Source organism: uncultured Actinomyces sp. (assembly GCF_963526355.1).
Lineage (GTDB): Bacteria > Actinomycetota > Actinomycetes > Actinomycetales > Actinomycetaceae > Actinomyces.
This window is the reverse complement of record NZ_CAUROW010000007.1, coordinates 1-57,671: the sequence shown is the minus strand read 5'-3', so window position 1 is coordinate 57,671 and position 57,671 is coordinate 1. Positions and strand designations below refer to the sequence as shown.

At 67.2% G+C, this 57,671-nt stretch carries 45 protein-coding genes and 1 pseudogene (1 of these 46 running past the window's edge); 27 read left to right on the top strand and 19 right to left on the bottom strand.

Going from position 1 to position 57,671, the window contains the following annotated elements; genetic code table 11:
* A protein-coding gene (locus tag RWR81_RS03555) for an aldose 1-epimerase family protein (RefSeq protein ID WP_314454481.1) crosses the window boundary here: on the top strand, nt 1-579 show its 3' portion. Its footprint begins 384 nt before the window's first position; the window shows 579 of its 963 coding nt (coding positions 385-963); its start codon lies off the left edge, out of view; it ends in the stop codon at nt 577-579.
* 142 nt (nt 580-721) lie between these two features.
* Here the strand turns inward: RWR81_RS03555 and RWR81_RS03550 are convergent, their stop codons facing one another.
* The 4 genes from RWR81_RS03550 to RWR81_RS03535 form a co-directional block, all read right to left on the bottom strand.
* Nucleotides 722-2,503, bottom strand: a complete 1,782-nt coding sequence (locus tag RWR81_RS03550; protein ID WP_314454478.1) for an alpha/beta hydrolase — start codon at nt 2,501-2,503, stop codon at nt 722-724.
* A gap of 411 nt (nt 2,504-2,914) precedes the next feature.
* Complete coding sequence (gene iolG, locus RWR81_RS03545; RefSeq protein ID WP_314454475.1) at nt 2,915-3,904, bottom strand: inositol 2-dehydrogenase; 990 nt, start codon at nt 3,902-3,904, stop codon at nt 2,915-2,917.
* Nucleotides 3,905-4,086: 182 nt separating this feature from the next.
* Nucleotides 4,087-5,163 carry a transaldolase family protein gene (locus tag RWR81_RS03540; protein WP_314454473.1) on the bottom strand — a complete coding sequence of 359 codons (1,077 nt, stop codon included), beginning with the start codon at nt 5,161-5,163 and terminating at the stop codon, nt 4,087-4,089.
* A gap of 166 nt (nt 5,164-5,329) precedes the next feature.
* Nucleotides 5,330-6,082 carry a GntR family transcriptional regulator gene (locus tag RWR81_RS03535; protein ID WP_314454469.1) on the bottom strand — a complete coding sequence of 251 codons (753 nt, stop codon included), beginning with the start codon at nt 6,080-6,082 and terminating at the stop codon, nt 5,330-5,332.
* 290 nt (nt 6,083-6,372) lie between these two features.
* Here RWR81_RS03535 and iolC point away from each other — a divergent pair, with 290 nt between their 5' ends.
* The 5 genes from iolC (at nt 6,373) to RWR81_RS03510 (ending at nt 13,200) form a co-directional block, all read left to right on the top strand.
* Nucleotides 6,373-7,386 carry a 5-dehydro-2-deoxygluconokinase gene (iolC, locus tag RWR81_RS03530; RefSeq protein WP_314454527.1) on the top strand — a complete coding sequence of 338 codons (1,014 nt, stop codon included), beginning with the start codon at nt 6,373-6,375 and terminating at the stop codon, nt 7,384-7,386.
* Between the two features lie 10 nt (nt 7,387-7,396).
* Complete coding sequence (locus RWR81_RS03525) at nt 7,397-8,323, top strand: deoxyribose-phosphate aldolase (RefSeq protein WP_314454466.1); 927 nt, start codon at nt 7,397-7,399, stop codon at nt 8,321-8,323.
* A gap of 133 nt (nt 8,324-8,456) precedes the next feature.
* Nucleotides 8,457-9,371 carry a 5-deoxy-glucuronate isomerase gene (gene iolB / locus RWR81_RS03520; RefSeq protein WP_314454460.1) on the top strand — a complete coding sequence of 305 codons (915 nt, stop codon included), beginning with the start codon at nt 8,457-8,459 and terminating at the stop codon, nt 9,369-9,371.
* A gap of 53 nt (nt 9,372-9,424) precedes the next feature.
* Nucleotides 9,425-11,332, top strand: coding sequence for a 3D-(3,5/4)-trihydroxycyclohexane-1,2-dione acylhydrolase (decyclizing) (gene iolD, locus RWR81_RS03515; RefSeq protein WP_314454455.1), 1,908 nt, complete (start codon nt 9,425-9,427; stop codon nt 11,330-11,332).
* A 374-nt stretch (nt 11,333-11,706) separates the two neighbouring features.
* A complete protein-coding gene (locus RWR81_RS03510; RefSeq protein ID WP_314454452.1) occupies nt 11,707-13,200 on the top strand; it encodes a CoA-acylating methylmalonate-semialdehyde dehydrogenase in 1,494 nt (497 codons plus the stop codon).
* Between the two features lie 112 nt (nt 13,201-13,312).
* On the opposite strand, the gene RWR81_RS03505 is transcribed toward RWR81_RS03510, so the two are convergent.
* On the bottom strand, nt 13,313-13,534 hold the full coding sequence (locus tag RWR81_RS03505; RefSeq protein ID WP_314454450.1) for a hypothetical protein: 222 nt from the start codon (nt 13,532-13,534) through the stop codon (nt 13,313-13,315).
* 931 nt (nt 13,535-14,465) lie between these two features.
* Between RWR81_RS03505 and RWR81_RS03500 the strand changes: the two genes are divergently transcribed.
* The 7 genes and pseudogenes from RWR81_RS03500 to RWR81_RS03470 all read left to right on the top strand — a co-directional run bounded on the left by RWR81_RS03500 (nt 14,466) and on the right by RWR81_RS03470 (nt 22,920).
* On the top strand, nt 14,466-15,395 hold the full coding sequence (locus tag RWR81_RS03500; RefSeq protein WP_314454447.1) for a sugar phosphate isomerase/epimerase: 930 nt from the start codon (nt 14,466-14,468) through the stop codon (nt 15,393-15,395).
* 61 nt (nt 15,396-15,456) lie between these two features.
* A pseudogene (locus RWR81_RS03495) lies at nt 15,457-16,467 on the top strand (Gfo/Idh/MocA family protein).
* Between the two features lie 272 nt (nt 16,468-16,739).
* Nucleotides 16,740-17,609, top strand: a complete 870-nt coding sequence (locus RWR81_RS03490) for a sugar phosphate isomerase/epimerase (RefSeq protein ID WP_314454524.1) — start codon at nt 16,740-16,742, stop codon at nt 17,607-17,609.
* A 159-nt stretch (nt 17,610-17,768) separates the two neighbouring features.
* Nucleotides 17,769-19,385, top strand: a complete 1,617-nt coding sequence (locus RWR81_RS03485) for an MFS transporter (RefSeq protein ID WP_314454445.1) — start codon at nt 17,769-17,771, stop codon at nt 19,383-19,385.
* Between the two features lie 212 nt (nt 19,386-19,597).
* Nucleotides 19,598-20,878, top strand: a complete 1,281-nt coding sequence (locus RWR81_RS03480) for an MFS transporter (RefSeq protein WP_314454442.1) — start codon at nt 19,598-19,600, stop codon at nt 20,876-20,878.
* Between the two features lie 157 nt (nt 20,879-21,035).
* Complete coding sequence (locus RWR81_RS03475; protein ID WP_314454439.1) at nt 21,036-22,202, top strand: zinc-binding dehydrogenase; 1,167 nt, start codon at nt 21,036-21,038, stop codon at nt 22,200-22,202.
* A 319-nt stretch (nt 22,203-22,521) separates the two neighbouring features.
* Nucleotides 22,522-22,920, top strand: coding sequence for a nuclear transport factor 2 family protein (locus RWR81_RS03470; protein WP_314454437.1), 399 nt, complete (start codon nt 22,522-22,524; stop codon nt 22,918-22,920).
* Between the two features lie 247 nt (nt 22,921-23,167).
* Here the strand turns inward: RWR81_RS03470 and RWR81_RS03465 are convergent, their stop codons facing one another.
* Nucleotides 23,168-23,434, bottom strand: a complete 267-nt coding sequence (locus RWR81_RS03465; RefSeq protein WP_314454435.1) for a hypothetical protein — start codon at nt 23,432-23,434, stop codon at nt 23,168-23,170.
* 496 nt (nt 23,435-23,930) lie between these two features.
* Between RWR81_RS03465 and guaA the strand changes: the two genes are divergently transcribed.
* Both guaA and RWR81_RS03455 read left to right on the top strand, forming a co-directional pair.
* Entirely contained in the window at nt 23,931-25,517 is a 1,587-nt protein-coding gene (gene guaA, locus RWR81_RS03460; RefSeq protein ID WP_314454433.1) for a glutamine-hydrolyzing GMP synthase, read from the top strand.
* Nucleotides 25,518-25,782: 265 nt separating this feature from the next.
* Nucleotides 25,783-26,658, top strand: a complete 876-nt coding sequence (locus RWR81_RS03455) for a hypothetical protein (protein WP_314454431.1) — start codon at nt 25,783-25,785, stop codon at nt 26,656-26,658.
* Between the two features lie 383 nt (nt 26,659-27,041).
* On the opposite strand, the gene RWR81_RS03450 is transcribed toward RWR81_RS03455, so the two are convergent.
* Genes RWR81_RS03450 through RWR81_RS03440 form a run of 3 tightly spaced genes read right to left on the bottom strand, consistent with a single transcriptional unit; the run spans nt 27,042 to nt 30,340 of the window.
* A complete protein-coding gene (locus RWR81_RS03450; protein WP_314454427.1) occupies nt 27,042-28,226 on the bottom strand; it encodes an ABC transporter permease in 1,185 nt (394 codons plus the stop codon).
* Nucleotides 28,213-29,355, bottom strand: coding sequence for an ABC transporter permease (locus RWR81_RS03445; protein WP_314454424.1), 1,143 nt, complete (start codon nt 29,353-29,355; stop codon nt 28,213-28,215). Before RWR81_RS03445 ends, RWR81_RS03450 begins: the two co-directional genes overlap by 14 nt.
* Before the next feature lies 1 nt (nt 29,356).
* The gene (locus RWR81_RS03440) at nt 29,357-30,340 is read right to left on the bottom strand and encodes an ABC transporter ATP-binding protein (RefSeq protein ID WP_314454421.1); all 984 of its coding nucleotides are present in this window, start codon (nt 30,338-30,340) and stop codon (nt 29,357-29,359) included.
* A gap of 118 nt (nt 30,341-30,458) precedes the next feature.
* Here RWR81_RS03440 and RWR81_RS03435 point away from each other — a divergent pair, with 118 nt between their 5' ends.
* Both RWR81_RS03435 and RWR81_RS03430 read left to right on the top strand, forming a co-directional pair.
* A complete protein-coding gene (locus tag RWR81_RS03435) occupies nt 30,459-31,664 on the top strand; it encodes a histidine kinase (RefSeq protein WP_314454419.1) in 1,206 nt (401 codons plus the stop codon).
* Nucleotides 31,661-32,332, top strand: coding sequence for a response regulator transcription factor (locus tag RWR81_RS03430; protein ID WP_314454417.1), 672 nt, complete (start codon nt 31,661-31,663; stop codon nt 32,330-32,332). The genes RWR81_RS03435 and RWR81_RS03430 overlap by 4 nt, the downstream gene beginning before the upstream one ends.
* A gap of 209 nt (nt 32,333-32,541) precedes the next feature.
* Here RWR81_RS03430 and RWR81_RS03425 read toward each other — a convergent pair whose 3' ends face one another.
* Nucleotides 32,542-33,582, bottom strand: a complete 1,041-nt coding sequence (locus RWR81_RS03425; RefSeq protein ID WP_314454415.1) for an alpha/beta hydrolase — start codon at nt 33,580-33,582, stop codon at nt 32,542-32,544.
* Nucleotides 33,583-33,765: 183 nt separating this feature from the next.
* Here RWR81_RS03425 and RWR81_RS03420 point away from each other — a divergent pair, with 183 nt between their 5' ends.
* The 5 genes from RWR81_RS03420 to RWR81_RS03400 all read left to right on the top strand — a co-directional run bounded on the left by RWR81_RS03420 (nt 33,766) and on the right by RWR81_RS03400 (nt 40,983).
* Nucleotides 33,766-36,315 (top strand): glycoside hydrolase family 3 N-terminal domain-containing protein, encoded by a 2,550-nt coding sequence (locus RWR81_RS03420; protein ID WP_314454412.1) that lies wholly within the window; start codon nt 33,766-33,768, stop codon nt 36,313-36,315.
* A 141-nt stretch (nt 36,316-36,456) separates the two neighbouring features.
* The gene (locus tag RWR81_RS03415) at nt 36,457-37,236 is read left to right on the top strand and encodes a carboxymuconolactone decarboxylase family protein (protein WP_314454410.1); all 780 of its coding nucleotides are present in this window, start codon (nt 36,457-36,459) and stop codon (nt 37,234-37,236) included.
* 196 nt (nt 37,237-37,432) lie between these two features.
* Complete coding sequence (locus tag RWR81_RS03410; protein WP_314454408.1) at nt 37,433-38,215, top strand: alpha/beta fold hydrolase; 783 nt, start codon at nt 37,433-37,435, stop codon at nt 38,213-38,215.
* Between the two features lie 88 nt (nt 38,216-38,303).
* Entirely contained in the window at nt 38,304-39,131 is an 828-nt protein-coding gene (locus tag RWR81_RS03405; RefSeq protein WP_314454406.1) for a class I SAM-dependent methyltransferase, read from the top strand.
* A 319-nt stretch (nt 39,132-39,450) separates the two neighbouring features.
* The gene (locus RWR81_RS03400; RefSeq protein WP_314454403.1) at nt 39,451-40,983 is read left to right on the top strand and encodes an alpha-amylase; all 1,533 of its coding nucleotides are present in this window, start codon (nt 39,451-39,453) and stop codon (nt 40,981-40,983) included.
* A gap of 252 nt (nt 40,984-41,235) precedes the next feature.
* On the opposite strand, the gene RWR81_RS03395 is transcribed toward RWR81_RS03400, so the two are convergent.
* Nucleotides 41,236-41,484 (bottom strand): NTP pyrophosphohydrolase, encoded by a 249-nt coding sequence (locus RWR81_RS03395; RefSeq protein WP_314454400.1) that lies wholly within the window; start codon nt 41,482-41,484, stop codon nt 41,236-41,238.
* A 245-nt stretch (nt 41,485-41,729) separates the two neighbouring features.
* Nucleotides 41,730-43,835: a PrsW family glutamic-type intramembrane protease gene (locus RWR81_RS03390; RefSeq protein WP_314454397.1), complete on the bottom strand. Its 2,106-nt coding sequence runs from the start codon at nt 43,833-43,835 to the stop codon at nt 41,730-41,732.
* On the opposite strand from RWR81_RS03390, the gene RWR81_RS03385 reads away from it, so the two are divergent.
* Complete coding sequence (locus RWR81_RS03385; RefSeq protein ID WP_314454395.1) at nt 43,834-44,346, top strand: hypothetical protein; 513 nt, start codon at nt 43,834-43,836, stop codon at nt 44,344-44,346. The two genes, RWR81_RS03390 and RWR81_RS03385, sit on opposite strands and share 2 nt — an antisense overlap.
* A 731-nt stretch (nt 44,347-45,077) precedes the next feature.
* Here RWR81_RS03385 and RWR81_RS03380 read toward each other — a convergent pair.
* From RWR81_RS03380 to RWR81_RS03360, 5 genes are all read right to left on the bottom strand, one after another.
* Nucleotides 45,078-46,265 (bottom strand): ABC transporter ATP-binding protein, encoded by a 1,188-nt coding sequence (locus tag RWR81_RS03380; RefSeq protein ID WP_314454393.1) that lies wholly within the window; start codon nt 46,263-46,265, stop codon nt 45,078-45,080.
* A 23-nt stretch (nt 46,266-46,288) separates the two neighbouring features.
* Entirely contained in the window at nt 46,289-48,040 is a 1,752-nt protein-coding gene (locus tag RWR81_RS03375) for an iron ABC transporter permease (RefSeq protein WP_314454391.1), read from the bottom strand.
* A gap of 105 nt (nt 48,041-48,145) precedes the next feature.
* Entirely contained in the window at nt 48,146-49,180 is a 1,035-nt protein-coding gene (locus RWR81_RS03370; protein WP_314454389.1) for an ABC transporter substrate-binding protein, read from the bottom strand.
* Nucleotides 49,181-49,331: 151 nt separating this feature from the next.
* Entirely contained in the window at nt 49,332-50,105 is a 774-nt protein-coding gene (locus RWR81_RS03365; RefSeq protein ID WP_314454387.1) for a response regulator transcription factor, read from the bottom strand.
* The gene (locus RWR81_RS03360; RefSeq protein ID WP_314454384.1) at nt 50,098-50,928 is read right to left on the bottom strand and encodes an ATP-binding protein; all 831 of its coding nucleotides are present in this window, start codon (nt 50,926-50,928) and stop codon (nt 50,098-50,100) included. The genes RWR81_RS03365 and RWR81_RS03360 overlap by 8 nt, the downstream gene beginning before the upstream one ends.
* Before the next feature lie 191 nt (nt 50,929-51,119).
* On the opposite strand from RWR81_RS03360, the gene RWR81_RS03355 reads away from it, so the two are divergent.
* Nucleotides 51,120-51,713 carry a DJ-1 family glyoxalase III gene (locus RWR81_RS03355; RefSeq protein ID WP_314454381.1) on the top strand — a complete coding sequence of 198 codons (594 nt, stop codon included), beginning with the start codon at nt 51,120-51,122 and terminating at the stop codon, nt 51,711-51,713.
* 229 nt (nt 51,714-51,942) lie between these two features.
* Here the strand turns inward: RWR81_RS03355 and RWR81_RS03350 are convergent, their stop codons facing one another.
* Both RWR81_RS03350 and RWR81_RS03345 read right to left on the bottom strand, forming a co-directional pair.
* The gene (locus tag RWR81_RS03350; RefSeq protein ID WP_314454379.1) at nt 51,943-52,620 is read right to left on the bottom strand and encodes a hypothetical protein; all 678 of its coding nucleotides are present in this window, start codon (nt 52,618-52,620) and stop codon (nt 51,943-51,945) included.
* Nucleotides 52,621-52,700: 80 nt separating this feature from the next.
* Nucleotides 52,701-54,716, bottom strand: a complete 2,016-nt coding sequence (locus RWR81_RS03345) for a PspC domain-containing protein (RefSeq protein ID WP_314454377.1) — start codon at nt 54,714-54,716, stop codon at nt 52,701-52,703.
* A gap of 125 nt (nt 54,717-54,841) precedes the next feature.
* Here RWR81_RS03345 and RWR81_RS03340 point away from each other — a divergent pair, with 125 nt between their 5' ends.
* From RWR81_RS03340 to RWR81_RS03330, 3 genes are all read left to right on the top strand, one after another.
* The gene (locus RWR81_RS03340; RefSeq protein WP_314454372.1) at nt 54,842-56,209 is read left to right on the top strand and encodes a PspC domain-containing protein; all 1,368 of its coding nucleotides are present in this window, start codon (nt 54,842-54,844) and stop codon (nt 56,207-56,209) included.
* Nucleotides 56,210-56,324: 115 nt separating this feature from the next.
* Entirely contained in the window at nt 56,325-57,038 is a 714-nt protein-coding gene (locus RWR81_RS03335; protein WP_314454369.1) for a response regulator transcription factor, read from the top strand.
* Nucleotides 57,039-57,153: 115 nt separating this feature from the next.
* Nucleotides 57,154-57,671, top strand: a 518-nt coding sequence (locus RWR81_RS03330; protein WP_314454521.1) for an L-threonylcarbamoyladenylate synthase, incomplete at its 3' end; no start/stop codon positions are given.

Here is a 57,671-nt window from a genome sequence, read left to right as displayed (position 1 = left end):
AGCCTGGAGGTCAGCGCTCTCTTCCAGCTCGACGCCGAGCACGGGCTGGGCGTCACGGTGACCGCCACCAATGTCGGCGCGGCCCGCCCCGCACCGCCGGTCCCGGGAGCTCTTGAGGTCGACGGTGAGCTCGCCTCCGCCCCCTACGGTGTCTCCTGCCACCCCTACCTGACGCGCTCGGTGCCTCTGGACGACTGCGTCCTGACCATCCCGGCGGCCGAGGTCCTCGACGTTGATGAGCATATGGCGCCCACGCACCGGCGCAGCGTTCAGGGCACCGACTGGGACTGGCGGGGCGGCCGGCTCGTCGGAACGACTCAGACGGACAACGCCTACACCTGCCTGCCCGAGGGCGTCTGGGAGGTGAGTCTGCGTGGTGGGCAGGGGGATCGCGCCGTCGTCATGAGCTCGGACACCCCCTGGGTGCAGGCCTACACCGCCGATGAGCTCTCCCGGCCGGGAGTGGCCATCGAGCCCATGACCTGCCCACCCAACGCCTTTAACAGCGGCGAGGGCCTCATCGCCCTGGCGGTGGGGCAGTCCCACTCCTTCACCTATCGCTTGCGCGAGGAGAATTAGGTCGTGTTGTGAAGGTACGAGGGTAGGGGTGATCTCGGAGCCGCGGCCGAGTGCCCGGTTCGTTGCGGACACCCCTGGGGCCTCGGATCCACCCGTTGGGAGTGGACCCGAGGCCCCGGTTTCGTGGGTGTGGTGCTGTCTGTCAGCCCTCGGCCGGTTTGGGGTCGCCGGCGGCGGGTTGGGTGCCGGCGGTGCAGGTGGCGCCTTCTGCTGGGATGGTCCCGTTGACGAGGAAGTCGATCGCGGCCGGCCTGGCGCAGGCGAAGGTGCCGTGCCCGTAGCCCTGGACGGTGAACAGGTGGCCGTTGTCCAGCTGACCGGCCAGACTCTGCGACCAGGAGTAAGGTGTTTGGATATCGCCGGTGATCCCGATGACGAGGATCGGGGCCGAGCCCTCAGCGCGGGTCTCCTGGGGCGGGGTCGTCCCCCGGTGCCCCCAGCCACGGCAGTAGGCCTCCGTACCGCTCGAGGTGCCGCCGAAGAAGGGGTGGGCCTTCCTCTCAGCGGCTGCCTGCGCGTCCCACTCGGAAGCGGTGGCGCCCGTGTCGGGATTGTCGTTGCAGATGACCGCGGTGAACATGATTTGTCGGTTGGCGGTGCTGTCCATCGCCTCGTCAGCCGTCTCCGGCGACAGTTCGGACAAGCTCTGCATCGCTTTGGCCATGAGGGTGCCGTCGTGGTTGATCATCGCCGGGGTGAGCATGGCGGTCAGTGCCTCCCAGTCCGGCTGTGCGACGGCGAGCTCCTGGATGATGACGGTGGCGTCCATTGTGTTGACGGTGGCGTCCATTGTGTTGACGGTGGTGTCGGAGTCCGGGGTGGTCAGCGGGTTCTTGTCCAGGCCGTCGACGAAGGCGGCCAGCTGGGCGACCGCCTCGTCCGTGGAGCCGGTCAGGGGGCAGGCGCTCTGGGCCCGGCAGTGCTCGACATACTGACGCAGAACACCTTCCTTGAAGGCTGTCGTCTCGGCTCCGCTCTCATCGGTCGATCGTTTCGAGGGGTCCATGGCCCCGTTCAGGACGATGCGTCCGACGCGGCCCGGGAAGAGGTCGGCGTAGAGGGCTCCGATGTAGGTGCCGTAGGAGGTGCCCAGGTAGTTCAGTCTTGCGTTGCCGTTGGTGGCGCGCAGGACGTCCAGGTCACGGGCGACGTCGCGGGCGCCGACGTGGTCGAGCAGCTCAGGGACCTGTGAGTGCTGGGCGCACCTGGCAGCATTGGACGCACCCCGGTCGAACTTCTCCTGGGGCGTCATGTTCTTGGACGTGACGTCCTCGATCCAGTTCGCCGGGTTGTTGGGGTCGTTGGGATTGGCCAGGTACTGCTTGATCTCGTCCTCGCTCCAGCAGGTGATCGGGGTGGACTGCCCCACTCCACGAGGGTCGAACCCGATCATGTCGTAACCTGTCCGGAGGCTCTCGGGCATGGAGGAAGGGTCCTTCATTGGCTCGATGCCGCTGAGGCCGGGGCCTCCGGGGTTGTTGAACAGGGAGCCGTGCTCGGCGTCGCCGTCGGAGGCGGGGAGCTTCTTCAGTGCGATGGTGATGGTTTGGCCGTCCGGGTGCTCATAATCCACCGGGACGGTGACGGTCCCGCACTTGAAGGAGGCGCTGTCCGGGCAGTCCTGCCAGTCGATGGTCTGGCTGTAGAAGCTCTCCAGCCCCTGGGGCGCATCACCCTGGGAACCAGCGGTGGAGCCGGTGGTGGCACTGCCGTCTGAGGTGCTGCCATCGGCGGAGCCGCCGTCGGTGGGGCTGGTGGTGCTGCCGTTGGTGGGGTTGCCGGCCGGGGTGCTGACCTGGTTGGTGGCTGTGGGTGCGGCGGCGTCGGTGGAGCCGTCTGATTGGCAGGCCGTCAGGGCGGTCGACAGCATCAGGACTGCCAGGGCCGCGCCTGCCTTCCGCGCGGCCAGGGATGTGGGTCTCATCAGGGGGTGACTCTCCTTGCGATGTCAGTGGTCGTTAAACAGTCGTTGAGTGGTCGTCGGTCGGTCTCCATGCCCGCCATAGCCGAGACGAGAGTGGTTTGCGGGCGGTGATGGGCCCCTGCCCGGCTCACACCGGCCGGTGGGCCCGGTCCGGGCCCCGCTCCCGCGGCGCCCGGACCCCTACAACGCTAACGACACAGCGCTGTAGGTTTCCTCAGCCGCCGGGCGGAATCGGAGAGTCGGTTCGCAACCTCCAGGTGGATGAGATTCGACCTTTCGGAGGAGACGGATGACGGGTGTTCTCCTCCTGAAGGAGGAGAACACCCGTCATGCCTTTGGCGACCGAAGAGGGCCGTGCCTTCACCACGGACATACGCAATAGGCCTCGGCGATCGCCGGCCTCTACATGTATCAGCTCAGGCGTACCGGCTGGCCGGAGTGGGCCGACTCCGTGGCGGCCTCGGCCAGGCGCAGGGCGGCGATGGCGTCGTCGATGCCGGTGGGAGGCGTGGTGCCGGCCTCGACGGCCTCGATGAAGGCGCTCAGCTCGATGCGGTAGGCGTCGGCGTAGCGCTCCAGGAAGAAGTCGAGGTAGGGCTCCTGAGCGTCAGTGACCTCGCCGTTGGACAGGCGCACCGTGGTGGCACGGATGTTCTCGGCGAACAGTGCGCCCTCGCGCCCCGAGGCCTCGAGGCGCTGGTCGTAGCCGGAGGAGCAGTGGCGATTGTTGATGATGGTGGCCACGGCGCCCGAGGCCGCCTTGAGGGTGACGACGGCGGCATCGAAGTCGCCAGTGCCCCTCAGGGCGGGGTCGAGGTTCTGCCCGGCGGCGTAGACCTCCTCGATCTCACCCAGGAAGAAGCGGGCGGTGTCGAAGTCGTGGATGGTCATGTCGCGGAAGATGCCGCCGGAGACCTTGATGTACTCCGCCGGTGGGGCGGCCGGGTCACGGCTGATGATGGTCAGCTGCTCGATGTCGCCGATCCTGCCGGCCTCGACCGCGGCGCGGGCGGCGGCGAAGCTGGGGTCGAAGCGGCGGTTGAAGCCGAACATGACGGGCGTCGTGACAGCGTCGAGCTCGGAGCGGGCCGCCTCGACGTCCTTCATGTCCAGGGCGATCGGCTTCTCGCACAGGACCGCCTTGCCGGTCTTGGCGGCGGCCAGCAGGTGGGGGATGTGCAGCGGCGTGGGCGAGCCGACGATGACGGCGTCGATCTCCGGGTCGGCGAAGACCTCCTCGGCCTCCTTGCAGGATCGGGCCCCGTAGGTGGCGGCGAGCCTCTCCGCGGCGTCCTCGAAGGGATCACAGACCAGTGCTAGCTGGGCCTGGGGGTGGGCGGAGATGGTCTTGGCGTGGACGTGGCCGATGCGGCCGGCGCCGATGACGGCGATGGAGAGCATCCTTGCTCCTTCTGCGTATGAGTACGTGTCTGTGCTGGTCGGTGGTGGTGAGTGGATCTCGGGGGAGGGCGGGTCGACGGCGCGGAACGTTCTGAACGTGTCGTGGACCCGCCCGGCGCGGCGGGCGCTGCTCTGATCGTCCGGGCCCCCACCGGGACCCGGACGATCCTCACTGGGGTCGATCAGGGCTGGGGCATGATGACGTCGCGCACCAGGGCGTCGAGGTCGGCGTCGGCCTGGAGGAACCCGCGCAGGGTGCGGCGGGTGGCACCGAAGGAGTCGAACTCCTTAGGCGTCATGCCGTCGGGCTCGTAGGCGCGCACGAACTCGGGGATGGACAGGAGCGTCTTCATGATCTCCGGGGCCACGGGCTCGTTGATGCGCTCAACGGCCTTGTAGCCGGAATCGTTGATGAGCTTCTGCCAGGCGAAGGGCGGGGAGACGACCAGGTCTCCACCGACCAGCTCGGACCACTGCAGCACGTTGCGGAAGGCGGCCGACAGCACGCGGGCGCGCAGACCCCGGACTTGGAACTCCTGGTAGGCGCGCTTGAGGGCGGCCACACCGCCCCACTCCAGGTGGCCGGGGTCGAGGAAGAGCTTGTCCCGCTTGGCCACGATCTTGAGCCAGTCGTCCAGGCGGCCGCCCATGAGGGTGACGACCGGGCCCATCGTGGAGACGTCCTTGCCCTCGGCCTCGCGGCGCTTGAGGCCTCGCTCGATGGCCTCACCGGTGGCCACGGCCTGGGGCACTGAGAAGGAGACCGTCACGTTGACCGACACACCCCGGTAGGTGGCCTCCTCGATGGCCTTGACGCCCACGGAGGTGGCGGGGATCTTGACGATGATGTTCTTGGCCAGGTTCGAGAACTCCTCGGCCTGGTCGGCCAGGGCCTTGGCGCTGCGGGCCAGACGCGGGTCGGTCTGCATGGACAGGCGGCCGTTGCGGCCCTTGTGCTCCTCGAAGATGGGCTCGAGCAGCTTGGCGGCCTCGATGCTCATCTCACGCACGACCTGCCAGCCGATCTCGGACTCGGTGGCCTCGGGCATCTCCTCGGCTAGCTCGGCGATGCGGGGGATCCACACGTCCTTACGCTGGTTGATGCAGGTGTAGGCGATGGTGGGGTTGCAGGTGGCGCCCACGCCGCCGAAGGAGATGGACTGGCGCAGCTCGTTGGGGTCGGCCGAGTCGTTCCACAGTGCGGTGGGCGTGTTGCGAGCGGCGTCGAGAAGGGGGCCGGGAGTGTATTCGATACTCATCTGTTCTGTGCTCTCTTTCGGGTTCATCCGCGCAGGCGTCCTTGCAGCCGCGGTCCGGTAGCCCCTATTGAAGTGTGTCCGGTTCCGTCTGTCAACCATTTGTCAGGACAAAGATTCCTGAGAGTCGCGGTGCTGCCTTCGCGGGAACCGGCGTCGGCCTCAAAGGTCAGCTCGAGAACAGGGAGGTTTCGAAGGTGTAGCGCGAGGCTCGGTAGATGTGCTGGCCGTACTCGATGACGCGCCCGGACTGGTCGTAGGTGATGCGGGTGGCGGTCAGCAGGGCGGCGCGACGGCGCTCGTGGAGCTGCTCGGCCTCGCGGGCGGTGGCGTTGCGGGCGCCGATGACCTGCTTGGCGGTGGTCGGGATGATGTCCTTGGCGCGCAGAAGGTCGTAGAGCCCTCCCGCTTCCAGTTCCTCGAGGGTGGGGGCGATGGAGGCCGGCATGAGGTTGGACAGGACCGCGATCGGCTCGCCGTCGGCGCAGCGGATGCGGGTGCAGGAGATGGTGGCGGTGCCCTCCTCCACCTCGAGGTGCTCGGCGTCCTCGGCGTCGGCCTCACGAGCGGTGTAGTCCAGGACGGTGGTGGAGGTCGTGTGGCCGGCCGCGGACAGGTCCGACAGGAGGCTGGTCAGCTGCATCGGCCGGTGGACGTGCATGGGGGAGACGATCGTTCCCACGCCCCGACGGCGTTTGACCAGACCGCGGTCCACCAGGTGTTGAAGGGCTTGGCGTGCTGTGGGGCGGGAGACCTCCAGGCGCTTGGCCATGGAGAGCTCGTCCTCGAGGCGGGTGCCGGCAGACAGTGTGCCGTCGAGGATGAGTGAGGCCAGGGGTTCGGAGATCTGTGTGTGCAGCGGTGTCTTGGAGGAGCGATCGATCGTGATGTCGAGGGCGAAGGGGGATGCTGAATCGGACATGAGATAAGCCTGTGCGTCAGACGTGATGATGGTTGAGCATACGGAGGGCGTGTGTCGATGTCACGCGCCATCGTCATAACGATTGTTTATATCGATGGTCGTATCGAGGGCGCAAGGCGGCCATCGGACGTCAAATGTTCTGACAAATGCTTGACCTGGGGTCTGCGGTGAGGCAGGCTTCGCTGTGACGCCCGGCGCGGGTCCCACTCCTGGAGTCCTGCGGGCCCCAAGGATGTGGAGACGCGATCACCGTGACGACAGCAGCAACAGCAAGAACTGAGACGAATGAGGTGGCTGAGGCGGTCGCGCCCAAGAGACTGCCCGGAGGCAGCGATCAGCTCGACGTGCTCACCATCGGGCGCTGTGGCATCGACATCTACCCTCTCCAGGTCGGCGTCGGGTTGGAGGACGTGGAGAGCTTCGGCAAGTTCCTTGGAGGTAGCCCCACCAACGTGGCCGTGGCCGCCGCCCGCTACGGGCACTGCTCTGCCGTCGTCACCGGTGTGGGCAACGACCCCTTCGGACGCTTCGTGCACACCGAGATGCGCCGCCTGGGAGTCGACGACCGTCACGTCGTCACCAAGGCCGCCTACAACACCCCGGTCACCTTCTGCGAGATCTTCCCACCGGATGACTTCCCCCTCTACTTCTACCGCGAGCCCTCGGCCCCGGACCTGGAGCTGACCTGGGACGACCTGCCGCTGGAGGCCATTCGCGACGCCTCCATCTTCTGGATCTCGGTGACCGGACTGAGCAAGGAGCCCTCGCGCTCGTCCCACCACGCGGCTCTGGGGGCCCGTGACCGGAAGCCCTTCACGATCGCCGACCTCGACTACCGCCCCATGTTCTGGAAGGACAAGGAGACGGCCCACCGCGAGGTCTCCAAGATCCTGCCCAAGGTCACCGTCGCCATCGGCAACCGTGAGGAGTGCGAGGTCGCTGTTGGCGAGAGCGAGCCCGAGCGGGCGGCCGACGCCCTCCTGGAGGCCGGTGTCGAACTGGCCATCGTCAAGCAGGGGCTTGAGGGGACGCTGGCCAAGACCCGCACCGAGCGGGTGGAGATGCCCGTGACGTCGGTGGACACGAAGAACGGCCTGGGTGCCGGAGACGCCTTCGGCGGGGCCATCTGCCACGGCCTGCTGTCGGGCTGGTCCCTGGAGAAGACCATCTTCGCGGCCTCAACCGCCGGCGCCATCGTCTCCTCGCGCCTGGAGTGTTCCACCGCCATGCCCACCGAGTCCGAGCTGCTCGCGCTCATGCGCTCCCGCCGCGACGAGGTGGCCCCGGGCCTGACGGACCTGTGAGGAGACCCTGATGAGCGCGACCCTCACTCCCGCCGCCTTCGGCACTGCTCCCGGCGGGGGTCCCAGGCCATTGACGGATGCCGTCACCGAGGTCCGGGCCACCGACCCCGGCCAGATCGGCTGGGCCTTGGCCCAGCGCCCCCGCGTCGGCCTGGCCGGCGTCGGACGCCTCATGGTCATCGCCTGCGACCACCCCGCTCGCGGAGCGCTCGGGGCGGGGGATAGGCCTCTGGCGATGGCCGACCGCGAGGACCTCCTCCAGCGCTGCGTGACGGCGCTGTCCCGTCCCGGCGTCAATGGCTTCCTCGGCACCGCCGAGATCATCGAGGACCTGGCGCTCCTGGGCGCCCTGGACGGCAAGCTCGTCTGGGGCTCCATGAACCGGATCGGCCTCCAGGGCGCCTCCTTCGAGATGGACGACCGCTTCGGCGCCTACGACGCCGAGGGCATCGAGGCCTCACACCTCGACGGCGGCAAGATGCTCACCCGCATCAACTACGCCGATCCCGGCAGCGCCTCCACTCTCCAGGCCAGCGCCAGGGCCATCGACTCCCTGTCCGAGCGCGGGCTGAACGCCATGATCGAGCCCTTCATCTCCAGCTGGGAGGACGGGCGCGCCGTCAACGACCTCAGCGAGGAGGCCGTCATTCGCTCCATCTGCGTCGCCCAGGCGCTGGGGCGCAGCTCGGCCCACACCTGGCTCAAGCTGCCCTGCGTGAGTGAGCCCGCCTCGATGCGGCGGGTCATGGCCTCCACATCCCTGCCCAGCCTCATCCTGGGTGGCGAGGTCTCCGCCGACCCCGAGGCCACCCGGGCCTCCTGGGCCGCGGCCCTCGAGCTTCCCAACGTCAGAGGCCTGGTCGTGGGCCGCTCCCTGCTCTATCCCCGCAACGACGACGTCGAGGCGGCCGTCGACGCCGCCGTCGCCCTGCTGTGAGCAGGCCGCAGGGCACGTGAGACCGCAGCCCGAGAGAAGCGCCTGAGTCGTGCGACAGCGTCGAACGGCTCCGACCCGATCCCACATACGAGACAATCCGTACGAACCACCTAGGAGTCGAAGGAGCACCACCATGGGTCACACCCACCGCCCCGCCCAGCCCGAGACGTCGAGCCAGTCCCGCTACGTCATCCGCGCTGGCGACCTCGCCCACGACAGCTACGAGCTCGACCTCACCCCCGAGCGTGCCGGCTGGGAGTGGTCCTCCCTGCGGGTGGTGGCACTCGCCCCCGGAAGGCCCCTGACCGTGCCCGCCGGTGAGCACGAGTACCTCGTCCTGCCCCTGTCCGGCGGCTGCGTCGTCGAGGCGAATGGTGAGACCTTCGAGGTCGCCGGGCGCCAGTCCGTCTTCACCGATATCACCGACTACGTCTACGTCCCCCGTCGCACCGAGGTGACCCTCACCAGTGCCGACGGCGCCCGCATCGCCCTTCCCGGCTCCAAGGCCACCACCGACAAGCCACTGCGCTACTGTCCGCGCTCCGAGGTCGGCACCGGTCTGCGCGGTGCCGGTCCCTCCTCGCGCCAGGTCAACAACTACGCCCTGGGCAACGACGTCGAGACCTCTCACCTGCTGGCCTGCGAGGTGCTCACTCCCGGGGGCAACTGGTCCTCCTACCCGCCCCACAAGCACGACGAGCACTCCGAGGTCGAGCGGGTCCTGGAGGAGATCTACTACTACCAGGTCCGCACCGGCGAGGGCGACGCCGAGGGCTTCGCGCTCCAGCGCATCTACCCCTCACCCGGCCACGACATCGACGTGTGCACCGAGGTGCGCGGCGGCGACGTCGTCGTCATGCCCTACGGCTACCACGGCCCCTCCGTGGCCGCCCCGGGCTACGACCTGTACTACCTCAACGTCATGGCCGGCCCCGCCGAGGACTCCGTGTGGCTCATGACCGACGACCCCCACCACACCTGGGTGCGCCAGACCTGGGAGGGGCAGCAGGTCGACCCGCGCCTGCCCATGACCCCCATGAACGACTAGCCGATCCGCCTTTCGACCGCCCCACCACCTGAGAAGAGCAGAGAAGAACCACGATGAGCAACGAAGCCTACGCCGGCACGATCCGCCTGACGGTCGCCCAGGCCACCATCCGTTTCCTGTCCAACCAGTACTCCGAGCGCGACGGCGTCGAGCAGCGCCTCATCGCCGGAGCCTTCGGCATCTTCGGCCACGGCAACGTGGCCGGCATCGGCCAGGCCCTCCTGCAGAACGAGATCGCCCGCGCCGACGGCGAGCAGGAGATGCCCTACATCATGCCCCGCAACGAGCAGGGGCAGGTGCACGCGGCGGCCGCCTTCGCCAAGACCACCAACCGCCTCCAGACCTACATGTGCACGGCCTCCATCGGCCCGGGCTCGCTCAACATGGTCACCGGAGCCGCCCTGGCCACCACCAACCGTCTACCGGTGCTGCTGCTCCCCTCCGACCAGTTCGCCACCCGCGTCCCCGACCCCGTGCTCCAGCAGCTGGAGGACCCCACCAGCCTGGACGTCAGCGTCAACGACGCCTTCCGGCCCGTCTCGCGCTTCTTCGACCGCATCAACCGCCCCGAGCAGCTCATCCCCTCGCTCCTGAACGCCATGCGCGTGCTCACCGACCCCGCCGAGACCGGCGCGGTCACCATCGCCATGCCCCAGGACGTCCAGGCCGAGGTCTTCGACTGGCCCGTGGAGCTCTTCCGCAAACGCGTGTGGCACGTGCGCCGTCCGGTGCCCGAGCCCGCCGCGCTTGAGCGCGCGGTTGCCCTCATCAAGGCCGCCAAGCGCCCCCTCATCATCGCCGGCGGAGGCGCCATCTACGCCGGTGCCAGCGAGGAGCTGCGCGCCCTGGCCACCGCCACCGGCATCCCGGTGGGCGACACTCAGGCCGGCAAGGGCGCCATCAACTTCGACCACCCCAGCGCCGTGGGTGGCGTGGGCTCCACCGGCTGCGACTCCGGCAACCACATCGCCGACAAGGCCGACCTCATCATCGGCGTGGGCACCCGCTACTCCGACTTCACCACGGCCTCCAAGACCCAGTTCAAGAACCCCGACGTGAAGTTCGTGAACATCAACGTCACCCCCTTCGACGCCGCCAAGGAGAGCGCGGAGATGGTGGTGGCCGACGCCCGCGAGGCCCTGGTCGCCCTGAGAGAGGCGCTCGCGGACCACCGCGTCGAGGCGGCCTACTCCGATGAGATCACCCGGGAGAAGCAGGCCTGGCTCAAGGCCACCGAGCGCTGCTACCACCTGGATCACGGGCCCCTTCCCGCTCAGACCGAGGTCTTCGGCGCCCTCAACGAGCTCATGGGGGAGGAGGACGTGGTCATCAACGCCGCCGGCTCCATGCCCGGTGACCTCCAGGCCCTGTGGCAGGCCCGCAGCCCGTTGCAGTACCACGTGGAGTACGCCTTCTCCTGCATGGGATACGAGGTGCCCGCCGCCATGGGGGTCAAACTCGCCCGGCCCGAGGCCGAGGTGGTCTCCATCGTCGGCGACGGCACCTACCAGATGCTCCCCATGGAACTGGCCACCGTGGTCCAGGAGAACATCAAGGTCATCTACGTCCTGCTGCAGAACTACGGCTTCTGCTCCATCGGTGCCCTCTCGGAGTCCCGCGGCTCCCAGCGCTTCGGCACCAAGTACCGCCGGCGCGGCGAAGGCAGCCACCTGGCCGACGAGCAGGTCATCGACGGCGTCGACATCGCCGCCAACGCCCGCTCCTGGGGACTGGACGTCCTCGAGGTCCACACCATCGAGGAGTTCAAGGAGGCCTACCGCAAGGCCGAGGCCTCCGACCGTCCCACGATGATTCACATCGAGACCGACCTCTACGGCCCCAACCCGCCCGGGTCGAGCTGGTGGGACGTCCCGGTCTCAGGCGTCTCCGCCCTGGAGTCCACCCAGCGCGCCTACGAGGACTACCAGCGCGACCGTAAGCCTCAGCGGCACTACCTGTAAGGCCACTCTGGAGGGATCGCAGGTAGGACGCGGAAACGGCGCGCAGTTCCTGAATCAACCGCAACGGCGGGGTCCACGGCAGTCAAGGCAGTGGACCCCGCCGTCCGCCTTGATGCGTGTACGTGGGCCTCTGGCTGAGACCTCGGGGCGTCGTCGGGGAGTTACAGGGGCATGGAAAGATAACGATGTGGTCAACGCCCCCATTATGTTCTGACAAAATAACGTTATCTGCCGCCTAGGACGTTAGGCTGCGGGTACATGCACGGCGCTGGGCGCCCGGCCGGCCCTCCACTGAGACCTTGGTCGGGGTTGTACCCGGTCGGCCCCATAGGCGGGGACGGGCCCGCGAAACCGACAATCAGGAGTCGATAACGATGAGAACGATCGCGCACTGGATCGACGGAAAGCCGTACGAGGGCTCGCCCATCGGCCGTTTCTCGGTCGAGAACCCTGGAACCGGTGAGGTTGAGGCGGAGCTGCTCCAGGCCTCCGACGCCGACCTCGACCACGCCGTCGAGGTTGCCCGCCGTGCCCAGAAGGAGTGGGCCAAGGTCTCCCTGGCCAAGCGCACGGAGATCATGTTCCGCATGCGCCAGCTCGTCCTGGACCACCAGGATGAGATGGCCAAGATGATCGTGGCCGAGCACGGCAAGAACTACTCCGATGCCGTCGGCGAGATCCAGCGCGGTCGCGAGACCCTCGATTTCGCCACCGCCATCAACGTGGCCCTCAAGGGTGAGTTCTCCTCCAGCATCTCCACCGGTGTGGACATCCACACCCTGCGCCAGCCGGTCGGCGTCGTCGCCGGCATCTGTCCCTTCAACTTCCCGGCAATGGTGCCCATGTGGATGCATCCCATCGCCATCGCCACCGGTAACGCATTCATCCTCAAGCCGGCCTCGGCCACGCCCTCGGCGGCACTGCTGACGGCCGAGCTCTACAAGGAGGCCGGCCTGCCCGACGGCGTCTTCAACGTCGTCTCCGGTAACCGCACCATGGTCTCCAAGGTCCTCGAGCACCCCGGCATCGACGCGATCTCCTTCGTCGGCTCCACCCCGGTGGCCCATATCGTCCAGAACACCGGCGTCACCCACGGCAAGCGCGTCCAGGCCCTGGGCGGGGCGAACAACCACGCCATCGTCATGCCCGACTCCGACCTGGACTTCGCCGCCCAGCACATCTCCGCCGCCGCCTTCGGGGCCGCCGGTGAGCGCTGCATGGCCCTGCCCGTCGTCGTGGCCGTGGGCGGCTGCGGTCCGGACCTGGCCCGTCGCGTCAAGGCTCACGCCGAGAGGATCAAGGTCGGCTACGGCATGGACGAGGGCATCGAGATGGGACCGGTCATCGACGCCAAGTCCAAGGAGTTCATTACCAGTCTCATCAACGATGCCGAGTCCCGCGGCGCCGAGATCGTCCTCGACGGTCGTCCACTGGTGATCCCCGGCCACGAGAAGGGGCACTTCCTCGGCCCGACCATCGTGGACAACGTGCCCCTGGAGTCCTCGCTCTACACCGAGGAGGTCTTCGGGCCGGTGCTCGCGATCGTCCACGCCGACACCTACGAGGAGGCCATCAAGCAGGTCAACTCCTCGCCCTTCGGCAACGGCGCGGCCATCTTCACCAACGACGGCGGCGTGGCCCGCCGCTTCGAGCTCGACGTGGAGGCCGGCATGGTCGGCATCAACGTGCCGATCCCGACGCCGGTGGCCTACTACTCCTTCGGTGGCTGGAAGGAGTCGCTCCTGGGTGACACCCACATCCACGGCCCCGAGGGTGTGCGGTTCTACACCCGCGCCAAGGCGGTCACCACCCGCTGGCCCTCGGAGAAGACCTACGCCGCGACCATGTCCTTCCAGCGCGAGGAGTAGGTGCGCTCGCTCCGCACCCATCGCCGCGGACGCACCGTAGGTCTCAAAGACTGATCCTGCAGGATGAGTCCGCGAGCCCTACGGTGCGTCCGCGCATTGCTGGGGGCGCGTCCTACTTCCACAGGTCTGCGACGGGACGCCAGCGGCGTGCGGCCGCGGGAGGGAAGAGTGTCATGACTCGGTGGCGCAGTGCGATGAGGTTTCTGAAATCGTCCCAGATGAAGCGCTCAGTGCGCCATCCCATCCTGACCAGTGCGTCATGGCGCTGCTTTTCCCTCCACAGATACTCAGACGACTTGTACTTCACCTGTCCGTCGAACTCCGCCAGCACCATGTACTTCGGCCATGCCTCTGTTCAGCAACCATCTCTTCAAGTCGACGTTGAACCGCTTCCATGCGCTGCTCGGATTCCTCGTGGTGGTAGCGTGATGGACGAGCGAGGCTGCGCACAGCCGAGTCGACGATGCAGATCGCCTCTCGTGCAGGCAGGTCGAAGGCGCAGTCCATAGCCGTGCGCAGCACGGTCGTCACCGGCAGGCCTGAGACCTCTGTGATGTCCTTCTTCTCCAAACTGCCCCGACGTCGTCGAAGAGAGGTGTTACGTCGCCCTCCAGGAGCCGGCGGAAGCGACATTCGGGTTCGGCGGGATCGAGAGGACATGGCAAGACTGATGTCGGGCTCGTGCTGCTGCACCCACAGGCCATGGACAAGCGCAGCAGACTCGTGACTCAAAGCAAGGGCCGAGGGGACCTGCATGCAGGCTGCGACACAGCGGGCCGGACTAAGCTGCTCGGCCGCTCTCCAAGGCTCCATTTCCCGTGTGCTGAGATCCGTGTAGAGGCCATGAGCGACCCTCACTGGATTGCGCATAAGGGGCGGAGGACCATTGCAGGCCAGTACGAGCGGAAGTCGGGGAGGTTCGGGGTAGGTCTCCATATCGCTAGGTTGATGCCCAGTCGTGTGATCGACCAGTGACGTTTCGAGCTCTGTGGGTAATGCAGGCTGTGGTGTCCCTGTGGCCACCGGCATCGATGCTGCCGAGGACACACGATAGAGATCGCGGACTGTGCCTCCGGGGTCAGTTCCCGAGACCTAAGGTACGTCCTCGGGCCGAAGGGAGGGGCTCTGAGACTCTGACGAGTGGTGGGGGCGCTAGAGATCAGACATCTTTGTTAGTACAAAGCCCTGGATACTTGGTTGACGGCGGCGTACAGTAGGTGTCGTATCCGAAACGATTCGGATACCGCCTCGCGAAGGAGACAACGATGTCCAAAGCCGTCAACACCAACGATCCCAAGTACTCCAAGCTCACCATCGGCGTCTGCCCTGACCAGTGGGGCGTCTGGTTCCCCGAGGACCCCAAGCAGATGGACCCCCGTCAGGCCTGGGAGGAGATGGCCGAGGCCGGCTTCGAGGTCATTGAGACCGGCCCCTTCGGCTACTTCCCGACCGATCCCAAGGAGCTCCAGAAGTGGTGCGACGAGTTCGGCATGAGGGTGGTGGCCGGTACCGGCTGGGGCATCCTGCACAAGCAGGAGGCCTGGGAGACCACGATCAAGACCTTCCGTGCCATCGCCGAGACCCACGCCGCCGTCGGCGCCGAGTACATCGTCCACCTGCCTCCGCTCTACCGCGATGACAAGACCTGGAAGTGGACCGACGACCGCGTCCTGTCCGACGACGCCTGGAAGCTCTACGTCGAGCACGCCAATGCCCTGGGGCAGATGCTCCTGGACGAGTACGGCCTCAAGATGGTCCTTCACCCCCACGGCGACTCCCACATCGAGACCCCCGAGGAGATCGCCCGCATCTTCGACGCCACCGACCCGACCTACGTCAACCTGTGCCTGGACTCCGGGCACGTCGTCTACGGCGGCGGGGACCCCGTCGAGCTGTGCCGGAAGTACCCCGAGCGCATCACCTACGTCCACATCAAGGCCTTCGATGAGGACATCACCCGTGAGGCCCACGAGAAGGACTGGCCCTTCGGCGAGGCCGTCACCAAGGGCGCCTCGGTCTGCCCGCCCGCCGGCCTGCCCGAGATGCACGAGTTCGTCGACGCCCTGGCAGCCCTGGACAAGCCGATCTACGCGATCTGCGAGCAGGACTGCTACCCCTGCGACCCGTCCTTCCCCAAGCAGAACGCCATCAACATGCGCACGTACCTGGCCGAGTGCGGCCTGGGCTTGGCCTGAGGCCTCCTGCCGCTCGATTCGGTCGACCCATCACTGACACCATCTCAACGAGGAGACACCTATGACTGCACGCATCGGACTCATCGGCGCCGGCGGTATGGGCCGCGCACACCTGGCCCGCATCGCGGGCGTCCTGTCCGGCGGCGAGATCGTCGCCGTGGCCGACATCAACTACGAGGCCGCGGTCTCGGCCGCGGAGCCATACGGCGCCAAGGCCTACGACAGCGCCGATGAGCTCATCAACGACCCGGACGTCGACGCCGTCCTCATCGCCACCTTCGGCAAGGTCCACGCCCCCGACGTCATCAAGGCCATTGAGGCCGGCAAGTACGTCCTGTGCGAGAAGCCCCTGGCCACCACCGCCGAGGACTGCATCGCCATCATGGAGGCCGAGCAGAAGGCCGGCAAGAAGCTCGTCACCGTGGGCTTCATGCGCCGCTTCGACGTCGCCTACAACGAGATGAAGAAGGTCTTTGACGACGGCGACAACGGCCAGGCCCTCTTGGTCCACAACCGTCACCGCAACCCCGCCGTGCCGGAGTCCTACACCTCGCGCATGGCCATCGACGACACGGCGATCCACGAGATCGACACGATGCGCTGGCTCCTGGGCGAGGAGATCGTCAAGGTGCGCGTCGAGCGGCCCAAGTCGACCACTCACCGTTTCGACCACCTCATCGACCCGGTCGTCGTCGTCATGTACACCGAGTCCGGCGTGCGCATCGACGACGAGGTCAACGTCAACCTGCAGTACGCCTACTCCATCGAGTGCGAGCTCGTGCTGGAGACCGCCGCGGTGAGGCTGGGAGACCAGGAGCGGATCCACGTCCGCGACATCCACGGCAACCGCAACGCCATGTGCCAGTCGCACATCGACCGCTTCGAGGACGCCTTCAACCGCGAGGTGTAGGAGTGGATCAACGCCGTGGCCCGCGATGAGCACACCGGCTCGACCTCCTGGGACGGCTACGCGGCCACCTCCGTGGTCGACGCGGCGGTCGCCTCGCTGGAGGATGAGTCCTCGCCGATGGTCGACGTCACGCTCATCACCAAGCCCGCCTTCTACGCCTGAAGCCTCCCGTCGTCGTCCTCGCCGTTGCAACCGTCTGTCGGTGCGTTCGCGATTGCTGCGTGTTCGCCAGCGTCCCGATGGCCTCATCGGATGGATGACGACGGGGGCCGCCCGCCATGTTCGTCCTGGGAGGTGTCCGGACCCGCCTCCTCGGGCGACGACTTGTCGGCGGCAGGGCGACGTGCTCCCGCCCTCACCACTTCCCTAGACGCAATTGTCATGACATTATGGGGGGTGTCGACACGGCCGTCGGCGCCCGAGAGGAGACCTCCTTGGTAGACATCGCTCTTGACCCCAACATGTACTACCGCACCATGCCCACGGTGCGCACGCTCTACAAGGCCGCAGAGCTGGGCTTCGAGCACGTCGAGCTCTCGCCCAGCGCTGACTTCCACTTCTGGCACCACCGTCCCGCTGCCGATGACGCCTTCGTGGCCGAGCTCAACAAGGCCCAGAAGGAGACGGGCGTCAAGGTGCGTACCCTCAACCCCGTCTTCAACTGGTCCTCGCCCGACGAGGAGGAGCGGCGCGCCCAGGTGTCCAACTGGCGGCGCCTGCTCGAGCTCGCCGACCAGCTCGACGTCCGGGAGATCACCTCGGAGTTCTCCGGGGACCGCAACCAGGCCCGCCGCAGCGAGGAGCAGTGGTTCCGCTCCATCGAGGAACTCATCACCGACTTCGAGCGCTACGGCATCCGGCTCAACATGGAGGCCCACCCCTACGACTTCGTCGAGCTTCACGACCCTGCCCTGAACCTCGTGCGCGCGGTCAACAAGGACTGGATCGGCTACGAGTTCTGCTGCCCTCACGCCTTCCACCTCTCCGACGGCGCCGGCGACGTTGAGCGCATGATCCGCTCCGCCCACGAGGCCGGAAAGCTGCGCGAGGTCCACATCGCCGACGGCTTCAACCACCGTGCCAACGACGGCAACCGCTACATCATCAACCCGCCCGGCGCCGACGTCACCGTCCACCAGCACAACGAGGTCGGCAACGGCGAGGTCGACTGGAACGCCGTCTTCTCCACGCTGCGCGACATCGGCTTCGACGGCGTGCTCTCCGTGTGCGTCTTCGGCTGGCACGAGCACGCCGATGACATCAACCGCCGAGTGCTGGCCCGGCTCCGCGAGGAGCTCGGCTGACCCTCATCGGTCCTCTCCGTCTACAGTGAGGACCGCCCACGCCGCCGGCTCCCGCTCCTGCGCTGCGGGGCGGTGGCCGGCGGGCCGTGACTCTCGGTCCACCCAGCAGCGACTTTTCGCCTCCGCCAACGACGGCGGACGACCCAAGGAGTTCCATCCATGTCCACACCATTGAATTCTGCGGCGCAGTACACGCCGGAGAAGATTCAGGAGCTGGTCGACCAGACCCCCGCCTCGGGTCCGAAGCGCTCGCTCGGACTCATCGCCCTGGTCGCCACCCTCGGCTCGCTGCTCTTCGGCTACGACACCGGAGTGATCTCGGCCGCGTTGCCGTATATGTACCTGCCTCACGACGCCAGCGGCCTTCAGATCAACTCGGTGGAGGAGGGGCTCGTAGGGACCTTCCTGTGCCTGGGCGCTGCACTGGGTGCCTCGGTCGGCGGCAAGCTTTCCGACAAGTACGGGCGTCGCCACAACATCACGCTCCTGGCCGCCGTCTTCTTCTTCGGCGCACTGGGGTGCACCTTCTCGCCGAACATCTGGATCCTCTACTTCTTCCGCATCGTCCTGGGCTTCGCCGTCGGCGGCGCCTCGGCGACGGTCCCGGTCTTCCTCGGTGAGACGGCCCCCAAGCGCATCCGCGGAACGCTCGTGGCCGTGGACCAGATGATGATCGTCTTCGGTCAGTTCCTCGCCTTCTCGATGAACGCGGTCCTGACCCAGATCCACGGTGGTCCGGAGGTCACCGTCGCCAAAGACGTCGTCAACAGTTCCGGCGAGGTTGTCACCAAAGCGGGCGAGACCGTTTCCTGGGAGTCGGTCCAGCACCTGGCCAACGTCGCCGTCGAGTCCGGTAACGGTACGACCTGGCGCTACATGCTTGTGCTGGCCTCGCTGCCGGCCATCGCGCTGTGGATCGGGATCCGTCTCATGCCGGAGTCCTCGCGCTGGTACGTCGCCAACTTGCGTATCGCCGAGGCCATCGGGGCCCTCAAGCGCGTGCGCGATGAGTCCAAGGACGGCCCCATTGCCGATGAGATCGACGAGATGCTCGAGGTCCAGCGCAAGGAGGCCAGCCAGGAGAAGTGGGGCCTGGCCCAGATCCTCGGCGTTAAGTGGACCCGGCACCTGCTCATCATCGGCATCATCCTGGGCCTGGCGGATCAGCTCACCGGTATCAACACGGCCATGTACTACACGCCCAAGGTGCTCTCCGCGGCAGGTCTGCCCATGAGCGACGCGATCTCCCTTAACGTTGTCTCCGGGTTCATCTCCTTCGTGGGATCGGCGGTCGGCCTGTGGCTGGTCACCAAGTTCGCCCGCCGGCACGTGGGCATCTACCAGGAGGCCAGCATCGTGGTCTCCCTGGGGCTCCTGGCCGCGGTCTTCTACTTCCTCATCCAGCCCTACCAGGACGCCGACGGCAACATCAAAGGCGCTCCCACCTTCGCTCCCTACCTGGTGCTGCTCATCGTCTCCCTGTTCGTCTTCGCCAAGCAGTCCGGAACAGTCACCTGGGTCCTCGTGGCGGAGATCTTCCCCGCCAAGGTTCGCGGCACGGCCATGGGGTTGGCTGTCGGTGCTCTGTGGATCGCCAACGCGATCGTCGCCCTGGTCTTCCCCATCATGATGGAGAAGCTCGGGGGAGCGGGCACCTACCTCATCTTCTGCCTCATCAACGTGTTCTCCCTCATCTTCTACACGAAGTACGTGCCCGAGACGAAGTACCACTCCTTGGAGGAGCTCGAGGTGCATTTCGAGAAGGAGTACAGCTGACTCACTCGGTCAGGGGGCTGAGACCGTGTTGAGCCGGTGACAGGCCGTCGGGTTGGAGGGCCCGCCAGGAACGGATTGAAGCCGATCGCTCGGTTCTGACACACTGTCTCAGTTCCCGTCCGATGTCGTCAGCGTCAGCTGATGCCGCATCTGAACAGACATCTACCCACAATGCCGCCCATGCCGCCCATGACGTACACGGTGACCGGTCCATGACCCCGCATCCGCCGCGCAGCGCGCCGCCCGCCCCGGCTCACCTCCGGTTGTACGCATGGGCGGCGGGTCTGTTCCTCGGGGCGCTCGAAGGGGCGCTGGCCGTCGTCGTCGCGGACGCCCGCGGCGGCGCGCTGGCGCAGGTCTGCGTCGTCGGTGCGGCCATGATTCTGGGGACCCTCGGCGGTCGACCGCTCGCCCGGTACCTGGGCCGCAGGAGAACCGGCCTGGTCATGGCTGTGTTTGCGGTGGTGGGTGCGGGGCTCACGGCCGGGCTCGGCGGCGCCCCCGCCCTCGTCGGGTCCGGGCTGGCGGGCCTGGCCGTGGGTGGGGTGCTCGTTGCCGCACCACTGATATGCCACGAGCTCTCTTTGCGCGGACACAAACGCCTCATGCCGCAGGCCATGGCTCTTGGCCCTGCCGGGGCGGGCATTGTGGTGCTGGCGGCCTGGTGGAGCCCTGCGAGAGCGCCGACCGCCTGGGCGGTGCTTGCGGGTGCCGCGTTGGTCTACCTGGTCTGCGCTCTGCGTCTGCCCGAGAGCCCGGTCTGGCTCGTACAACGGGACCGCGATGTGGAGGCCTTCGAGGCACTGCGCGGCTTGCACGGAACTCTGGAGGCCTCTGTGGCCATCGACTGGACCCGCCTGGATGCCGAGATGATGGTCGAGCAGCAGGCTCTGACCCCTGCGGACCTGCGAGTGCCCCAGGTGCGTGCCGCCGTGCTGACCGGCGCCGTCCTCATCATCGCCCAGGAGGCGCCCCTGGGGACAGCGGCCCTGGTCCTCGCTCCGCTGATCGCATCCGAGCTCGGGCTCGCATCCGCTGCGATTGCCGCGAGCGCCGCCACCTGGATGGGGCTGGCGCTCCTCGCCCTGGTGCTGGTGACCCGGGTTGAGCAGCTGCGCTTCCTGCGGGTGGTGCTGGGCGCTGTCGTCGCCGTCCTGGGGGCGACCTTCCTGGTCACCGGCATGACCCTTGGGGGTGCGGGCGGCGCTTGGACGATCATCATCTCCCTGACAGTCCTTGTCGCCAGCCAGTCGGTCCTGGTCCTGCCCGCCTGCCAGGGGGCGATCGACCCGCGGATCCCGCCCTGGCTGGTTGAGGCGCAGCGGCGCGCCTCAGCGACCGGAGGGGTCTTGGTGCGTGCCGGCGTCCTCCTCGCCTCACTGCTCATCGTGAGGTACCTCGGGACGCCCGCCCTGATCTGGGCGGCCTTCGCGTTGTCGGTGCTCAGCGTCGCCGTCGTGCTCTTGAGGCTGCCGCGCGAGCTCAAGGTCTAGGGGAGGGGTGAGCGCGAGGCGGTTCTGAGGGCAGCGCCCACGCATCCGACTTCAGACCTATGATTTGTCAGGACAAATATCGTATGGTGGGGGTGTGGCCGCAAGAAGCCACTCGGCGGCCCGACGTCGTCGACACCTGACAGAGAGGCACCTGAGCATGACGAGCAACGAGGCAGTCCAGGCCTCAGAGGCAACCGAGTCCATCCCTGAGACCATGAAGGCCGCGGTCCTGCGGGACCACGAGGTCGGACTGGAGATCGAGACCCTGCGTACTCCCCGGCCCAAGAACGGCGAGGTTCTTATCAAGGTGGCCGCCTGCGGACTGTGCCACTCCGACCTCCACGTCATCGGCGGCGCCATCGCCTTCCCACTGCCGGCGGTGCTCGGCCACGAGGTCTCCGGCACCGTTGTGGAGCTCGGCCCCGGAAATGAGCACACCGGTCTGGAGATCGGGCAGAAGGTGGCCGGGGGCTTCCTCATGCCCTGCGGTCAGTGCGATGCCTGCGCCGCGGGCCGCGACGAGCTGTGCGGCCCCTTCTTCGACCTCAACCGCCTCAAAGGCGTCCTCTACGACGGCACCACCCGCCTGAACACCCCCGACGGTGAGCCTGTGGCCATGTACTCCATGGGCGGGCTTGCTGAGTACGCGGTCGTCCCCTCCACCGCTGTGGCCCCCGTGCCCGAGAGCATCGACATGGTGCCGGCTGCCATCCTGGGCTGCGCCGCCATGACCGGTTACGGGGCCGTGCGCCGCGGCGCCGACCTGCGCTACGGGGAGACCGTCGCCGTGGTCGCCACCGGCGGCGTGGGCACCAATATCGTCCAGATCGCCCGCGCCTTCGGTGCCGGCCAGGTCATCGCCATCGACGTCGACGACGACAAGCTCGCCCCCATGCTCGACTACGGGGCCACCGCTGTGGTCAACTCCGTCACCCAGGACGCCCGCGAGGAGGTCTTCCGACTCACCGGTGGCAAGGGCGTGGACGTCTCCTTCGAGGCACTAGGCATCCCCGCCACCTGGACCACCGCCCTGGACGTCCTGGCCGACGGTGGCCGCATGGTCCCGATCGGCCTGGGGGCCGGCGTGCAGACCGCCGGCGTGGAGATCAACCGCACCGTGCGCCGCTCGCAGTCGATCCTCGGCTCCTACGGGGCGCGCACCCGCCAGGACCTGCCGGCCGTCGTCGACCTGGCCGACAAGGGCGTCATCAACTACCGCGACGTCGTCTCGCGGCGCCTGCCGCTTGAGGAGGCCGGCGCCGGCTACACCGCGCTGCGCAACCGCGAGATCCAGGGGCGCGCCGTCGTCGACATGGCGCTGTAGTCCCTCACTGCCGGAGTCCTCCCGCTCCGCCCCATGAATGCGTCTCCTGCTCGAGCCCTGACGGCTCGAGCAGGAGACGCCATGCGTGCCTTGAACCGGGGCGCAAGGTGCTGCCTGTCCGCATCTGCAGCAAAGGACTCTGTCAGCCCTTCGGGCCGCAAGCAGAACCGCGGAATCATGCGGTGTCCTTGTGGCGGTGTAAGCCTGGAGCCCGCGTTTGTGGCAGATTTGGACATCTCGGGCAAGTGCACCGTCGACCGCAGAGGGCGTCTGACTGACTATCGTGACCATCATAAGGAGCAAAGGAGCAGGAGACCCGATGCCCACTGATCTGGAGCGCACCTTGGAGCGCAACAAGGAGAACGTCAAGGCCTTCTACGACCTCATGTTCAACCAGTGCCGGCCGAGGGCGGCGCTGGAGCGCTACGCCGGCGACGAGTACCGGCAGCACAACACCCACGTGGCCGACGGCAAGGAGGCCTTCGTCGAGTACTTCGAGCGGATGGCCCGCGACTACCCCGGCAAGAGCGTGGAGTTCGTGCGTGCCTTCGCCGAGGGGGACTACGTCATCCTGCACTGCCACCAGCGGTGGCCGGGGTCGGATGACTATGCGGGTATCGACATCTTCCGTCTCGACGAGCACGGCCGGATCGTGGAGCACTGGGATGTGCTTCAGGTGATCCCGGAGACCTCCGCCAACGACAACGGCATGTTCTGATCGCGCTTGGGCGTCGGCGTGTCAGGTCGGCGTCACTGTCATTCGCCCTGACGTAGGGGGTCAGGCACGAGAAGAGGGGCGCCGCCTGTGCGGTGCCCCTCGGGTTGCCATGGCTGCGCGGGCTTCCTTGGCCGCGCAGCCTCGTTGTTCTGTGCCCTGCCGGGCTGGATCCGGGGCCTGCGTTGCTTGTGATGCGTGGTCCGGACCTGGTGGTGAGCTCGGATGGGCTCGTTGGAGACTTCTACGCTCAGCGGGCCTCGAGGAGGTTGATGCCGGTGTAAATGCCCACGCCCATGGTGATCGCTGCCAGGACGGAGGCTGCGAACATGATGGTCGGGACACCGGTGACGGCGCCGACAACGGCCAGGGCCATGACCGCGACCATGACGGCGATCATGGCGACGGCGAAGGTGAGGCGGTTGGCCTCGGCCTGCGTGGAGGTGGTGGTCGCCTGGGTGGCCGTGTCCGTGGTCTCGACGGTCTGGGTGGGGCGCTCGGTGATGGTGGCGGTCATGTGAGTGTTCCTCTCGATGTGTGTCGAGCAGGTCTGCCTGACTACCAGTCGTGCGTCCCTGCACGACGGTGTGCAGCCCGTGGGCCGGACGGAGGTTTGTCCGTCGAGTGGAACTCTAGGAAGGTCCCACCCAATTGTCTAGACAAAGGATCGTGATGTGTGTTGCGTGGGCGACTCGTGGATCACATGGGATCGCCAGGGTCGCTGTGACCCGGTCGCAGAAGTGTGTGGGTCAATATGGCGTCATAGAGAGCATTGCCGGTCCTGACGGGGGATCGGGAAGGTCTGTGGCGCAGTGGTTTTGATCTGGGGATGTGATCCGTGAGGTAAGGGCGCGATGCATCCCACTGGTCTAGTCCTGTTGTGAGGGGTGCTGAGGTGTGCGGCGTCGCCGAGCGGGGCTGTATGCGTGTCCGATCGTCTTCGTGGGCGGCTTCAGAAGGGTGTGACGGCAAGGCGGAAGGTGGTTGGCTACCGCCCCGGCTATCCTGTTCAGGTGACGACCAGCCAGCCCTTTTCCAGCGCCGTCGGCCCCGTCCTCGTGGTGGACTTCGGCGCCCAGTACGCCCAGCTCATCGCCCGCCGCGTGCGCGAGGCCGGTGTCTACTCCGAGATCGTGCCCCATTCCATGGATGCCGCCGCCATGCTGGACAAGCAGCCGGCGGCCATCATCCTCTCCGGTGGACCCTCCTCGGTCTACGCCGACGGCGCCCCTTGCGTTGATCGGGCCCTCTTCGATGCCGGAGTGCCGGTCCTGGGCATCTGCTACGGATTCCAGGCCATGGCCCAGGCCCTGGGCGGAACCGTCGGGCGCACCGGTACCCGCGAGTACGGACACACCCCCGTCCGCGTGGAGGGGGGCTCCTGCCTGTTCGATGGCACCCCGGACGACCAGGTGGTGTGGATGAGCCACGGTGACGCGGTTCAGGCCGCCCCCGAAGGCTTCACCGTCACCGCCTCCACATCCCAGACGCCGGTGGCCGCCTTCGAGAATCCGGGCCGTCGCCTCTACGGACTGCAGTGGCACCCCGAGGTCCTTCACTCCGAGCACGGGCAGGCCGCCCTGGTCAACTTCCTGCACAAGGAGGCGGGGCTGCCGGCCACCTGGACGCCGGACAACATCATCGACGAGCAGGTCGCCCGCATTCGCGAGCAGGTGGGTGATGCCCACGTCATCTGCGGCCTGAGTGGAGGAGTGGACTCCTCCGTGGCCGCCGCCCTCGTCCACCGCGCGATCGGTGACCAGCTCACCTGCATCTTCGTCGACCACGGTCTGCTGCGAGCCGGCGAGCGCGAGCAGGTGGAGCACGACTATGCCGAGGGCATGGGCATCCGCGTCATCACGGTCGACGAGACCGAGCGCTTCCTGAGCGCCCTGGCCGGCGTCACCGAGCCGGAGGCCAAGCGCAAGATCATCGGCCGGGAGTTCATCCGCTCCTTCGAGGTGGCCCAGCGCCGGGTGATCGAGGCCGTGGGCGCTGAGGGCGGTGAGATCCGCTTCCTGGTCCAGGGGACTCTGTATCCCGACGTCGTCGAGTCTGGCGGGGGAGAGGGTGCCGCCAACATCAAGAGTCACCATAATGTGGGCGGCCTGCCCGAGGACCTCGACTTCGAGCTCATTGAGCCGCTGCGCGAGCTGTTCAAGGACGAGGTGCGCGCCATCGGCCGTGAGCTCGGTGTGCCGGAGAAGATCGTCGCCCGACAGCCCTTCCCCGGACCGGGACTCGGCATTCGCGTCATCGGAGAGGTGACGGCCGAGAACCTGCGCGTCCTGCGGGCCGCCGACGCCATCGCCCGCGAGGAGCTCACCGCCGCCGGGCTCGACGATGAGATCTGGCAGTGCCCAGTGGTGCTGCTCGCCGGTGTGCGTTCCGTGGGGGTGCAGGGCGACGGGCGCACTTACGGTCACCCCATTGTTCTGCGGCCGGTGAGCAGTGAGGATGCCATGACCGCGGACTGGACCCGCCTGCCCTACGATGTCCTGGCGCGCATCTCCAACCGGATCACCAACTCCGTGCCGGAGGTCAACCGGGTTGTGCTCGACTGCACGAGCAAGCCCCCGGGCACCATCGAGTGGGAGTGACGGAGTCGTAGCGGCTGCCTGTCGTAACGGGCTCCGCCAGTTGACGCATTGCTGAGGGGCCTCACGCCTGTGGCGGTTGTATCGAGATCGACTTTCTCGCGGTAGGTATGTGACTGTATTGGAACGTTGAGTCGTGGGGACCTCCAATTCGAGTATTCGCTGATGGCGTTGCCTTGGCTACTATGGACGCTGCAGCAGATGCCGCTGCACTCGTTCGTCTCAGTTCTGCCTCAGTTCGACGCCTTGTCGAATATCAGGAGCCACAATGTCGTATCCTCCCCAATCCTTCCCGTCCCAGCAGTACCCGCCGCAAGGGCAGGCACCGATGCCGATGTATCAGCCACAGATGCCGATGTATCAGCCACCGATGAAGAAGGGGCACAACATCGTGGGCATCATTGCCCTGGTCATGGCAGTCATCGGGTTCATCTTCGCCTGCGTCCCCGGCGCGCTGATCATCGGCTGGGTCCTGCTGCCGATCTCCTTCATCATGGGACTGGTAGGTCTTTTCCGGAAGGGGGAAGTGCTCTGGCCTGCGATCACAGCCGTCATTGTGTCGGTGATCGGCACGATCGCCGGCGTCCTAGTCTTCCTGGCGCTGCTGGGAAGCGCTGTCGATGAGGCCACCTCCTCCACGAGTGCCGTCTCCGCTTCGGTGGCTCCCAGTGGAACGTCGTCGGATGCTCGAGGTTCGAGGTCCTCTGGGCAGGGAAAGACCCGTGAGAATCCTTATCCGCTTGGTACCGAGATCTCCGGAGAGGATTGGAAGGTCGTTGTCAACTCGGTCACCTTCAATGCCAATGATGCGGTTGCTGCGGCGAACCAGTTCAATGATCCGCCCGCTGCTGGAAAAGAATATATTCTCATCAACTACACCGCCACATACATCGGTGATAACTCGAACGGAGAACTTGCTCTCTTCGCTTCGGTGGACTATGTCACGGTTGATGGAATCACCATTGATGCAGCCGGATCGGCCGTCGTTGCTCCGGATGGCATCGACTTTATGAAGATTTTGCACAAGGGTGCAAGTGTTACCGGAAATATTGCCTACGAGGTTCCCTCGGACACGGCTCGTGATGGCGTCCTTGCAGTCACTCCGGGCGTGATGGCCGATACGGTCTTCGTTGCCGTGAAATAACAATGTCGGAGTGAAGACGCATGACGTGTTCCGGGGCCGGTTGCCGTCTGGCGACCGGCCCCGACGTCGCTCGTACGCTGGGGCAGGCGGGAGATCTGTCCCAGGATTGGTGGTGACGACAGCGATGTTGATGCGCTTCGACGACGGACCGCACATGAATGCGTCCAACGCACCGCCCGATGCCGAGCCACCGGAGACCGGAAGGTCTGCGCCGGCCTGCCCTCAACGCCTCCTGGTCTCCCGAGCCCGTGGCGACCTGGCTGGCTCCGGTCGTGCCGACCGCCCGGTGCACTCAGGCGGGACCGCCTGGGCGTTGACTGGTTTGAACGTCTCCGTGGGCCGGCTGGTCTCTCCAGCCGGCCCACGGAGACGTTACGCTCGTCTTAGAGTGACGATTGCGCCCGGGTGCGTCCAACGGCCATGGCGACGGCGAAGATCGCGACGGCGAACAGGGTGCAGATCCCGCAGTCGACGAGCAGGGGGTGGATGACGTCGGCGGACATCGAGGTGGCGGTGTACGCCCCTGAGATCGCCTGGGCCGCCCAGTACCCGGGGGTGAACTTGGAGACTTGGATGACGGCGTCGGGCAGCCACTCGGTGGGCACCCACGCCCCCGATAGGAAGGACATGGCCAAGCCACCGATATTGGCGACTGTGCTGGCCACGTTCTGGCCCAGGCCGACCTGCCCCAGGAGGAAGCCGAGCGAGACCGCAACGAGCATATAGGCGCCCAGGGCCGCACCGACGACTCCCAGCAGCGGGGCCGATGTCGTCACGGCGCTGGTTCCGAGTTTCGTGACTCCCAGCCCGAAGATCCACAGCCATCCGATCAGGCCGATCATGAGGCAGGCTCCCATGATCCCGAGGCTGCGGGATCTGCCGCTCACCGGTGCCGCGCTGAGGCGGGAACGGACTGACCGGTGCCCCAGCGATGTCATGAGCGTTGAGATCGTCACGATCGCGAAGGCCATGATCGGGTAGAAGGAGAACATGGCGTAGACGACGAGGCTGTGCGGCAGGGGGGTGGCGTCCTGGGCGATCCGCTCGGCAGGGGCGGAGTGGTTCATCGTTTCCTTGGCCAGAGTGACGGCACGAGCCGGATCATCGGTCAGCGTTGAGAGATACCCTGTGACCTGCCCCAGGTAGGAGTTGGTGCTCGCGTTCATCAGCGATCCTGCGGCCGATTCGTATCCGATGACCGTGTCCATCCGGGGAGGCTCGGCGCCTTGGCGAGTGGCCTCCTGGAGCCGCTGCCCGTATCCGGCCGGAATGATGAGGATGTAGCTGATGCGGTTCTGCGCGGTGGCGTCCTGAATGGCCTGCCTGGAGTCCTCCAGCGACTGAGCCTTGCCGACGGACTCGACGTAGTCCTTGATCCCCTGGGAGATCGTGGAGCCGTCGCGGTCGATGACGGCCACACTCGCCGTGGCTTCCTTGACCTGGCTGGATGTGTCCTCGGTCTGAGCGGCTCCCGCATTCAGGCCGAGCAGGGACAGGGCCATCAGGTAGATCAGGACGTACTTCCTGTGGGCTGCCACGATCTTCAGCGACGTCTTAAAGGTGCTCATGGTTCATCCTTCTGGCACGGATCAGGGCAATGGTGAGGAACAGGCAGGTCATGACCAGCAGGACTGCGCAGCTGTGGGCGAAGGGGGCCAGGGAGTCGTAGTAGAGCAGCCCGTAGAAGCATCGGGTGGCCTGCCACAGCGGGTTGGCTTGCACCAGCAGTGGGGCATGGAGTTCGACGGTGCTGGCCAGGGACTGGGCTGAGGGTCCGTAGAGGCCTGTGAACAGCGATAGGAAGCAGCTGATTGCTGCGACCATCCCGATCCCCATCTTGCCGAAGGTGCCCAGTGCGGCGCCTGCAGTGCTCGACATGAGGCCGGCCACCCCGATCGCCACCAGGCACAGGAACACGTGAGGCCCGAAGTCCACACCCACCACCGTGGCGATGAAGGCGAAGGCGATGAGCAGGCAGATCAGGACGCACACCCAGGAGGCCGCGAGCGTGGCGGTGAGGACCTTCCACCGCGGCAGGCCCGCCAGGGTTCGGCGGGCTCCCAGAGGGGAGGTGGCCATGATGCTCTGCACCGCGGTCATGGTGACGGTTGTGCCCATGCCGCTGGCGAAGGCCAGCAGCGCGAAGTAGTAGCGGGTCGCGGGTTTGACGGGAGACGGCGTCACTGAGATCGAGTGGGTGAAGGAGTGGTCGACCTGAAGGGAGGCCATCTGCTCCGGCGGAACCCCGGCCTCGATGGCGGTCTTGAACTCGGCCTGCCTCTGGGTGTAGGAGTCCATGACTACTCGGAGTACCCGAGTCGTCTCGGCCTCATTGCCCTCCTGAGTCACGTACAGCACGGGATCGCCGTCCTTGACAGCGAGATAACCGTTCGTGTCCCCCCGTTTCGCGGCGGCTTGGGCCTCGGAAGCGGTGGAGTAGGTGACCTTGGTGATGAGGCGGGGGTCGGCGTCGTCGGCGGAGATCTGCTCGACGACGGCATCCAGGCCGGGAGCCGCCCGGTAGGCCTCGTCCTGGACAACGCCGAAGCTGATGGGGGTGGCCTCGAAGTCCTTGTCCAGGTTGGCGAACATCGCCATGAACATGAGGGACATGATGATCGGGAAGCCGAGCGTCCACACGAGCAGGATACGATCGCGCAGGAGCCTGAGCACCTGGTAGGAGAAGACGGTCAGCATGTCAGGCCGCCTCGTCGCGTAGGGCCCGCCCGGTGATCTCCAGGAAGACGTCGTTGAGGGTCGGGGGCTCGGAGGTCACTCGGCCGCAGGTCGCTCCCGCCGCATTCAGTGCCCTCATGACGTCGGAGAGGTTGTGCGCCCCGGAAGTGCACTCAACGAGGACCTCGCCGTCCTGGTAGGTGACTGTACGCACGTGGTCCAGGCGACGCAGAGCCTCCAGGGCCTCCTCGCCCAACGGGACAGGGCCCGCGATCTCCACCCGGATGCGCTCACCGGTGCCGATCATGGCCTTGAGCTCGTCGGAGGTGCCGGAGGCGACCTGCTGGCCGCGGTCCATGATGACGATCCGGTCGCACAGCTGCTCCACCTCCTCCATGTAGTGGCTCGTGTAGAGGATGGTGGCGCCGTGCTCGTTGAGACGCTTGATGCCGTCCAGGATCGCGTTGCGGCTCTGCGGGTCGACGGCGACTGTGGGCTCGTCGAAGATGATGAGGTCGGGGCCGTGGGCGATCCCGCAGGCGATGTTGAGGCGGCGCAGCAGACCGCCGGAGAGCTTCTTGGGCTTGAACTTCACGAACTTCTCCAGGCCGACGAAGGCGATCGCCTCGGCCACCAGGCGGCGCCGCTCGGCGCGGTCGCGCACATAGAGGGCGCAGAAGGCGTCGATGTTCTCCGCCACGGTGAGCTCGTCGAAGACGGCCACTTCTTGGGGAACCACACCGATGCGGCGCTTGAGTCCATAAGCGGTGGGCGTCATCGGCTCGCCGAACACCCGGATAGAGCCCTTGTCGTAGGTGAGCAGCTGGAGAAGGCAGCTGATCGTCGTCGTCTTGCCCGAGCCGTTGGGGCCGAGCAGGCCCAGTACCCGGCCGCGCGGGATCCTTAGGGAGAGACCGTCCACCGCGACCAGCTCCCCGTAGCGCTTGACCAGGGAGCTGACCTCCACAGCAGGGCTGGTGTCCCCGATCCCGTCCTTGACTTCCATCTCAGTTCCTCTCTTCCCACCGGTGCCTCCCGGTTCATGACTCCCATGTTCCTGCGGGGGCGGTGGTGGTCAGAAGTGCCTGCCGTCATGACCTGGGCGGGTATCCATGACTTCTGTCATGAGCTTTGCGAAGCGGGGTCGGTGGACCGGTCCGCCGGACTCGGGACTGCTCGCCATCGTCGATAATCGAGGCGTGAAGGTTCTGGTCGACAAAGGAGTGCTGCTGTGCGGCTGCGTCCTGCTGGCCCTGCTGGTGGGGAGGGCGGATGCGGCCGTCGTGATCTGGCTGCTTGTTGCCGTGACCGCCAGTGGGCTGAGCATGATTGTGGATCAACGGCGGTGGGCCATCACCGTTCCGGTCATCTATCTCCTGCTGGGAGCGTTCACCGCGGCATCCGTATCAGGTGCGCCTCTGGTGGCCCACGACCTGGCCCGTCTCGCCGCGTCCGGGAGCCGGCAGGAGCGAGTGGTGGCGGTGGTCGGTGGTCTTCCGCTCGCGGTCGTCGTGGCCCGAAGGACGCCGGAAGTACCGGTGCTTGCGCTCGCTCTGACGATCTGTGCGCTAGCGGTTCTTCTCGCCCTGCGCACCACTCAGGAGGAGGCCACGCGCACCAGCCTTCATGCCGTGCGAGACGACCTGCGCGAGAAGGTCCTCATCCTGCAGGACACGAACGCTCAGCTGCTCCGGGCCCAGGACTACGAGTTGCGCGCCGCAGCCCTGTCCGAGCGCACCCGGATCGCCCGCGAGATCCATGATGGCGTCGGCCACCTCCTCACTCGCCTTCTGCTGCAGGTCAAGGCCCTCCAGGTCGTCCACCGTGACGAGCCGGGTGTCGTCACCGACCTCACCGCCCTGGATACGGGCCTCGATGAGGCCCTGGACTCCATGCGCCGCTCCGTCCACGCGCTGTCCGACGAGGGTGAGGAGCTGGCCACCTCCCTCAACCTCTTGGCCTCCCACAGCGGCATCGCCGCGGTGAGCGTCGACTGCTCCACCGACGTCGAGCCCCCGCCTGCGGTGGTGCGCTGCATCGTCGCCGTGGTGCGTGAGGCACTCACCAATGCCGCCCGCCACGGTCAGGCCCACTCGGCCCGGGTGACGGTCACTGACTACCCTGCGTTCTGGCAGGTCACGGTCGACAACGACGGTGTCGTCCCCGACGAGGACGACCCGGCCGTCGACGGCCGCGGGGGCTTGGGGCTGCGCTCCATGACCGAGCGGGTCGAGGCTCTGGGCGGCCGGGTGAGAATCACCCCGCGGCCGCGGTTCACGGTCTTCGCCACGATTCCCAAGGATGCAGCAGGCAGAGAAGGAAAGTCATGAAGGTCCTCATCGTCGACGACGACGCGCTCGTCGCCCAGGCCCTGTCCACGATCCTGTCGGTCGAGGCCGACATCGACGTCGTCGGTCTGGGCGGCTCGGGGCTCGAGGCCGTCGAGCGCTACCGGGAGCTGGCCCCGGACATCCTTCTCATGGATATCCAGATGCCCGACGGCGACGGGCTCAGCGCGGCCGAGCGGATTCTGGCTGAGGACGCAGGAGCGCGCATCGTCTTCCTGACCACCTTCTCCGACGACGAGTACATCGTGCGGGCCCTCAGGATGGGGTCGCGCGGCTACCTCATCAAGCAGGACGTCGCCCAGGTGGCTCCGGCGCTGCGGTCCGTCATGGCCGGAGTATGCGTCCTGGAGGGGGAGGTGCTCGAGCGCAGCGCCACCATGGGGCACAGCGCCGGGCCGCAGGTGAGCGGGGCGGATCGGGGCCGGGGGCGGCAGGACCTGCGGAGGACCGTCTTCGCCGCCCTGACCGACCGCGAGTACGAGGTGGTTGAGGCCGTGGCCGAGGGGCTGGACAACGCCGAAGTGGCGGTGCGGCTGTTCATGAGCGAGGGTACGGTGCGCAACCACATCAGCTCGATCCTGGCCAAGCTCGGCCTGCGCAACCGCACCCAGGTCGCAGTCATGTACTACCGCTCCGCACAGGCCGGGTGAGCCGGGGCATGACTGCCGAGGTGCGATGGGCTTATGAGGACGCCGATGCAGCGATCGCCGCAGGAACGGACAAGCGTTACCGAAGTATGGCTGACCTGCGCAACGACCTGGACCTGTGATGCTCCAGATCGTCATCTCGAACACGTGCAAGAAGAAGCTCGAACGGGCTAAGAAGTGCGGTCTTGATCGGGATGAGTTCTTCGCCGTCGTCAATGGCGTCCGTTGCCAGAACGGCTGGGCGCTGCTGAGGCGAGCTCCCCGGTGATGAGGCGGACGAGGTCGCGGCGAGCCCGATGCCCCTCAGGGGTGGGGAACATCGGGTAGACGTGGTTGAGCCCCTCACCGGCGTGCAGCGTCGAGTCGACCCCGGCCTCCAGGAGCTTGGCGTGGAAGAGCGCATTGTCCGGCAGGAAGATCTCCCGGGTTCCCACGAAGGTGGTCACCTTCTTCAGGCCCGACAGGTCGCCGTAGATGGGGGAGAGGTGCCAGTCGGTTGGCGGCGTGTCGCCTGCCCAGGACCGACCGATCTCAGTGAGGGGCTCGGGCGCCATGAGCGGGTCGGTGTCGACGTAGTCGGCGATCTGCGGGTTGGCATGGGTGACGTCGACCCACGGCGAGATGAGGACGAGCTCGTCGGGCTGGGTGTCGCCGGCCTCGGCCAGGGACAGGGCGATGACCGCCGCCAGGCCTCCGCCCGAGCTGTCACCCATGAGAACGATCCGCTTCCCCGGGTTCTCGGTGACCACGCGCCGATAGAGGTCCAGCACCAGTCGGTGCGCCTCCTGCCAGGTGTGGTGGGGCGTCAGCGGGTAGAGCGGCATGACGACGTCGGCCCCCGTCCTGCGGGCGAGGTGGTCGACGAACCAGGTGTGCGCCGTGACCGCCGTCGTGATGTAGCCGCCACCGTGGAGGTAGATGACGATGGTGTTCGACGGCGTCCGCGGGCGGAGGTGGTAGACGGGCATGCCGGAGTCCTCGCGCCGCTCCAGGTCGTAGAAGAGGCGTCCCCAGGCGGGGAAGGCGACGGCGCGGCGAGCCTCAGGGCGGCTGGCCAGATGGGCGATCCTCTTGGTGATCGACATGCGTGTGTGGACCATCTTGACCGGCCGGGTGCCGTACTCCGCCAGGGTCGCCGCGGCCGAGCGCCCGTAGCGCCTGCGTGAGTAGAGGCTGAAGGCCCCCACCGTCAGGCCGATACCGGCCACGCCGACGGCGATCCTGCTCCTGCTGACTCTTCTGGACGCCCTCATGATTCCTCCGCTCTGTGGGGCACCGAACGCTGTCCGAAGACACCCTCGGATCCAGCGCCCGTTTCGCCTATCGTAGGCAACAGAGCCCCGTGATGATGGGGAGGATCTTGACTGTTCACTCAATGCGGAGGCGCGCTCGTGGCGCCGCCGATGGCGTCGATCGTGACAAGGAGAGAACTCGACATGGAGACCTACGAGATCGACCACCTCGACATTGTTCGCGCTCTGGCTCCCGAGTGCATGGTGCTGCTGCGCTCCGACGGCGCCCTTCCCTTGACAGAACCGGGACAGATCGCCCTGTTCGGCTCCGGTGCGCGGCACACCGTCAAAGGCGGTACCGGCAGCGGCGACGTCAACTCCCGCCACGTCACCACCATCGAGGAGGGCCTGGAGGCGGCCGGCTTCACCATCGTCACCAGGCCGTGGTTGGAGGCCTACGACCGCGTCCGCAACCAGGCCCACGAGGACTTCATCGCCGGTATCAGGGCCGAGGCCGCCGAGCGCGGTGTCCCCGCCATTACCATCGGCATGGGGACTGTTATGCTCGAGCCGGAGTACACGATCCCCCTCGATGTCGAGGCCGGAACCGACCCGGGTACGGCTGTCTACGTCCTGGCCCGCTCCTCCGGGGAGGGCAGTGACCGCACCCCCGAGGCCGGTGACCTGAGGCTCACCGACACCGAGATCCGCGACATCCTCGCCCTGAACGGGCGCTTCGAGAGATTCCTCCTCGTCCTCAACGTAGGAGGTGTCGTCGACCTCAGCCCCCTCCAGGGTGTTACCAACATCCTTCTGCTCTCCCAGCTCGGCGCGACCATCGGCGACGCCTTCACCGATGTCCTCCTGGGCCGGGCCTACCCCTGCGGCAAGCTCGCCACCACCTGGGCCGCCTGGGATGGGGACGACCGGATCGGGGACTTCGGCGACCCGGACGACACCCACTACCGCGAGGGCGTTTACGTCGGCTACCGCTTCTACGACTCGGTCGGCAAGGAACCGCTCTTCCCCTTCGGATTCGGACTGGGCTACACGACCTTCGACATTGAAGCCCGCCGGGTGAGCCTCGACGGTGCCTGCGTGAGCATCGACGTCGATGTCACCAACACCGGTGCACGTCCCGGCAAGGAGACCGTCCAGGTCTACGCCGGTGTCCCGGCCGGCCGCCTCGACCAGCCGCTCCAGGCGCTGGCCGGTTTCACCAAGACCGACGAGATCGCCCCGGGGGAGAAGGCCTGCGTCACTGTGGATGTCGACCTGACCGACCTGGCCTCCTACGACGAGGCCACCCGTGCCACGGTCCTGGAGGCCGGCCGCTACCCGCTGCGGGTGGGAACCTCCAGCCGGCACCTGAGACCCGTCGCCGTCGTCGAGCTCTCCCAGGACGCGACCGTGCGACACCTGACCGGCGACCTGGGAGAACCCGGCTTCACCGACTGGAGACCCGAGGCTCCAGCGGTCCTCGACGTCCCGGCCGGCCTACCGGTACTCACCGTCGAGCCGGCCCATCTGCGCCGTTCGGATCGCGCCGAGTCCGATGAGCAGTCCGCGCCGGAGGGCTTCAGCGAGGCACTCGCCCTGGCCCGGGACCTGTCCGACGACGAGCTGATCCACACCGTCCTGGGCGACTACCGCAGCGGTGAGGAATCGGGTTCCATCGTCGGCGCCGCTTCCACCGCCGTCATCGGCGCAGCGGGCCAGACCACCACCCGGATCCCAGGGCTGCCCAGCATCATCATGGCCGACGGGCCCGCCGGCCTGCGCCTGGCCCCCACCTACGGTGTCGACGCCGAGGGCCCCTTCTCCCTGGGCGACTCCAGCCTGCCCGCCACCTTCCTCGAGCTCATGGACGACGCCGGACGCGAGGCCCTCGGCATCACAGACGCCCCCGAGTCCCGGGAGCCCACCGAGATCCGCGAGCAGTACACCACCGCCATCCCCATCGGCTCCGCGCTCGCCCAGTCCTGGAACCCGGCACTGGCGCAGCGCCTCGGCGACATCGTCGGAGCCGAGATGGAGCGCTTCGGCGTCCACCTCTGGCTCGCCCCCGCCTTCAACCTGCACCGCTGCGTCCTGTGCGGACGCAACTTCGAGTACCTCTCCGAGGATCCGCTTCTGGCCGGAGACATCGCTGCCGCCATCACCCGCGGCGTCCAGTCCCATCCGGGGCGGGGCGTCACCATCAAGCACCTGGCCTGCAACAACCAGGAGACCAACCGCCTCAACTCCAACAGCAACGTGAGCCCCCGCGCCCTGCGAGACCTCTACCTGCGCGCCTTCGAGATCTGCGTGCGCCAGGCCCGGCCCGCCGCCGTCATGACCTCCTACAACCTCATCAATGGCGTCCACACCTCCGAATCGGCCGAGCTGCTCGAGGTCATCCTGCGCCAGGAGTGGGGCTTCGACGGCCTGGTCATGACCGACTGGGTCGTCGACGGCATGACCCGCAGCGACATGAAGCACCCGCGCGCCACCGCAGCCGCCACCATCAAGGCCGGCAACGAGCTCTTCATGCCCGGAGGCGAACCGGACCGGGAGGACCTCCTGGCCGCCCTGCGCCGGGGCAGTGGAGGCTCTGGGCCGGACGATCGGACTGAGTCGGACGACGGCGGTGTGAGCCTGACGCGTACCGAGCTGGAGAAGCAGGCAGCCCGCGTCATCCGCATGGCCCGGAGGCTTGCTGACCCTGGAGACCGGATACCTGAAGGGAATGAGATCGGTCGCCCCTCAGACTAAGAGCGGGGGGTGGATCGGTGCAGCCGGTGTACGTGCTCACTTTGCGCGGAAAGCCGCTGGCGGGATGTGTGAGAACCTGCCGTTCAGACGGCCGACGTGACATGCTCGGGTCGAGCTGTCCCGAATCGTAAGGAGCCCTCCATGGCACTGACACCACAGGCTCGTGAGACCTTCACCCGGCTCTTTGGCGTGGAGCCTCAGTCGCACCCCACGGATCCCGAACTGTTCGACATCCTCCAGAACGGGATCTTCGACGAGGCCTTCTCCTCGGGCGTCCTCACCGACGTCGAGCGCGAGCTGCTCACCGTCACCGTCCTGACCTCCATGCAGACCCTCCCGCAGCTGCGGGCCCACGTGGGTGCCGCCCTCAACATCGGCGCCAGTCCGCTCCAGCTGCGCGAGACCATCTACCAGTGCGCCCCCTACATCGGCTTCCCCAAGACGCTTAACGCCATTGACATCGCCAACGGGGTCTTCGAGGCCAACGGCATCTCCCTGCCCCTGGAGAACGCCGGTACCGTTGACACCACCGACCCCAGTGCCCGTGAACGGGACGGTGCCGCCATCCAGACCCCGCTGTACGGCAACGAGGTCAAGGAGGTCTTCTCCGCCCTGCCCGAGCCCTTCGATGAGCTCGTACCCCACCTGCTGACCTCCTCGGCCTTCGGTGACTTCGCCACCCGCGGCGGGCTCGACGTCGCCCAGCGCGAGCTCATCAGCCTCGTTGCCATTGCCGCCATCGGCGCCACCACCCAGCTGCGCCCGCACGTGGCCGGCGCGATCCGGGCCGGCTCCTCCCGCCAGAAGGTGGCCGCCGCCCTGGTTCAGGTCATGCCTTACATCGGCGGCCCCTACGCCCTGTCCGGACTGGTCCTCGTGGCCCGCTACGACGAGAACGCCTCCTGGGAGGCCTACCGCTGAGAGACGCTTTCCTGGCCTCCAAAGCCTTCGGGTGCGTCGTCGGCTCTCCTATTCTCGTCGGCGGTAGCTACAGCGCCATTTGAGAGGGCGCCTCTGTGACCATCCCCTGTGGGGGAGGGGATACCTGTCCGGCGACCCGTCTACGATGGCCGCCGGGCCGATTCTCGTTGCCGGCCCCGCACAGCAAGGAGAGCACGTGACGTCGACGCAGCCCTACCTGTCACGGCAGGTCACCCTCACCGTCCAGGGGCAGAGGGTCGGGGGACTGGCCTACGTCCCGCGTGCGGCGTCGTCGGTCCCCGCACCACTGGTCGTCTGCTGCCACGGCATGGGGGGCTCCCACACCCGCGTCGCCCCCATGGCGCGGCGTTTCGCCGCCGCCGGGGCCGTGGCCATCTGCTTCGACTTCCGCGGGGGCGGCGGCAGCGCCAGCCAGGGCGAGACCACCGCGATGTCGGCCCTCACCGAGCTGGCCGACCTTGAGACCGTCCTCACCGCCCTCTGCGCGTGGCCGGAGGTGGATGCCTCCCGGGTCGCCCTGTTCGGACTGAGCCTGGGCGGGGCGGTCGCGGCGCTCGCGGCCGCCCGCCACCCGCAGCGGATTACCGCACTGGCCCTGTGGTACCCGGCGCTGAGACTGGGGGAGAACCTGCGTGCCGCCTTCCGCACCCTGGCGGCCGTGCCCGAGGAGTTCGACTGGGCGGGCACCCGCCTGGGACGCGCCTACGCCGTCGACGGCTGGAACCTGGAGATCGGGGCCGAGCTGGCCTCCTACCGTCGCCCCGTCCTCATCGTCCACGGGGAGCAGGACCGCTCCGTGCCCATCGAGGTCTCCCGGGCCGCCGTGCGCTCCCTGCCCGACGCCGAGCTCGTCACCATCCCCGGCGCCGCCCACGGCTTCGGCGACGCCAACTGGGAGGAGGCCATGCGCCGCACCATCGACTTCCTGGCCTGGAACGGTGTCCTGGAGGAGGACTGAGCCGCGCGGCTGGGCGTGGGGCTCGGAGACGTATTCCGTTTCCTGACGGCACTGGTGCCCGAATCGCCGGCACCGCAGAATTGACCGCATGAGCGCATACGAGACAGCGGACCTGACCAGCGTCAGCAAGACGATGCTGCTGACCCTTCACGCCAGGGCGGAGCACACGCTCTCCGACCGCCCGCGCTTCACGGACCCCGCCGCCGTCGAGCTCGTCTCCCGGCTCGACTACGACTTCACCATGGCGAGACAGGACCGGCTCATGGCCGACGGCGTCGTGCTGCGCACGCTCACGCTCGACCCGCTCGTGGCCGGGTACCTGGCCACTCATCCCGGCTGCACGGTGGTCAACATGGCCTGCGGGCTCGACACCCGCTTCCAACGTCTCGACGACGGGCACGTCACCTGGTACGACCTCGACCTCCCCGACGTCATCGAGCTGCGACGTCGGTTGCTCGATGACAGTGAGCGTCACCGCACGATCGCCGCCTCCGCCCTCGACCCCGACTGGCCCGACCAGCTGGGGGAGGGGAAGGCGGGCGGCAACGTGAGCAATGACGCGCTCGTCATCGTCGAGGGGCTGAGCATGTACCTCGAGCAGAACGAGATGCGCTCTCTCATGGAGATCATCGCTGCTCGGTTGCCCGGCGCAACGGTTCTCATCGAGGTCATGCCCCGCATGTTCCAGAAGTACGGCCGGGAGCGCTCGGTCGAGGACGCGGGGGTGCGCTACACCTACGGCTGTTCCAGCGCCGCCGAGTTCCGTCGCACGGTGGCACCCGGCTACACGCTGCTCCACGACGTCCCCTTCACCCGCACCGTCGCGCGCTACCACCCCCTGCTCGCGCCCCTGACGCGGATGCCGCTGGTGGACAGGCTCGCTGAGCGCATCGTGGTGCTGCGAGCGCCGGCCTGAGCGCTCGACTAGGTAGTGGCCTGTGCGCGCCCAGCTCAACGGGGACTTTCTGCGCGTGCGGGTGCACTTTCCCCCGGCCGGGGACATCCTGTGCGTAGGGGGACGGGAATCCCGTCCCCGACGGCGTCGAATGCCCCCGCCCGGAGCGGGATGCACCCGACCGCGTGGAATGTCCCCGGCCGTTAAGACATGTGGGATACCGAGAGGATCCGTGTGGGGAGGCGCAGGACAACCTGGCATGGGGCAGACGGACACGCGCGGACTTTTCGATCGCGCGTTCGGCTGTCGCCGTCGGGGTAGGGCTGGCAGCATCGGATCCGTGAGCGAGAACCACACCCAGTCCAGCCCCGCCAACCCGGACAACGTCGTCAACCCCCTCCTGCTCCAGGCCTTCGCCTGGGACCTGCCCGCCGACTCCACCCACTGGCGCCTCCTGGCGGACAACGCCGCCCTCCTGGCCGACTGCGGCGTGAGCTCGGCCTGGCTCCCACCCGCCTACAAGGGACAGGCCGGCGTGGAGGACGTCGGCTACGGTGTCTACGACACCTACGACCTGGGCGAGTTCGACCAGAAGGGCACCGTCCCCACCAAGTACGGCACCAAGGAGGACTACCTCGCCGCCATCGAGGCCCTGCACGCCGCGGGCATCAGCGTCGTGGCCGACATCGTCCTCAACCACCGCATGGGCGCCGACGACACCGAGGTTGTGCGCGCCACCCCGGTCGACCCCCACGACCGCATGCGCCCCATCGGCGAGACCGAGGATATCACCGCCTGGACCCGCTACACCTTCCCCGGGCGGGCCGGCGCCTACTCGGACTTCACCTGGGACTGGTCCTGCTTCCACGGCACTGACTGGGACGAGGCCCGCCGACTCAAGGGTGTGTGGCTCTTCGAGGGCAAGCAGTGGAACGAGAACGTCAACGACGAGCTTGGCAACTACGACTACCTCATGGGCTCCGACGTCTACGTCACCGACCCCGCCGTCAGCGCCGAGATGGACCGCTGGGGGCGCTGGTACGTGGAGACCACCGGCGTCGACGGCCTGCGCCTGGACGCCCTCAAGCACGTCGGCGCCGACTTCTTCGCCCGCTGGCTGCCCGAGCTGCGCCGCGCCACCGGACGCGCCCTGCCGGCCGTGGGCGAGTACTGGTCCCGCGACGTCGCCGAGCTGGAGGGCTACCTGGAGGCCGTCCCCTTCACGAGCCTGTTCGACGTCCCCCTCCACTTCCACCTGCACGCCGCCTCCACCTCCAACGGCGACGTCGACCTGTCCCGCCTCTTCGAGGGCACCCTCGTGGCCGCAGACCCGGCCCGCGCCGTCACCTTCGTGGAGAACCACGACACCCAGCCGGGCCAGTCGCTGGCCTCCACCATCGAGTCGTGGTTCAAGCCCTCGGCCTACGCCCTCATCCTCCTGCGCGAGGCCGGGACCCCCTGCGTCTTCTGGGGCGACCTGTTCGGCACCCCCGAGACCGGCGACCTGCCGGCCGTCACCGAGCTGCCGCTGCTCATGACCATGCGGCGCGCCCTGGCCCACGGCCCCCAGCACGACGCCCTCGACGAGCCCGACGTCGTCGGCTTCGCGCGCGAGGGTGACGACGCCCACCCCGGCTCCGGGCTCGCCGTCGTCCTGTCCGACCGTCGCGCCGGTACCAAACGAGTCCACGTCGGGGCCGGGCACGCCGGCGAGCAGTGGATCTGCGTCCTGGGCGGGCACGAGCCGGTCACCATCGGTGACGACGGCGACGTCGAGCTGCCCGTGTCCGACGGCGGCCTGAGCGTCTACGCCCCCGAGGTCGCCAAGCCGATCCTGGACAGCGCCGAGCAGCACCTCCTGCGCCAGCGCTGAGCCTCCCCGAGCCCCCGGAATGCCCAGCACCCCTTCGTCGTACCAGTATCACTCTCACTCATCGCACACCCTCCTCAGGTGCCACGAAGACCCTGTAGATGCGGTCTGATCAACAGCCCACAACCGGACACGAACGCTGCATCAAGTCAGGAGGAGGAGCTCGGGGTCTGGCCGATCTGCGCCACGTACTTCAAGGTGCTGTAGTCCTGTGCAGGGTAGTGGGGGCTGCGTCGTTGGTGGACTTTCTGCTTGTCAGACGTCGATTCGGCGCAGTAGCTCGGCCGGGGGCAGGGCGTCGTGCTCGATGTAGGCCCGGAAGACGGGGGCGGCCTGCTCGCCGGTGAAGACCTCTTCGGGGTGGACCTGGATGGTGAAGGGCTCGGGGCCTCCGTTGTCCCAGGACACCGTGACCCACGCCTCGGGGTCGGTCACGGGTTCGCGTGCCACCGCGTACTGCTCGTAGGAGTCGTCCTCGTGAGTCACACGGATCTCAATGGTCATCGCCTCAGTCGACCCGCCGCACTGGATATACGTTGCCCGCGCCGGAGACGAACGAGGAACATCATCAACATGTATTGCTCCCTCAGGTAGTGCCCAGACTAACATGGAAAAGTGCTTCACGCCATCCATGAACTTTGGACTGGATACGCGTCGGCTTACTCGACTGGCGAACTCTTGTGGGGTTTGCGGAAGAAAGAAAGTTTCAACCAGCCCATTTTTGCCATTTGTTTCATAGACAAAGCGTCTCATTGTTGTTTCTCAACTCTCTTCATTTGAACCTCTGTGATTTCGATGGTGCGTCCGTCGTCCAGTCTCACTCGGGCGGGGTTGTCTGGTGACACCATGTTATCAGCGGCTCGTTGGGTGCCGTGATACGGGGACTGGCCGCTCTTGACCTCCAGGCCGACCCAGGTGCCGTCCTCTCGTTGAATGAGCCGGTCGTAGTAGCGTCCCTGCGGCGCTCCATTAATATGAGCAAGATGTTTGTCCTCAATGACCTCACTCACCGAGACTCCGTCAGCGTCGAGATCATCAAGATATTCCTCTAGGCCTTTCGCTTCGCTCTGGTCGTACATGTGTGCTCCGGCGTTGCCGTCGGCGTAGCGGCCTTTGACGTCACGTCCGTCGCCGCGGTCAGCGCGTTCGTCTACTGGCCCGGGGCCCGGCTTGTCGGCACTCCTGGGTTTCTCGGTCGGGGTGTTGGCGCGTTGGGTGCCCCGGTGCGCGTTGTTGTGTGCCGCTTGTGATTCTGCGATGCTCTGGGGCCGGGTCCTGGCTGCTGAGTGTTCCGCGGCCCGGGCGGCCTTCGTCCCTGCTTCCTCCACGGCGGCCCGTCCGGTACTGCGTCCGGCCTTGGTGGCGTAGCCGGCGCCGTGGAGGGTTTTGCCGCCGGGGACGAGCGCGGCGGCGGTTAGGGCGGCGTCGGCGGCTATTTCGAGGCTGTTGTGGGTGGTCAGGTAGTGGTTGGTGGTGCCCCAGGGGTCGCGCATGAGGGTGGCGGTGGGGCGGGCGGCGTCCAGGACGGTGGCCAGGCCCAGGCCGGCTTCGAGGGCCAGGCCGAGGGTGCCTCCTGATAGGAGGACGGCGGCGGTGCCGATGAGGGCCAGGGCGGTCTTCTCGGTGGGGCTCATGGACTCCCAGAGGGCGCCGAGCAGGTCCAGGATGCCGGCGAGCCAGAAGGTGGGTGGCGGGTCGGTCAGGCGGTGGTCGAGGTCGGTCACCAGTGGGGGCACGACGGTGTAGATGACCCACGCTGCGGTCAGGAGTGCTGCGGCGGCCAGGGCGCTGGTGGCCCAGCGGTGGGGGCCGGCGTCGAGCTGACGGCGTGCAGCCAGGTCGCGGGCGATGCGGTGCTCGGCCCAGGCCTGGGCCAGCAGGCGGGGCCGACGCGCCGCCGCCGCTCTTGCCAGGGCGAGCCTGAGCCTGTGGGCCCCAGTCCTGGCGGCGGCTGCCGCCTCGGCGACGTCGGCGCCCCACCTGCCCACCACCCCGCCAGGCGGACCCCAGGATCCACCGGGCCCACTGCGGCCCGCTCCGGTGAGCGCATGGGTGTAGCCGCCCAGGCGCATCACCCGGGCATCCAGGAGGAGAGCGACGACGAGCATCACCAGGAGCATCCAGCCCCGGCCCTGCCCTGAGCCGGCCAGGGTGCTCGTGGTCCCCACGACCGGCCAGGGCGCCTCGTTGCTGGTGAGGCCCCAGGCCTTGACCACAGGCGCCACCCCGGCAAGCCAGCCACCGGCGGTGGACACCGCGTTCCTGGCCATATGGTCGACGATCGCCACCCACAAGGTCCCCAAGGGCAGGCCCAGGGCCGCGCAGCGCAGGCAGACGCCTACGGCAGGGTGATGGTGCCTGGCGCGCCACCACAGGTGCCGTGCCAGGCCGATGCTCACGGCCACCAGGCCGGTGACAACAGCGTGCCCCGCGTAGGAAACAGGGCCGGGGAACGCGTCGGACAACGGCCAAAGGCTGAAGGTGTGAGCGTGCATGCACTCGACGATTCCCGCAGGGTCCTCAGGACATATCGCCTTGGACAACTGAAACCCCGGGGTGTTTGCGACGATGTACATCAAGCGCCGGGCGACCTCCTCGACCGCCATGAAGCCCGCCCCGCAGGCCACCCCCAGGACGAGCCAGTCCTGAACGAGCAGCCGGCGCACCCGCCCCGGAGCGATGATGGCCACCAGACAGATGGGGACGAGCTTGGCCGGCTCCTCGACAGCGGCGGCGATCACCACCTGCGAGGCCGGCTGGTTCACACCGACTCCCGCCGCGGCGGCGACCTGGAAGGAGAACCACCCAACAGCCCCGGCCCACGGCATGGACAGAGCGAAGATACTCGAGGTCATGCCCCAGGAGACGGTCCTGCCCCGCGCCAGCCAGAAGCAGACCGCCACGATCCAGAAACAGCCGACCCAGGCCCCCAGCACCGTCCTGGCCACTGGCGATACGGCCAGCGCCACCACCACGACCAGCAGGCTCGCCCAGGTCAGCACTATCCGCACCCGCATCAGGACACGGAGGGCCCGAAACCTCATCAGGAAGCCACCCAAGCGCTCCCACCACTCCAGACGCACCGACGCCCCGCCCAGATTCACCGACAACCCGACCGGACGGACCGTGGAAGGAGACGCCGGCGCGGCAACCGGCACGGGCCCTGTCCCCGCCACCGACTGCGCAGATCTCGTCGCCGTCGCCTGTGCGGGCATCAGCCCGTACTGCCCCGAAGACACCGGGGCCGCCGCAGGGGAGGGCGGTACGGCGCCGGCCGGAACACCTCCCGACGGCGCCCGCCCACACCCCGACACCGCGACCGGCGTCGACCCGGCCGTGTGGGAGGAATCCGGCATGCGCCCGTAGGACAAGGCCGAGGCAGTCGGGTCTGCGGCTCCCGCCTGCGCCTGACCGGCCGGCGGGTCCGCGGACGGCATGACTCCGTACGATGCATCCGGCACAAAACCATAGCCACCAGCGCCCTGTGCCCCCGGGGCCGGGACGGCAGGCCGGTCAGCCGCGGCCCTCGCCTGAGGCTCAGGCGAGGGCCCTTCCGGCTCAGTCGGGCCTGGGCAGGTGCTTCCCGGTCGGTCGGGAGCGGTGGGTCGATCGGGCTCGGCAGGTCTTGCCCGAGGCTCAGGCGCGCTCCCGCACCACGAGTTCCCAGTGGTGTGCACCGGCTCAACCGGTTCCAGCGGGGCCGGTACCTCCGGTAAGACTGGCCCTAACTCTCCGGACGCATCCGGCACCACTCGCCCGGACCGGTCCGGCTCGGACGGCCCCGCAGCTGCATGCCTGCCCCTGACAGGCGCCGCCCACCAGGATCCACCACCCGAGCCCGGCACACCACCGTCACTGCTCAACGCCCACACCCTTTCTCACGCCCCCACATCATCCCACGCCGACACCATTTCGTTACCTCAAACGAAGAACAAACAGTGCTCGAGAAACACCACGCACTCCACTCTCGGGGCCGCGGCGGGGTGCTCGACCCGTCGCGGTCGTACCTTGTGTCGTGCGGTCGAGGGGTAGAGGGTGCGACCGCGCGACCTACCCTACGAACGCGCGGATGCTTCATCGCACTCTCGCAACAGGGCCTAGGCCGATGCGCTCGTTTCTGCGGGCAGCAGCCACGCCTTGTCGGACTCGATGGAGACGTGAACGGCCTGTCCCTCCTGGAAGAACTCGTCCTGGTGCGGATCGGCGACGACACAGACGATGGACCCGTACTCGGTCTCAACCTCGTACTCGACAGTCTCCCCGTAGAAGACGCGAGTAATGATCTGGCCCAGAGATCCCGAGATCGTCTGAGCCGGCTCGTGGGCGGCGGTCAGGCGCACGGACTCGGGCCGCACCATGAGCACGACATCCCGGCCATCGTCCAGCGCATCGGGATGGGCGGGAACCGTCGCCTCGGAACCGAGCACCCTCACCGTCGCGCGCTTTTGCTCTCCCGATGCCGTGTCCGGTCTCCCGGTGACCGTAGCCACAAGGAAATTGGCACGCCCCACGAAGTCGGCCACGAATACCGATGCTGGGTGCAAGTAGATCTCTGCGGGAGTATCGACCTGCTCAATATGGCCGGAGTTCATGACGACGATCCGGTCTGACATCGCCATCGCCTCGGACTGGTCATGTGTGACATAAACGGAGGTGATCCCCAGGCGCTTTTGCATGTGGCGGATCTCCAGGCGCATCTTGATTCGCAGTTTGGCGTCGAGATTCGACAACGGTTCATCGAAGAGCAGCACCTTGGGACGTACCACCATGGCGCGGGCCAGGGCGACACGCTGCTGCTGGCCGCCGGAGAGCTGGGAAGGCGCCCGTTTGGCCATCGCCGTCAGATTCATTGAGGTCAGGGCCACCTCGATGGCCTCGTCCATCTGCGCCGCCGACATCTTTTGCAGCTTGAGTCCGTAGGCGACATTGTCTCGCACTGACAGGTGGGGGAAGAGAGCGTAGGACTGGAAGACCATGGACATTGGGCGTCGGTTAGGTGGGACGACTGCCATGTTGTCGCCGTCAAGCATCACCTTTCCGGATGATGCGTCCTCGAATCCGGCTATCATCCGCAAGGTCGTGGTCTTACCGCAACCTGATGGTCCCAAGAGGGTAATGAACTCTCCGGGTTTGATATCAAGGTTGATGTGGTCGACGGCCGTCACCCCTCCGGTGCTGTCGCCGAAGATCTTGGTGAGTTCCACCAGGGAGAGGTGGCCGCTCTTGCTTGCGGCATTATTATCCTGGGAGGTCGGCTGAATATCAGTCTCTGCGTCAAGAGTCATGGTGGAGTCCTTTCTGGTCGGCCTCACAGGCCTGTGCGAGCCTGTGATGTCACCGAGGTGTCGCGGACGAGAAGATTGGTCATGCCGATGACGAGCATGACGATGATAATGAGAATGGTGCAGAAGGCGAAGGCATTTCCGAATCTCCCCGCATCAACCTCTGCGAGGATCTGGGAAGTCATGATCTTCGTTTTCGGAGTGGTAATGAAAATAATTGGAGAAAGTGTTGTCATGGAGCGGGCGAAGGCGTATGTGAGACCGGCGATGAATGCTGGTCTGATGAGTGGCATCGTCACCTTCATGAAGGTTTGGAGGCCTGATGCGCCCAGTGAGGTGGATGCCTCGTCGATCGATTTATCAATCTGCTGGAGGCTGGCGATCCCCGAGCGCTGTCCTGAGGGCATGGAGCGGGCCACGTAAACCATGATGATCGCGATGGCTCCACCGAAGACTGCGCTGCCCCCGGCCAGGGCGGGCATAAACATAAGATTGTTGTAGATGATCGGTTGATTGAAGGTGATGAGGTAGCCGATTCCCAGGACTGTGCCCGGCACCGACAGTCCGAGCATGCCTAGGAAGTCCATGACTCCGGCGCTGGCCTTGAGTCTCACGACGACGAGCCATGCCACGATCATTCCCAGGATGCCTGCGATCGGAGTGGCGATGAGGGCTAAGATAGTTGTGTCGATCATGGCATCGTTGCCAATTCCGGAAAGTACGTACTGGAAGTTCTTGAGCGTGAAGGTGTTGTCCACTCCCAGGATTTTGACGAAGGATCCCAGGATGACGGTTGCGTAGATTGAGACGATGAACAGTGCCAGGGCGACCGTCGCAACAGACAGGATGATTCGGGGTAGTAGAGCGCGGATTGGGCGGACTCTTCCGGTGGGCTTACCGGTGACGGTGACCGCCGAACTGCGGGAGGCCCAATAGCGTTGGAGGATGAACACCAGCAGTGCCGGTACGAGCAGCGCCAGGGAGTACGCGCTTCCGGCTGCTGTGTTGTACTCACCGTTGACGGCGATGTAGGCACGGGAGGCCAGAACGGTGAAGTCACCTCCAATGACCAGTGGATTCGCCAGGTCGGCGATCGCCTCGACGAAGAGCAGCAGGAAGGATGAGGCGAAACCGGGGATGAGCATCGGCAGGGTTACCGTGCGGAAGATCGTCCAGGGGGAGGCGCCCAGTGATGCAGCGGCCTCCTCCGTAGCCGGATCCAGGTTGCGGAGCATGCCGAGCATGTTCATGTAGGCGACGGGGAAGAAGGACAGGGAGAGCACCAGCGTCAGGCCCGGTAGACCGTAGATGTTCCACTGCTGGCCCAGCAGCTGGGTGGAGATGATCCCATTGCGTCCAAACAGTGTGATCGAGGCCGTGGCCACTGCGAAGGGCGGGGAGACGATCGGAATGAGGCAGATGAGATGAAGCAGGCGCTTACCGGGGATGTCCACGCGGGCCTGCACGTAGGCGAAGAAGAAACCGACGAGCGTGCCCACGGACCCGACGACGACGCCCAGCACGACGGTGTTGAGAGCGATTGTTCGGTTCGTCGTGGAGGTCAACAAGCTGGTGAGCACCTCTGAGCCGCTGTCGGAGAACGCCTGAGAGAGGATGGTGACCAGCGGAAGGAGGATGAGGCAGGTGAGGACGAGAGCGACGATGGTGACGATGCCGATGGTCACCGGGTCTCGTCGAACCTTCGTCGACCGCCGTGCCTTTGCCGGCGTTGACCCGGGAGCGTGGGAGGAGGGCAGTGTTGAGGCCGCGGAAGACATGGAGGACTCCGTTCGGGACAGGGGTCGCCTGTACGTGGGCAACCGTCGAGGATGAGGGGGTGTTCTGGGGCCGGCGGGCCCCAGAACACCGGGAGCGAGGATCCGTCACTCCTTCGGCTGGGCGGCGATCTCCTCGTCGAAGCGTTTGGTCAGCTCGGGCTTCGCCTCCGCTGCGGCCTTGAAGTCGTAGTCGATCAGTGTGACGTCGTCGAGCTTGACCATCTTGTCGCTGATCTTGGCGTCGGGATTGGTGGGAATCTGGTAGGAGCCCACGGTCTGTCCAACGTTCTGGGCATCGGCCGAGAGCGCCCAGTCGATGTATTTCTTGGCGGCATCGGAATGGGAGGACTTGGCCACCAGGGCCACGCCACCGACCTCGTAACCGGTGCCCTCCTTGGGGAAGGAGACCTGTAGATCGGACATCCCCTGCTCCTGATACTTCACGCAGTCGTGGGAGAAGACCAGGCCGACCCCCACCTCGCCGCGGCCGGCGATCTGGCCGGGGGCGGTGCCGGACTTGGTGTACTGCAGAACGTTGCCGTGCAGCTTCTTCATGTAGTCGAAGGCCTGGTCCTGGCCGCCCAGGCGAACATTCTGGGTCCACAAGGTGGTGAAGGCGGTTCCGGAGGTCGAGGGGTGCGCGGTGGAGACCTGGCCCTTGAGTGCAGGATTGAGCAGGTCGTCCCACGATGCCGGAGTATCCACGCCCAGCTTGCTCAAAACGGTCTTGTTGGAGCAGAAGCCCAGGGTCCCGACGTAGACGCCGGTCCACTTGTGGTCGGCGTCCTTGTACTTGTCGGGGATCTTGGCGGCGTTCGGGGAGTCGTAGGCCTCGATGAGGCCCTTGGCGGCGGCGGTGCCGTATCCGTCGGCCGGACCACCGTGCCAGACGTCGAACTCCGGGGAGTTCTTCGCCGAGTCCAGACGGGCGACGGCCTCCCCGGAGGACAGACGTACATAGGTGGCCTGGATGCCGGTCTGCTCAGTGAAGGTCTGGGTCCACTTCTGGCACAGGTCCTCCATGGCTCCGCAGGCGACGGTGATCGATTCACTCTTCGCCTTGTCGACGGCACAACCGGTCAAGGCCAGAGCGCTCGCGGTGGCGATGGCGAGCAGAGCCGGGAATAACCGCTTCCTCATGGGATTCTCCTTTGAATCAAGTGGGATCGAGAGACGGGAGGTCATCGGGCTCTCGCACGACACCCCGCTGGTCGCCTCATCATTCCTGGTGATGGGGACCGGCGGGGTGATGGTCAGTAACGGTTGGTAACGTCTCCGTTACCGTGGTGGGTCACTGTGATGAGAGACGGTGCGACTCCGCTCCGGGGTCCTCGCTCGTGCTCGGCGTGCCGCCCAGAGCACTCCGCTCCAGGCGGGGCATGGTGTATCCCTCTCCACGCACCGAGTGGATGTAGCGCCGCCCCTCCTCGCCCAGGGCTCGGCGCACCCGGTAGGCGGTCGTCTTGATCATGTCCTTGCCGCCGCTGCGGTCCTCGGTGCCCCACACCTGGCTGAGCAGATCCCGATAGGTGACGACTCGACCGATGTTGCGCGCCATGACCTCCAAAAACCTGACCTCGGTGTCGGTGATGTCCAGGGCCGAGCCGCGCAGGTGGACACGGTGCGAGGCGGTGTCGATGACCAGATCCCCATTGGTCAGGACCGGGGCGCGCTGACCGCGCCACCGACGTACGAGTGCCTGAGCCCTCAGCGTGAGCTCCCGAGGACTGAATGGCTTGGTGACGTAGTCGTCGGCCCCGGCCTCAAGGCCCCGGATCCGGTCCGGCTCATCCGACAGGGCGGTGATCATCATGATGGGCACCTCCGAGACGGCCCGGATCCGCTCAGCCACGGCCACCCCGGAGACGGCCGGAATCATGAGATCCAGAACCACCAGGTCGAAGGGGTGCTGTTTGAACAGGGACCAGGCCTGAGCGCCGTCGGCCGCGCAGACGACGACGAAACCCGCGGTCTCCAGGGTGAAACGCATGATCATGAGGATCTGCGGCTCGTCATCGACGACGAGGACCCTGGGTGCCCCTGATGATTCGCTGACGTCACTCACCGGTGGTCGCCTCCTCGCGATCGGGTTCCTGCCATGTGCGTGGAAGAGTGAGGAACACGGTCGTCCCTTTTCGGGAGATGGTATCGACCAGGACCTTCCCGCCATGGAGCTCGACGATGCGCTGGGTGATCATCATCCCCAGGCCGGTTCCCGGGCGCCGGGAGCCGCCGGTGGCGAAGGGGGTGAACAACAGGGCCCGGTCCTGCGGGGTCATGCCCGTGCCGTCGTCGGAGACGGACACGGTGATGGTCTCCTCGGACTCGGTGACGCGCACAAGAATGGACACGCCTTCGCCCGCGTGCCGGGCGGCGTTGTTCACGACATTGGTGACGGCCTGCCCCATCAGGCGGGGGTCGACCTGCATGCGCAGCGGTGCCCCGTGGTTGTCCATGCGGATGGAGGAGGTGTGCACCCGACGCAGCTGGGCGACGCACTCGCGCACGAGCTGACGCATCTCGACCCACTCCAGACGCAGGTTGAACAGGTCGGATTCCAGGCTGGCCTCGGCCAGGAGATCGGAGGCCATCTCGATGACCTGATTGGAGTTCTCAGCAATCGTTTGGACGAAGCGCTTCTGATCGGGATTGAGAGGGCCGGCGCTCTCGTCGAGGAGCAGCTCGGCGGCACCGCGAACCACGGTCAGGGGAGTGCGCAGTTCATGGGACAGTACGTTGGGGCGGCGCGTCCGCTCCTCATGAAAGGCGCGCAGGCGGGCGAGCTCCCCACGGGTGCGCTGAAGGGAACGTCGGGAACGGGTGAGAAGAACCGCGCAGACGATCAGGGCGAGAACAACTGCGCAGAGGGCCGCAGTCCACCACGTCATCGCCTGCTCACCTCCCAGTGTCTCAAGCGTCGTCCGCGCCGTCTGGGCGGACAGCGGTCAGCTAGCCTACTACCGGCGTCGGACACTGAGAGCGGCGCAGGCGGACCGACATGGTTTCAGTGGGCTGTGGCAGGCGCGTAAGGTGAGTGGTGTCGGCCGCACGCACCTGAGACGACCTTCCTGGAGGAGACATGCCCGTTTTCCACGCGCCCACCGACCAGAAGACCGACAAGACCGTTGCCGTGTTCATCGCGCCAGGATTGGAGGAGGTCGAGGCGCTGGCGACCGTGGACATCCTCTTCCGCGCCGGCATCCCGACGACGATGATCTCGGTGACATCCGGGCGGGCCGTCACCTCCTCCCACAACATCGTGATCACCTGCGACCTGACCCTGGGTGAGGCGGACCTGGCCGACTACGACATGCTCGTCCTGCCCGGCGGAATCCCCGGCACCCCCAACCTCAAGGCCGTCGAGCCGCTCATGGCCGCGGTCACCGAGCGCGTGCGCGCCGGCCGGCCGGTGGCCGCCATCTGCGCCGCCCCATCGATCCTGGCCGAGCTGGGCCTGCTCGAGGGCCGCCGGGCGACGGCGAACCCCGGTTTCGTGGATGTGCTCGCCGAGCACGGGGCGCGGGTCAGTCAGGCCGCCGTGGTGACCGACGGTCCCGTCATTACCTCGCGCGGCATGGGCACCGCCATCGACTTCGGCCTGGAGATCGTGCGCCACTACCTGGGCGAGGAGGCCGTCGACGACGTCAAGGCCAAGATCGTCCACCAGGGCTGAGCGTTCCGGCGGTTGCGCGGATTGTCCCCTCCGGCTCCCTCGCCTGCGTCAGTGAGGGCGGTCTCGTGCGTCGTTCCTCCGCTGTCCGTCGGGGCGGTGGGTGGGGCTGGGTGCCGTGAGTTCCTCTTGCGTGTCAGGCCCGCGCGGACGCACCTCAAGCCTGGCGTCCTCACGTCCGAGGCAGTCGGCGAGACTTGAGGTGCGTCCGCGCGTGGCGCAGGCGGTGGCATCAGGGCTTGGTGCTGCGGCGCCTCTTGGGGATGAGGGCGATGACGACGAGCAGGACCCCCAGCCCTGCCAGACAGGCGATCGCCGTCGCCGTGAAGTCGAAGCGCAGTCCCAGGCCCGCCGCGATGAGCAGTCCGCCTACGAGGAGCAGGAACGCCCCCCACAGGAGGGTGGAGCCCTTGAGGCCCTGAGGTGCCTGCGGCTGTTGATTCGTGCCGGGTATCGTTCCGGCGCTCCACACCGTGCCGGACGCCGATGATGCGGGCGCCGAGTCCGCCGATGCGCTGTGGCCCTGGTGGTCCTCTTGGCTCTTGCCGTCCCTGCCGAAGGGGTCGGTGTCGAAGTCCGTGGAGAAGCTGCTCGGGCTGGAGGCCGAGCTCAAGACCGGAGAGGGGACGACGTCGGTGGGCTCCATCGTCTCCGCCTCGGCAGCGGCTGTCTGGACGACGGCTGTCTGGCGGACGTCATTCGGTGTCTCCGGTATCTCCTCGGTACTCAGGTCGGTGCTCAGGACGTTGGTGGTGACGCTGTCGGATGCCGGGAGCGGCATGGTCAGCGGCCGGGTGTCTCCCGAGGCCGGCAGGAACGTCGTGGCGTCCTCCTTGGTGTCGTCGACAGCGTTTTCGCGAACGTCCTCCACGGCGTCCTCAGGTGATGTTGCGGACGAGTTGCTGCTCATTGTGAGGTCTCCTTGATATTGAGAGCCGGGCAACGCCCGGGAAGAGGTCTGGGTGGCTGAGGTGGACGTGGTGGTGACGGTCAGCCGGCATCCGTCGGCGCCTGAGACGGGGAGGGCGTGGTCTCTCCGGTGGGGTTCGCACTCGGCTCGGCGGCGGACTGCCCGGCCAGGGCCTTCTGCACGCAGGCGTCGTAAGAGGTGCGCTCCTTGGAAGTGAGATCGGACAGGTCGTGCCATGTGACGCCGCTACTGCGATCGTCGGCGTTCTCACTGGCGTGCGCGGAGCGGATGCAGGCCTCGGCGTTGTCGGCCGTAATGGCCTGGTGGGTCATGCCCGGAACCGGGAGGGAGCCGCGGTGGGCGTTGCCGCGCTCATCAGACCAGGAGCTGACGATCCACACGGATTCCTTGGCGTTGCCGTACCAGGAGACACCGTCGCTCAGCTCCTCGACGCTGATCGACCCGATGCTCACCGCGGCGTTGATCGTGATCGTCGGCCGCCCATCCTCTTTGCTGGGGGAGGTCAGGGTGGACTTGACGTTCAGGCCGCCGTTGACGTCGCTGTAGGTGGGGAAGGTCCTGCCGTTGACGTCGTAGGTGGTTGGGGCCTCATCGTCGTTGTCGTGATACATCTGCCTGTTGTTGACGGTCCAGGCCTGGGAGACCCGCGACTCGACCGAGCCCATGCCGACGTCGGCCTTGACCGTCACCGGCTGGTCGTCGTCGGTCTTGACGAGTAGGCGCCCGAGGTCCAGGTGGGCGTTGATCGTCGAGAGCCTGTCGGCCTCGTCGGCGGGCATACCGCGCAGGTCCAGGATGACGTTGCCGACGTTCTTGCTGTGAGTGACGCTGCCGCTGTTGGCCGACGATGACAGCTCCTTCCAGGTGACCGTGGTCGAGGTGAAGTTCGCTGACTCCGTGATAGTCCAGAAGGGCATGCGGGCCAGGTTCGTGGGGGTGACCGAGGCGACCACCAGAGCAGGTATCGCCAGGAGGAACAGAGCCGGCCAGCCCAGCACCGTCATCCAGCCGCCGTTGCGACGACGCAGACCACTGATGAGGATGCCCGCGCCCAGAAGGGCGACCAGGGTGCCGAGGAGGATGAACTGGCCCTGGAGCAGGCCGAGGTGGTGGTTCACCGTGGCGTACCAGACACTCGCCACGGCCAGAAGCCCCAACCCCAGAACAGCCAGTGACACCGAGGATCCGGGGCCGGGACGGCGGGGACGCGGCGGATGGACCGGCATAGGAGCCGGCTGATAGGGCTGGCGCGGACGGTTCTGCCAGGCCGGGCCGTTCACGGGCCGTTCGAAGGCTGAGGTGCTGGGGCCGAATGCGGGCGCAGCGCCGGCTGTCGAGGAGTCGGATGCTGTGGAGGTGGGGTGCGCTTGCCGGTCCTGGCCACCGGGCCGAGCTCCCGGAGCCTGCGCAGCGCTGTGCTGAGCGGTCTGCCAGGGCTGGGGTTTCTGTGGGCCCTGAGGGGTGTGCCGACCCTGGCGACGGTTCTGGGCGAAACGGAAGGCGCCGATCACGGCCAGCGCCGTCAGCCCCAGCCAGAAGAGCGTCCACACGGGGGCGGCGATGCCCGGGATGCCCCACAGACCGACGTACCAGCTGGGGATGAAGCCGTTGCCGAGGCTCGACATGCCGACAATCGTCGCACCGCAGGCACCGGCCAGACCGGCGCTGAAACGACCGGAGAGTGCCTCCTCCAGGTGAATGCGCCCGTCGGACTCCTCTGGCAGGAGCGCCCAGGCCACGCCGTACAGGACCAGCCCGACGCCGGAGAAGATCGTCAGGACCACTAACACGCAGCGCACCAGGACAGGATCCAGGCCGAAGCGATAGGCGATGCCGCCGGCCACGCCGGCGATCCAACGGTCGTTCATGCGCAGCAGGCCCGAGCCGCGCAGGGAGTTGAAGAAACCGCGGGTCGAGCCGCCCTGGGTGCCGGGCTGAGGAGGCCTGTACTGCTGGTAGGAGGGGGTGGGACCGGGCTGCGGTCCGGCAGTACCGGAGGAGTTGGGAGAGTTGGAGGATGCGGAGTCGGCGGCCGAGTCGTCGCCGTGTGGCGGGGGAGTGGGCATGTCGTTCATGCCTTCAATTCTTCGCGACCGTGTCCTCCTCCACTATCAGGGGGTCCCCTGAAAGAACCCGGATTGTCCCCCCAATTCTCCTCGGGGAAGGCCGGTTCTGCCCCCTGACGTGCCACGATGGTGCCATGACGACAGCTCAGCAGTGGGATGCGCAGCCGAGGGCGGCCGCTACCGGACCGGGGCACCCATGGAACCCTCCGCGCCCCCCGCAGCGGCCTCCTCTGCGTCGCCTGCCCCGCCACCTGGGGCCGGCCCCGGCAGACCTGCCCGACCACGCCGCCGGGCTGCGCAGACCGGCCCGCATCGCCGGGGTCTGTGCGGGACTGAGCCTCCACTTGGGCCTGCCGGTGCGCTACGTTCGTGTGGCGATGATCGTCCTCGCCTTCGGGGGAGGCGCTGGAGCCTTCCTCTACGCCCTGCTGTGGGCGACCCTCCCCGGGGAGAGCACCATGGCAGGACCCGAGCAGGGCTCGCCGGTGTCCCGGGCTCGCCTCATCAACCGTCCCAAGGGCAGTGGGGGCAGTGAGGGTATCGACGGTCCCAATGACGGCTCCGTCTCCGGTCTGTCTCAGACGGTCATCGACGGCGGCTGCCTCCTCCTGACGGCCCTCCTCCTGGCCGCGTGGCGCTTCGGCCTGCTCAACCGGATCGGCGTCGTCGGGATCGTCGTCGTCATCATCGCAGGGGCGGCCCTGGCCTGGTCCCAGATGGACAGCCTCGTCGGTCCGGAGCGCAACCTGGGCGCCATGCTGAGGGTTGCGGGCGGGGTGGGCCTGGCCGTCGTCGGCATCCTGGTGTGGGTGGCCGCGGACAGCTCGCCCTTCAAGCTCGTCTCCGGGCTCATCACCGGAGGGGCGCTCGTGGCGGGCGTCGGTGTGGTTCTGGTTCCTTTGTGGCTGCGGACCAACCGGGCACTGGCTGACACCCGCGCCGCCGAGATCCGCGAGGCCGAGCGCGCCGACATCGCCGCCCACCTGCATGACTCCGTCCTTCAGACCCTCACTCTCATCCGCAAGCGTGCCGACGAGCCCGAGGCGGTCGCCCGCCTGGCCCGCTCCCAGGAGCGCGAGCTGCGCGCCTGGCTCTACACCGACCGCCCCGAGCCGGGCACCTCCGTGGCCGATGCCTTCGCCGATCTGGTCGGTGAGATTGAGGATCGCCACGGGGTGGCCGTCGATGTCGTCTGCGTCGGCGATCGCGTCCCCGACCGCGACACCGAGGTCATCGTCGCCGCCACCCGAGAGGCCCTGTCTAACGCCGTGCGCCACGGGACTCCACCGGTCTCGCTCTACGTCGAGGCCAGTGCCCAGCGCCTCGAGGTGTTCGTGCGCGACCGCGGCCCCGGATTCGACACCAAGACCATAGCTGAGGACCGTCACGGCGTGCGCGAGTCCATCATCGCCCGTATGGAGCGCCACGGCGGCAGCGCCCGGGTGCGCCGCATGGAGCCGGGCACGGAGGTGGCCCTGTCGCTTCCTGCCTGTCCTGCCTGAATCCTGCTGAATCTTGCCTGAGTTCAGCCTGAGTCCGTCTATCGTTGGCACCGTCACACCCTCATCCCGCAAGCCCCCTCACCTCACACCACCGACGTCACCTCAGGAAGGTCTCATGGCTGCCATATCCGCCGGTACCCCGTCAGACAATCGGCCGCCTGTTTCGGCGCCCGGCCCCTTGCGGGTCCTGGTCGTCGACGACCACGCCCTGGTTCGCTCCGGGGTGCGCTCCGAGCTGACCGCCCACGCCCCCGACCTGGACGTCGTCGCCGAGGCCGAGGACGTCGAGGGCGCCGTCGCCGCTGTCCATGCCCTGCGGCCCGACGTCGTCCTGCTCGATGTGCACCTGCCCGGCGGCAACGGTGGAGGAGGTGCCGAGGTCGTCGTCTCCTGCCACGACGTCCCCGAGACGCGCTTCCTGGCCCTGAGCGTCTCGGACGCCAGCGACGACGTCGTCGGCGTCATCCGGGCGGGCGCTCGCGGCTACGTCACCAAGGCCATCTCCACGGAGGACCTGGCCCAGGCCGTGCGGCGTGTGGCCGCCGGCGACGCCGCCTTCTCCCCGCGCCTGGCCGGCTTCGTCCTGGACGCCTTCGGCGCCGGAGTGGGCGAGGCGGCAGTGGCCGACACCGAGCTCGACCGCCTCTCGGCCCGCGAGCGGGAGGTCATGCGCCTCATCGCTCGCGGATACACCTACAAGGAGTGCGCCTCCGAGCTGTTCATCTCGGTCAAGACCGTCGAGACCCACGTCTCGGCCGTGCTGCGCAAGCTCCAACTGTCCAACCGCAACGAGCTCGCCCGCTGGGCGGTGGCTCGCCGCATTGTGTAGGCCGGTCCCAGTCGGGTCGGGTGCGGGCGAAGGAATGCCACGGCAGGTGACGGTCTGGCATCGCGTCTGGGGCCACACCGGGCACTGTCCCGCCGCCGGTCCGATCCGTGGCAGGATGCGGGGCGTGAGCCACTCCCCGCAGCCCTCCGCGAGCACCGCTCATCCCCGCCCCGACCCCATCCGACCGGCCTGCGAGCACCTGCGTGCCGGTGGGCTCGTCATCCTGCCCACGGACACCGTCTACGGCATCGGGTGCGATGCCGCCAACGCCGGAGCGGTTGAGCGGCTGCTGGCCGTCAAGGGGCGAGGGCGCCGGATGCCTCCGCCGGTGCTCGTGGCCGACCCCGCCGACCTGACGGGGGTTGTCGCCCAGGTGCCGGGCGCGGCGCGCGCGCTCATGGACGCCTTCTGGCCCGGGCCGCTGACCCTCGTCCTTGATGTCGATGAGACCCTGACCTGGGATCTGGGGGAGACCAGGGGCACCATCGCCGTGCGCATGCCGGCCCATGAGCTCGCCCTGAGCCTCCTGCGCCGCAGCGGCCCGCTGGCCGTCACCTCCGCCAATCCCACCGGTGCGCCGCCCGCTACCGACGCCGACTCCGCTCGGGCCGCCTTCCCCGGACGGGTCCGGGC

What these genes read in the sequence shown, in the direction of transcription:
- RWR81_RS03475 (WP_314454439.1), top strand. Translation starts at nt 21,036, where the DNA reads ATGACGAGCAACGAGGCAGTCCAGGCCTCAGAGGCAACCGAGTCCATC.
- RWR81_RS03355 (WP_314454381.1), top strand. Translation starts at nt 51,120, where the DNA reads ATGCCCGTTTTCCACGCGCCCACCGACCAGAAGACCGACAAGACCGTT.
- RWR81_RS03420 (WP_314454412.1), top strand. Translation starts at nt 33,766, where the DNA reads ATGGAGACCTACGAGATCGACCACCTCGACATTGTTCGCGCTCTGGCT.
- RWR81_RS03465 (WP_314454435.1), bottom strand. Translation starts at nt 23,434, where the DNA reads ATGACCGCCACCATCACCGAGCGCCCCACCCAGACCGTCGAGACCACG.
- RWR81_RS03385 (WP_314454395.1), top strand. Translation starts at nt 43,834, where the DNA reads ATGCCCCAGGAGACGGTCCTGCCCCGCGCCAGCCAGAAGCAGACCGCC.
- RWR81_RS03380 (WP_314454393.1), bottom strand. Translation starts at nt 46,265, where the DNA reads ATGACTCTTGACGCAGAGACTGATATTCAGCCGACCTCCCAGGATAAT.
- iolD (WP_314454455.1), top strand. Translation starts at nt 9,425, where the DNA reads ATGAGCAACGAAGCCTACGCCGGCACGATCCGCCTGACGGTCGCCCAG.
- RWR81_RS03435 (WP_314454419.1), top strand. Translation starts at nt 30,459, where the DNA reads ATGAGCTTTGCGAAGCGGGGTCGGTGGACCGGTCCGCCGGACTCGGGA.
- RWR81_RS03505 (WP_314454450.1), bottom strand. Translation starts at nt 13,534, where the DNA reads ATGGTGCTGGCGGAGTTCGACGGACAGGTGAAGTACAAGTCGTCTGAG.
- RWR81_RS03535 (WP_314454469.1), bottom strand. Translation starts at nt 6,082, where the DNA reads ATGTCCGATTCAGCATCCCCCTTCGCCCTCGACATCACGATCGATCGC.
- RWR81_RS03500 (WP_314454447.1), top strand. Translation starts at nt 14,466, where the DNA reads ATGTCCAAAGCCGTCAACACCAACGATCCCAAGTACTCCAAGCTCACC.
- RWR81_RS03395 (WP_314454400.1), bottom strand. Translation starts at nt 41,484, where the DNA reads ATGACCATTGAGATCCGTGTGACTCACGAGGACGACTCCTACGAGCAG.
- RWR81_RS03540 (WP_314454473.1), bottom strand. Translation starts at nt 5,163, where the DNA reads ATGAGTATCGAATACACTCCCGGCCCCCTTCTCGACGCCGCTCGCAAC.
- RWR81_RS03340 (WP_314454372.1), top strand. Translation starts at nt 54,842, where the DNA reads ATGACGACAGCTCAGCAGTGGGATGCGCAGCCGAGGGCGGCCGCTACC.
- RWR81_RS03350 (WP_314454379.1), bottom strand. Translation starts at nt 52,620, where the DNA reads ATGAGCAGCAACTCGTCCGCAACATCACCTGAGGACGCCGTGGAGGAC.
- RWR81_RS03470 (WP_314454437.1), top strand. Translation starts at nt 22,522, where the DNA reads ATGCCCACTGATCTGGAGCGCACCTTGGAGCGCAACAAGGAGAACGTC.
- RWR81_RS03550 (WP_314454478.1), bottom strand. Translation starts at nt 2,503, where the DNA reads ATGAGACCCACATCCCTGGCCGCGCGGAAGGCAGGCGCGGCCCTGGCA.
- RWR81_RS03335 (WP_314454369.1), top strand. Translation starts at nt 56,325, where the DNA reads ATGGCTGCCATATCCGCCGGTACCCCGTCAGACAATCGGCCGCCTGTT.
- RWR81_RS03485 (WP_314454445.1), top strand. Translation starts at nt 17,769, where the DNA reads ATGTCCACACCATTGAATTCTGCGGCGCAGTACACGCCGGAGAAGATT.
- RWR81_RS03360 (WP_314454384.1), bottom strand. Translation starts at nt 50,928, where the DNA reads ATGACGTGGTGGACTGCGGCCCTCTGCGCAGTTGTTCTCGCCCTGATC.
- RWR81_RS03480 (WP_314454442.1), top strand. Translation starts at nt 19,598, where the DNA reads ATGACCCCGCATCCGCCGCGCAGCGCGCCGCCCGCCCCGGCTCACCTC.
- RWR81_RS03345 (WP_314454377.1), bottom strand. Translation starts at nt 54,716, where the DNA reads ATGAACGACATGCCCACTCCCCCGCCACACGGCGACGACTCGGCCGCC.
- RWR81_RS03525 (WP_314454466.1), top strand. Translation starts at nt 7,397, where the DNA reads ATGAGCGCGACCCTCACTCCCGCCGCCTTCGGCACTGCTCCCGGCGGG.
- RWR81_RS03450 (WP_314454427.1), bottom strand. Translation starts at nt 28,226, where the DNA reads ATGAGCACCTTTAAGACGTCGCTGAAGATCGTGGCAGCCCACAGGAAG.
- iolG (WP_314454475.1), bottom strand. Translation starts at nt 3,904, where the DNA reads ATGCTCTCCATCGCCGTCATCGGCGCCGGCCGCATCGGCCACGTCCAC.
- iolB (WP_314454460.1), top strand. Translation starts at nt 8,457, where the DNA reads ATGGGTCACACCCACCGCCCCGCCCAGCCCGAGACGTCGAGCCAGTCC.
- RWR81_RS03440 (WP_314454421.1), bottom strand. Translation starts at nt 30,340, where the DNA reads ATGGAAGTCAAGGACGGGATCGGGGACACCAGCCCTGCTGTGGAGGTC.
- RWR81_RS03375 (WP_314454391.1), bottom strand. Translation starts at nt 48,040, where the DNA reads ATGTCTTCCGCGGCCTCAACACTGCCCTCCTCCCACGCTCCCGGGTCA.
- RWR81_RS03390 (WP_314454397.1), bottom strand. Translation starts at nt 43,835, where the DNA reads ATGACCTCGAGTATCTTCGCTCTGTCCATGCCGTGGGCCGGGGCTGTT.
- RWR81_RS03510 (WP_314454452.1), top strand. Translation starts at nt 11,707, where the DNA reads ATGAGAACGATCGCGCACTGGATCGACGGAAAGCCGTACGAGGGCTCG.
- RWR81_RS03415 (WP_314454410.1), top strand. Translation starts at nt 36,457, where the DNA reads ATGGCACTGACACCACAGGCTCGTGAGACCTTCACCCGGCTCTTTGGC.
- RWR81_RS03370 (WP_314454389.1), bottom strand. Translation starts at nt 49,180, where the DNA reads ATGAGGAAGCGGTTATTCCCGGCTCTGCTCGCCATCGCCACCGCGAGC.
- RWR81_RS03405 (WP_314454406.1), top strand. Translation starts at nt 38,304, where the DNA reads ATGAGCGCATACGAGACAGCGGACCTGACCAGCGTCAGCAAGACGATG.
- RWR81_RS03425 (WP_314454415.1), bottom strand. Translation starts at nt 33,582, where the DNA reads ATGAGGGCGTCCAGAAGAGTCAGCAGGAGCAGGATCGCCGTCGGCGTG.
- RWR81_RS03430 (WP_314454417.1), top strand. Translation starts at nt 31,661, where the DNA reads ATGAAGGTCCTCATCGTCGACGACGACGCGCTCGTCGCCCAGGCCCTG.
- RWR81_RS03445 (WP_314454424.1), bottom strand. Translation starts at nt 29,355, where the DNA reads ATGCTGACCGTCTTCTCCTACCAGGTGCTCAGGCTCCTGCGCGATCGT.
- RWR81_RS03455 (WP_314454431.1), top strand. Translation starts at nt 25,783, where the DNA reads ATGTCGTATCCTCCCCAATCCTTCCCGTCCCAGCAGTACCCGCCGCAA.